General features: G+C 55.1%; 54 protein-coding genes and 1 tRNA gene (1 of these 55 running past the window's edge). 14 read left to right on the forward strand and 41 right to left on the reverse strand.

Translation table 11 applies throughout. The annotated features are described in order from the left end of the window. Together HA50_RS00005 and HA50_RS00010 are read left to right on the forward strand one after the other, a co-directional pair. Positions 1-1245: RHS repeat-associated core domain-containing protein (locus HA50_RS00005; RefSeq protein ID WP_208617270.1), on the forward strand; the 1245-nt coding region annotated here is incomplete at its 5' end. Continuing rightward, the gene (locus HA50_RS00010; protein WP_084871608.1) at positions 1223-1642 is read left to right on the forward strand and encodes an Imm50 family immunity protein; all 420 of its coding nucleotides are present in this window, start codon (positions 1223-1225) and stop codon (positions 1640-1642) included. The genes HA50_RS00005 and HA50_RS00010, both read left to right, overlap by 23 nt. 114 nt (positions 1643-1756) lie before the next feature. On the opposite strand, the gene HA50_RS32090 is transcribed toward HA50_RS00010, so the two are convergent. Further along, positions 1757-1858: a SymE family type I addiction module toxin gene (locus tag HA50_RS32090; protein WP_139810881.1), complete on the reverse strand. Its 102-nt coding sequence runs from the start codon at positions 1856-1858 to the stop codon at positions 1757-1759. Positions 1859-1884: 26 nt separating this feature from the next. Between HA50_RS32090 and HA50_RS00015 the strand changes: the two genes are divergently transcribed. Beyond that, positions 1885-2214, forward strand: a complete 330-nt coding sequence (locus HA50_RS00015; RefSeq protein ID WP_084878245.1) for a hypothetical protein — start codon at positions 1885-1887, stop codon at positions 2212-2214. 237 nt (positions 2215-2451) lie between these two features. Further along, a complete protein-coding gene (locus HA50_RS00020) occupies positions 2452-2847 on the forward strand; it encodes a helix-turn-helix domain-containing protein (protein ID WP_084871609.1) in 396 nt (131 codons plus the stop codon). On the opposite strand, the gene HA50_RS00025 is transcribed toward HA50_RS00020, so the two are convergent. The 9 genes from HA50_RS00025 to HA50_RS00065 all read right to left on the reverse strand — a co-directional run bounded on the left by HA50_RS00025 (position 2807) and on the right by HA50_RS00065 (position 12374). Continuing rightward, positions 2807-3655 (reverse strand): AraC family transcriptional regulator, encoded by an 849-nt coding sequence (locus HA50_RS00025; protein WP_084871610.1) that lies wholly within the window; start codon positions 3653-3655, stop codon positions 2807-2809. The genes HA50_RS00020 and HA50_RS00025 overlap by 41 nt on opposite strands. A gap of 366 nt (positions 3656-4021) precedes the next feature. Beyond that, positions 4022-6775, reverse strand: a complete 2754-nt coding sequence (locus HA50_RS00030; protein WP_084871611.1) for a TrlF family AAA-like ATPase — start codon at positions 6773-6775, stop codon at positions 4022-4024. Between the two features lie 335 nt (positions 6776-7110). After that, the gene (locus HA50_RS00035; RefSeq protein WP_084871612.1) at positions 7111-7359 is read right to left on the reverse strand and encodes an ogr/Delta-like zinc finger family protein; all 249 of its coding nucleotides are present in this window, start codon (positions 7357-7359) and stop codon (positions 7111-7113) included. Beyond that, positions 7356-8069, reverse strand: coding sequence for a hypothetical protein (locus tag HA50_RS00040; RefSeq protein WP_084871613.1), 714 nt, complete (start codon positions 8067-8069; stop codon positions 7356-7358). The genes HA50_RS00035 and HA50_RS00040 overlap by 4 nt, the downstream gene beginning before the upstream one ends. A gap of 401 nt (positions 8070-8470) precedes the next feature. Further along, a complete protein-coding gene (locus tag HA50_RS00045) occupies positions 8471-11143 on the reverse strand; it encodes a TOPRIM and DUF927 domain-containing protein (RefSeq protein ID WP_084871614.1) in 2673 nt (890 codons plus the stop codon). 9 nt (positions 11144-11152) lie between these two features. Next, complete coding sequence (locus tag HA50_RS00050) at positions 11153-11530, reverse strand: DUF5375 family protein (protein ID WP_084871615.1); 378 nt, start codon at positions 11528-11530, stop codon at positions 11153-11155. Beyond that, entirely contained in the window at positions 11527-11811 is a 285-nt protein-coding gene (locus HA50_RS00055; protein ID WP_084871616.1) for a hypothetical protein, read from the reverse strand. Before HA50_RS00055 ends, HA50_RS00050 begins: the two co-directional genes overlap by 4 nt. A 34-nt stretch (positions 11812-11845) precedes the next feature. Next, a complete protein-coding gene (locus HA50_RS00060) occupies positions 11846-12202 on the reverse strand; it encodes a hypothetical protein (protein WP_084871617.1) in 357 nt (118 codons plus the stop codon). Continuing rightward, positions 12195-12374, reverse strand: a complete 180-nt coding sequence (locus HA50_RS00065) for a host cell division inhibitor Icd-like protein (protein ID WP_084871618.1) — start codon at positions 12372-12374, stop codon at positions 12195-12197. Before HA50_RS00065 ends, HA50_RS00060 begins: the two co-directional genes overlap by 8 nt. A gap of 129 nt (positions 12375-12503) precedes the next feature. Between HA50_RS00065 and HA50_RS31490 the strand changes: the two genes are divergently transcribed. Next, a complete protein-coding gene (locus tag HA50_RS31490) occupies positions 12504-12677 on the forward strand; it encodes a hypothetical protein (RefSeq protein ID WP_167379232.1) in 174 nt (57 codons plus the stop codon). Between the two features lie 69 nt (positions 12678-12746). Here the strand turns inward: HA50_RS31490 and HA50_RS00070 are convergent, their stop codons facing one another. The 8 genes from HA50_RS00070 to xylF form a co-directional block, all read right to left on the reverse strand. Next, the gene (locus tag HA50_RS00070) at positions 12747-13022 is read right to left on the reverse strand and encodes a helix-turn-helix transcriptional regulator (RefSeq protein WP_084871619.1); all 276 of its coding nucleotides are present in this window, start codon (positions 13020-13022) and stop codon (positions 12747-12749) included. A 123-nt stretch (positions 13023-13145) separates the two neighbouring features. Beyond that, on the reverse strand, positions 13146-13973 hold the full coding sequence (locus HA50_RS00075) for a hypothetical protein (RefSeq protein ID WP_084871620.1): 828 nt from the start codon (positions 13971-13973) through the stop codon (positions 13146-13148). Position 13974: 1 nt separating this feature from the next. Beyond that, the gene (locus HA50_RS00080; RefSeq protein ID WP_084871621.1) at positions 13975-15153 is read right to left on the reverse strand and encodes a tyrosine-type recombinase/integrase; all 1179 of its coding nucleotides are present in this window, start codon (positions 15151-15153) and stop codon (positions 13975-13977) included. 175 nt (positions 15154-15328) lie between these two features. Then, positions 15329-15423 (reverse strand) — tRNA-Sec (locus tag HA50_RS00085). A 61-nt stretch (positions 15424-15484) separates the two neighbouring features. After that, positions 15485-16663 carry a D-xylose utilization transcriptional activator XylR gene (gene xylR / locus HA50_RS00090; protein WP_084871622.1) on the reverse strand — a complete coding sequence of 393 codons (1179 nt, stop codon included), beginning with the start codon at positions 16661-16663 and terminating at the stop codon, positions 15485-15487. Positions 16664-16756: 93 nt separating this feature from the next. After that, entirely contained in the window at positions 16757-17938 is a 1182-nt protein-coding gene (gene xylH, locus HA50_RS00095) for a xylose ABC transporter permease XylH (protein WP_084871623.1), read from the reverse strand. Then, a complete protein-coding gene (locus HA50_RS00100; protein ID WP_139810882.1) occupies positions 17931-19457 on the reverse strand; it encodes a xylose ABC transporter ATP-binding protein in 1527 nt (508 codons plus the stop codon). The genes xylH and HA50_RS00100 overlap by 8 nt, the downstream gene beginning before the upstream one ends. Before the next feature lie 20 nt (positions 19458-19477). Continuing rightward, positions 19478-20470, reverse strand: a complete 993-nt coding sequence (xylF, locus tag HA50_RS00105; RefSeq protein WP_084871625.1) for a D-xylose ABC transporter substrate-binding protein — start codon at positions 20468-20470, stop codon at positions 19478-19480. 369 nt (positions 20471-20839) lie between these two features. Between xylF and xylA the strand changes: the two genes are divergently transcribed. The 3 genes from xylA (at position 20840) to HA50_RS00120 (ending at position 24722) form a co-directional block, all read left to right on the forward strand. Continuing rightward, the gene (gene xylA / locus HA50_RS00110) at positions 20840-22162 is read left to right on the forward strand and encodes a xylose isomerase (protein WP_084871626.1); all 1323 of its coding nucleotides are present in this window, start codon (positions 20840-20842) and stop codon (positions 22160-22162) included. 17 nt (positions 22163-22179) lie between these two features. Continuing rightward, positions 22180-23622: a xylulokinase gene (xylB, locus tag HA50_RS00115; RefSeq protein WP_084871627.1), complete on the forward strand. Its 1443-nt coding sequence runs from the start codon at positions 22180-22182 to the stop codon at positions 23620-23622. A 167-nt stretch (positions 23623-23789) separates the two neighbouring features. Next, positions 23790-24722, forward strand: coding sequence for a GlxA family transcriptional regulator (locus HA50_RS00120; protein WP_084871628.1), 933 nt, complete (start codon positions 23790-23792; stop codon positions 24720-24722). On the opposite strand, the gene HA50_RS00125 is transcribed toward HA50_RS00120, so the two are convergent. Then, the gene (locus HA50_RS00125) at positions 24707-25702 is read right to left on the reverse strand and encodes an acyltransferase (protein WP_084871629.1); all 996 of its coding nucleotides are present in this window, start codon (positions 25700-25702) and stop codon (positions 24707-24709) included. The two genes, HA50_RS00120 and HA50_RS00125, sit on opposite strands and share 16 nt — an antisense overlap. Before the next feature lie 192 nt (positions 25703-25894). Between HA50_RS00125 and glyQ the strand changes: the two genes are divergently transcribed. Together glyQ and glyS are read left to right on the forward strand one after the other, a co-directional pair. Then, positions 25895-26806, forward strand: a complete 912-nt coding sequence (gene glyQ, locus HA50_RS00130; RefSeq protein ID WP_084871630.1) for a glycine--tRNA ligase subunit alpha — start codon at positions 25895-25897, stop codon at positions 26804-26806. 9 nt (positions 26807-26815) lie between these two features. Further along, the gene (gene glyS, locus HA50_RS00135) at positions 26816-28885 is read left to right on the forward strand and encodes a glycine--tRNA ligase subunit beta (protein ID WP_084871631.1); all 2070 of its coding nucleotides are present in this window, start codon (positions 26816-26818) and stop codon (positions 28883-28885) included. A 46-nt stretch (positions 28886-28931) separates the two neighbouring features. On the opposite strand, the gene HA50_RS00140 is transcribed toward glyS, so the two are convergent. The 9 genes from HA50_RS00140 to fdnG all read right to left on the reverse strand — a co-directional run bounded on the left by HA50_RS00140 (position 28932) and on the right by fdnG (position 39021). After that, positions 28932-29240 carry a type II toxin-antitoxin system RelE/ParE family toxin gene (locus HA50_RS00140; RefSeq protein ID WP_084871632.1) on the reverse strand — a complete coding sequence of 103 codons (309 nt, stop codon included), beginning with the start codon at positions 29238-29240 and terminating at the stop codon, positions 28932-28934. Then, a complete protein-coding gene (locus HA50_RS00145; protein ID WP_084871633.1) occupies positions 29206-29490 on the reverse strand; it encodes a type II toxin-antitoxin system ParD family antitoxin in 285 nt (94 codons plus the stop codon). Before HA50_RS00145 ends, HA50_RS00140 begins: the two co-directional genes overlap by 35 nt. 108 nt (positions 29491-29598) lie before the next feature. Then, positions 29599-31443, reverse strand: a complete 1845-nt coding sequence (gene selB, locus HA50_RS00150) for a selenocysteine-specific translation elongation factor (protein WP_084871634.1) — start codon at positions 31441-31443, stop codon at positions 29599-29601. Beyond that, entirely contained in the window at positions 31440-32819 is a 1380-nt protein-coding gene (selA, locus tag HA50_RS00155; protein WP_084871635.1) for an L-seryl-tRNA(Sec) selenium transferase, read from the reverse strand. Before selA ends, selB begins: the two co-directional genes overlap by 4 nt. Positions 32820-32830: 11 nt before the next feature. Then, complete coding sequence (locus HA50_RS00160; RefSeq protein WP_084871636.1) at positions 32831-33442, reverse strand: glutathione S-transferase; 612 nt, start codon at positions 33440-33442, stop codon at positions 32831-32833. Positions 33443-33492: 50 nt separating this feature from the next. Beyond that, complete coding sequence (gene fdhE, locus HA50_RS00165; protein WP_084871637.1) at positions 33493-34422, reverse strand: formate dehydrogenase accessory protein FdhE; 930 nt, start codon at positions 34420-34422, stop codon at positions 33493-33495. After that, entirely contained in the window at positions 34422-35063 is a 642-nt protein-coding gene (fdoI, locus tag HA50_RS00170; RefSeq protein WP_084878247.1) for a formate dehydrogenase cytochrome b556 subunit, read from the reverse strand. Before fdoI ends, fdhE begins: the two co-directional genes overlap by 1 nt. Then, positions 35063-35962 carry a formate dehydrogenase subunit beta gene (gene fdxH / locus HA50_RS00175; RefSeq protein WP_084871638.1) on the reverse strand — a complete coding sequence of 300 codons (900 nt, stop codon included), beginning with the start codon at positions 35960-35962 and terminating at the stop codon, positions 35063-35065. The genes fdoI and fdxH overlap by 1 nt, the downstream gene beginning before the upstream one ends. Before the next feature lie 11 nt (positions 35963-35973). Next, a complete protein-coding gene (gene fdnG / locus HA50_RS00180) occupies positions 35974-39021 on the reverse strand; it encodes a formate dehydrogenase-N subunit alpha (protein ID WP_084871639.1) in 3048 nt (1015 codons plus the stop codon). A 141-nt stretch (positions 39022-39162) separates the two neighbouring features. Between fdnG and fdhD the strand changes: the two genes are divergently transcribed. After that, positions 39163-39987, forward strand: a complete 825-nt coding sequence (fdhD, locus tag HA50_RS00185; protein ID WP_084871640.1) for a formate dehydrogenase accessory sulfurtransferase FdhD — start codon at positions 39163-39165, stop codon at positions 39985-39987. Here fdhD and HA50_RS00190 read toward each other — a convergent pair. Next, positions 39984-40760, reverse strand: a complete 777-nt coding sequence (locus tag HA50_RS00190) for a DeoR/GlpR family DNA-binding transcription regulator (RefSeq protein ID WP_084871641.1) — start codon at positions 40758-40760, stop codon at positions 39984-39986. The genes fdhD and HA50_RS00190 overlap by 4 nt on opposite strands. A gap of 174 nt (positions 40761-40934) precedes the next feature. Between HA50_RS00190 and HA50_RS00195 the strand changes: the two genes are divergently transcribed. The 3 genes from HA50_RS00195 (at position 40935) to HA50_RS00205 (ending at position 44255) form a co-directional block, all read left to right on the forward strand. Next, entirely contained in the window at positions 40935-42275 is a 1341-nt protein-coding gene (locus tag HA50_RS00195) for an aspartate aminotransferase family protein (protein WP_084871642.1), read from the forward strand. Positions 42276-42484: 209 nt separating this feature from the next. Next, positions 42485-43102: a superoxide dismutase [Mn] gene (gene sodA, locus HA50_RS00200; RefSeq protein ID WP_084871643.1), complete on the forward strand. Its 618-nt coding sequence runs from the start codon at positions 42485-42487 to the stop codon at positions 43100-43102. 184 nt (positions 43103-43286) lie between these two features. Further along, positions 43287-44255 carry a VirK/YbjX family protein gene (locus HA50_RS00205; RefSeq protein ID WP_084871644.1) on the forward strand — a complete coding sequence of 323 codons (969 nt, stop codon included), beginning with the start codon at positions 43287-43289 and terminating at the stop codon, positions 44253-44255. 7 nt (positions 44256-44262) lie between these two features. Here HA50_RS00205 and HA50_RS00210 read toward each other — a convergent pair whose 3' ends face one another. The 12 genes from HA50_RS00210 to HA50_RS00265 all read right to left on the reverse strand — a co-directional run. Further along, on the reverse strand, positions 44263-44625 hold the full coding sequence (locus HA50_RS00210) for a YibL family ribosome-associated protein (protein ID WP_084871645.1): 363 nt from the start codon (positions 44623-44625) through the stop codon (positions 44263-44265). Positions 44626-44707: 82 nt separating this feature from the next. After that, positions 44708-45253 (reverse strand): MltR family transcriptional regulator, encoded by a 546-nt coding sequence (gene mtlR / locus HA50_RS00215; RefSeq protein ID WP_208617271.1) that lies wholly within the window; start codon positions 45251-45253, stop codon positions 44708-44710. Positions 45254-45285: 32 nt separating this feature from the next. After that, positions 45286-46434 carry a mannitol-1-phosphate 5-dehydrogenase gene (gene mtlD / locus HA50_RS00220; RefSeq protein WP_084878250.1) on the reverse strand — a complete coding sequence of 383 codons (1149 nt, stop codon included), beginning with the start codon at positions 46432-46434 and terminating at the stop codon, positions 45286-45288. A gap of 92 nt (positions 46435-46526) precedes the next feature. Next, on the reverse strand, positions 46527-48461 hold the full coding sequence (locus tag HA50_RS00225) for a PTS mannitol transporter subunit IICBA (protein ID WP_084871647.1): 1935 nt from the start codon (positions 48459-48461) through the stop codon (positions 46527-46529). Between the two features lie 443 nt (positions 48462-48904). Next, on the reverse strand, positions 48905-49621 hold the full coding sequence (locus tag HA50_RS00230; RefSeq protein WP_084871648.1) for a DUF3053 domain-containing protein: 717 nt from the start codon (positions 49619-49621) through the stop codon (positions 48905-48907). 809 nt (positions 49622-50430) lie between these two features. Next, complete coding sequence (locus tag HA50_RS00235; RefSeq protein WP_084871649.1) at positions 50431-52029, reverse strand: gamma-glutamyltransferase family protein; 1599 nt, start codon at positions 52027-52029, stop codon at positions 50431-50433. A gap of 9 nt (positions 52030-52038) precedes the next feature. Next, positions 52039-52920: an ABC transporter permease gene (locus tag HA50_RS00240; RefSeq protein ID WP_084871650.1), complete on the reverse strand. Its 882-nt coding sequence runs from the start codon at positions 52918-52920 to the stop codon at positions 52039-52041. A 2-nt stretch (positions 52921-52922) separates the two neighbouring features. Further along, entirely contained in the window at positions 52923-53864 is a 942-nt protein-coding gene (locus tag HA50_RS00245) for an ABC transporter permease (protein ID WP_084871651.1), read from the reverse strand. Positions 53865-53881: 17 nt separating this feature from the next. After that, positions 53882-55354, reverse strand: a complete 1473-nt coding sequence (locus HA50_RS00250) for an ABC transporter substrate-binding protein (protein ID WP_084871652.1) — start codon at positions 55352-55354, stop codon at positions 53882-53884. A gap of 53 nt (positions 55355-55407) precedes the next feature. Then, a complete protein-coding gene (locus HA50_RS00255) occupies positions 55408-56469 on the reverse strand; it encodes an ABC transporter ATP-binding protein (RefSeq protein ID WP_084871653.1) in 1062 nt (353 codons plus the stop codon). Next, on the reverse strand, positions 56466-57461 hold the full coding sequence (locus tag HA50_RS00260) for an ABC transporter ATP-binding protein (RefSeq protein ID WP_084871654.1): 996 nt from the start codon (positions 57459-57461) through the stop codon (positions 56466-56468). Before HA50_RS00260 ends, HA50_RS00255 begins: the two co-directional genes overlap by 4 nt. Further along, on the reverse strand, positions 57458-57671 hold the 3' end of the coding sequence (locus tag HA50_RS00265) for a FadR/GntR family transcriptional regulator (RefSeq protein WP_084871655.1). The gene runs 509 nt beyond the window's last position; the window shows 214 of its 723 coding nt (coding positions 510-723); its start codon lies beyond the right edge, outside the window — the gene reads right to left on this strand; its stop codon occupies positions 57458-57460. The genes HA50_RS00260 and HA50_RS00265 overlap by 4 nt, the downstream gene beginning before the upstream one ends.

Consider the following 57671-nt stretch of genomic DNA (forward strand, 5'->3'; position numbering starts at 1 on the left):
ATCCACGACACGCTGCGCGGCCAGGTGGACTACGGCTATGACGCCGAAGGCCGCCTGCTGAAGCATTACGAAGCCCGGCAGGGCCACGCCAGCCGCTGGTTCCGCTACGATGCTGCCGACAACCTGGTGGATGAGGAGCAGGCTTCCGTCGCGGTGAGGGATAACCGTCTGCGGCAGTGGCAGCAGCTGTTGATGAAATACGACGCGTGGGGCAACCTCATCCGTCGCCGCAGCGGCCAGTATGAGCAGCAGTTTACTTACGACGCGGAAAACCGGCTGATAACCGCCAGCGGCAGCGGCCCGCAGGGTCAGTTTACCGCGCAATATCATTACGATGCGCTGGGCAGACGTACGCGCAAGGTGGTGAACAGCGGACAGGCTGAGCAGGAAACCCGCTTTCTGTGGCAGGGCTATCGCCTGTTACAGGAGCAGCAGGCGAACGGCAACCGCCAGACCTATGTTTATGACCCGGCAGAGACCTGGAGCCCGCTGGCGCGTATCGACCATCAGCAGGATACCGCGCAGGGAGAGATATTCTGGTTTAGCACGGACCTGAACGGTGCGCCGCTGGAGGTGACGGATGCCGGGGGTGCGGTACGCTGGAGCGGGCAGTACGGCAGCTTTGGCGAGGTCAGCAGGCAGACGGAAGGGTTTTACCGCCTGTCCGGGCTGACGTCGCTGCATCATCAGCCGCTGCGCTACGCCGGACAATACGCCGACCGGGAAACCGGACTGCATTATAATCTGTTCCGGTATTATGACCCGCAGGTGGGACGGTTTACGGTCCAGGACCCGATAGGGCTGGCGGGGGGAGAAAACCTTTACGCTTATGCGCCGAATCCGTTCGGTTGGATCGATCCGTTAGGTCTGAATGCATGTGGTCCAAATAAGAAGACTACATTTGAAGGGGTAAGCCGCCGTGATGCATTCAGGCAGGCTAAACGTGATGCAGGAATACCGAATTCTCAGCATCCATTTGAAGTAAGTAGAGCAAGATTAGGTGATGGGTATGGTGATTTTGTACGTAATAAGAATGGAACACCTATTGAGACACGACAATATCATTTTAAAGGCGAGGATGGTGCGACCATCGTTATCCAGGAGCATAGCTTAGGACATGTAAAAGCAACACCGTTACATGGCGCTGAGCCGCACTTCAATGTAAGGCCAATATATCCTGAAACCAATAAAGTACTAGATACAGGTAGCGTTTCAGGAACGCATGGACATTATAATTTCCCCTGAGGTGAAAATGTGGTTCGATAATGCATTACATAAAGAAAAAGTGGTTCACATGTTGGGAGGTGAACTTTGTGTAGATTGCGCTGAATTTCAAGGATTTTATTTTAATGAAATATCTTCTCTGAAAGTTTATTTAATTGTTAGGGGTATTCCTAAAATCCATCCTAAAAAGTGGGATGAAAAAAGAAGTAATGCCATTGCATTAACTTTAGGTTTTGTAGGGATAAAGAAATTTAAATCCGAAGGAAATAGGATTAATTTTATCTGCTCTCCAAAAATTGATAGCACTGTTGGGAATGCAGTCATTAGAATTGAGAATGAAAACTTCAATTTTTTCTGTGAGGCAGAATTCCTGGATATAGAAGGAATAACACCTTACAACGATGAACGGTGGGATTAAAATGATTTCACCATACTTAAAGTAAATGAATGACAATCCATTGTAATCACATGCTAATAATACCCGAAAGAGAGATGGATAATTCTTCCGGGTTTTTATTTTATCCGTCCAGGGTCACTTCAGGTAGTTTGGTTCGATCCTGATCGTGACCACTTCTCCGGTCTCAAGCCCTGCCTCATTCAGCCACTTTCCCGCGATGTTGAATTGAGTAATCATAAAGTATTTAGAAGGGAGTGATGGTTATGTTGAAAGAAAATGAAGAAATAACCCTTACCGGACAAGAAGCTATCAAGATCCTCTCTGAGGTCGAATATATCCTTATATCTCTGAGGAATATTGCGCGCTATTACTACAATAAGCCAAATGAAGAAATAAGTGATGGTGATAAATTAAAATACCATCAGGAAACAAGCGATTTTATTGATGATAATAAAGTTACTCATCGCTTAGCCTCTATTAGAAAAATAATATCTGAGAAGTTTAATAGTGAACTAGGTGATAATGATATGGATGATATTGAAAGAGAAATAGAAAAATTAGAATACTGGACTAAGCCAAAAATATCGTCGTGAAGACTAGCCGGAAGTGATCTGAATGATCCTTCCGGCTTTTTATCTTCAGCCGCCAGCCGCCGCCGTAAGAATCAGGTACTCTGTCTCCAGGATGCAACCGCCACCCCCTCCCTCAAACTGGCGAGTTATCGTTATTTATTGGCCTTACGCATAAACATAGCCATTTGCGGTTTTTTTATAATCCTCCTGACTGACCGGATTCAGGCCCGGTTTTGCCTGACAGCATCGGGAGGAAGTATGGATATTAACGTGACCTTCATGCATCAGTTGCTGATCTGGATTGAAGCGAACATCGACCAAAAACTGATTCTGGAGACCGTTGCCCAGCGGGCGGGGTATTCGCAATGGCACCTGCAACGTCTGTTTCGCCGTTATACCGGCCTGGCGCTGGGTGCCTATATTCGTGAGAGGAAGTTAACCGCCTCGGTGATTGAGTTGCTCAGTGGCAACACACCGTTGATGCACATCGCTTTGCAGTTCGGTTTTGATTCGCAGCAAACCTATTGCCGTACATTCCGCCGCATGTTCAATCTGCCACCTGGCGCGTTTCGTCGTAAATATCAGCACAGTCTGCCGCCGATGGATGGCCCGGCTAGTCTGTTGATGCTGCATTCGCACGGTCAGCAGGTGTAGCAAAGTATTTGCCCGGTGTTGATCCAAAGGCGTTGCGGAACGCACTGATATAGCTGCTGACATTTTCAAATCCGACCTGCCATGCCACCTGCTGCACACTCTTTCCGTCGGCGAGTTCCTGCAATGATTTCAGTAAACGCGCAACCTGACGATACTTTGCCAGGCTCATGCCGGTGGCGCTGGCCCAGTGGCGGCTCAGGCTGCGCGGGCTGAGTCCGGCCCAGCGCGCCAGCTCCGGGCCGGTACGCGCGTCGGATGGGTCATCCATCAGCTGGCGGGCAATCTGCAACAGACGCGGGTCCTCAGGTAACGGTAAGGTAAGCGGCTGGACCGATGCCTGGTAGAGTTCATCGAGAAAGACCTCGCTCAGCCGGTTGTAACGATCGCTGCCCCAAAAGTCCGGCGACAAGGTCGCCAGCCTTTCTGCCAGTGGCTCCAGCAGTGCCGGACAGGCTAATAGAACCGGACGATCCGGCAAGGGTGTCGCCAGCGCCTCATCAATCAGCACCGTCCAGCCTGTCACGCGCCCCGGCCCGACGATGGCGTGTTCAAAGTGCGGCGGAATCCAGCCTACCAGCCGCGGCGGATTGGCGAAGATGCCAGAGGGCGTGTTGACCGTCATTAACCCCTGTTTCAGGCAGTAAAGTTGCCCGGCGGCATGCTGATGGGTGTGGCTTTCGCGATCCAGTTCTTTGGAGAGTGACACGGCAATGACTTTGGGCGCATCCGGCTGCATCAACCGCTGACGCAGATCGTCCTGGCGTGGGTCGTCAGCGAAGGGGATGTTATCGGCAGGGCTAAATAGCATGAGGTGTCCTGGGGTGAAGAAGGCAAAGTGGCGGAAGATCACAGGAGTGTGATTTTGTTGTTAATAATTGATTATTAGTGATTTTAATGTGTTATGGTAATCATATACCCCCATAAGTACCCCCATTTAAATGATGTTTTTGATGATAAGTGGTCTATTTTTTCTTCTAACCCGAACAACTGTAGACATTAATGTGTATTGATGCTTTCCGATGGGATGAAAATATAAAAGCCCATTTAACATGGGCTTATGGATGAAGAGATTTAAATGGAAGTTAATCAATATTGTAAAGTCATCAATCTAACCAATTGAAATGCAATGACTTATCATTTTTTTCTATTTTTGGTACAAAATTTTATACATTAGCTAGGAATTAATGATTCTTCTGTACCTCTGGTGGAAAGCATCCCTACCTCCTTCCATAATCTCACAGATTGCATGACGAACCGCACGTTCCTGTAGACATCCATTTGATGAGGTTTTAGTAAGCCCTGTCTGTTGGCTCAGGGCAACAACCAGCTCAGAATCACCATTAACAACAATATTAGCATTGTGGGTAACAACTAAAATTTGTCTATTTTTCTTGTTCTCTTTTATTTTTCTAACGATTAATTCGTAAATAAGTTGGTTGTCTAAATCATCCTCGGGTTGATCTAGTATAAGAGGATCATTGCCATAAGATAATAGGAAAGCGAGCACTGTGGCCGCTTTTTGCCCAGCGGATCCTTGCGAAATGTCTTTAAACCGTTTGCCATCACGAAATTTTACACTAATAGCATCGTTGGGGAACCATCCTATGAGAAGATCAATCATCTCATCAGGAATGTTACTCCTAAGATCTGAAAAACGCTTTCCAATACTGACACCTAAGATGTTATCTAGTGTTTTATCAAAAAAGGGTTTTTTTAATTCGCCAATCAAACTGATAATTTCATCTTGATTATCACCTTTTTCTTTTATTTTGTTGTGGAGAACGTTAAGGAATCCTTTTTCTTCATCATTATAGATTTCATTTGAATAAGTAGCGTCGTTTCTTCCGATTACATTTCTGAACCCACTGTCTAAATGTTGGTTGTCTCCACAAAATTCAATATTTACTTTTATACTACCATCATTAATATTTAACTTACTTAAGAAGATCTTGCGTTTTTCTGTTATTTCCTTTCTTAGCTTGATAAGCTCTCTGTAACTATTTGAAATTATTTCATTATTTTTCTTTATTTTTTCCTCGTCAAGGGTTATTTTGCCAAGTCGTTCATTAATAACCTTTCTTGAGGCAATGAGTGGGCCATAATCACTAGGGTTTTTTATTCCACTTTCTTGTAGGGAACTAACTAAATCATTATATTGTTTTTTGCTGTTGTTTATCTCATTGGTTAAATTTGATGTGTTAAGCCAATTTTTAAATGCATTTATTTCATTATTGCTTTCTTTGATGAGATTGTTAATGGCTAGAGTGTTTTCATTGAGTTTTTTTTCAAGTTCACTGAATTTTGAAATGAACTCTCTTCCATTTTCTGTAGTTTCAAATATATTTTCGTAATCTGTTTTAATATCCTGTGTGGTTGATAATTGTTGTTCAAGTGTTGAGAGTGTTTCAACTTTTGAATTTACCAATTCTGTTGCTTTGCTGCTTTGAATTATAGCTTTTTGATAGTTGGAAAAAATTAAACTGTGACCTGATTTCTCAATTGAGTTTATCTTCTGGTTAGTATCATTTAGTTGTCCTTGAAGAGTCCCTTTAGTAGAAATGTTTGATTTTAGTTCCCTGACCTCTCTCCTGTGTTGTAGTAAACTCGAGAGTTCTTTATGCCACCTATATTCCCATTCTTGAAAATCAACGTCTGATGATTCGTCTATCAACTTTAAAAGATAATTTGGGGATTTTGATATTTCATAAATTTGTTTTTGGCTAAATATCTTAACAGGGAATCGGCTTGCAACATCGCCTTCTTCTGAAATTCTATTTTCACCATCCATCCTGTATATTATGCTTCTTTTATTCTTGAAGTCCCATGATAATATATAATCTACATTTTCTTTTTTATAGCCAATGATTATTTCTGTTTCATCCAAAAAAACTCCATCATCATCTTTTGTTTTTGCTTTTTGGGCAAGTTTAGAATAAGACTTGAACAAGTCATCGTTGGATGTTAATTGAGATAATTCATTTTCTCTGCAAAGAGCAGTTCTCAGAAATTCCAAAATAGTAGATTTACCACTTCCCCTTCCGCCGATGATACAGTTTAACCAAGGGTGGAAGTCTATTTTAAATTCTTCATTCCTTCCACAATATTTAGTTCCATTTATTCTTATCGATGTTATTCTTTTATCGGAGTATATATTTGGGGAGTCCTTATGTTGGTCAGATCTTTTAATTGAATCCTTACCATCCAATAGTGCTAATTTTAAACCTTCAATAGAAGGCATACCCATCTTGACCCATGTATAAGAACGTCCGACTTTATTCGGATGATGAGCATCTGAACCTAAAACTTCAGGCAAGTTGATACCCAGATTGATATATCCCTTTAATGGACTGCTATCAGGCTGTTTTGCTTCATATTCAGCATGTGTTCTGATGACTTCAACAGCAGAAGCATTATTGAGGATTTGATTCAAAGTTGAGCCTGATTTATGAACTAAGCAAAGCCCACTCGGTTTGTCAATGTGCGCGGGAATTGCAACTCCGTCTCTTTTTATTATTATGTCAATAACTTCTTGAGGGCTGCATTCCGTAACTGCATCACTGTCCCCTGGCTTTCCATTGTATTTAACCTCACCAATTATCTGTGCAATTGAACTGCTAGTCTTGTTAGGGTCAAAAATACCTAGTATATGAATATTACCATGACTAGAAATTTCAACGCCGGGGAAAATGAAAATTGAGTACCCTTCTGACCTCAATGTTTCTGCTTCGATTTTTAGTTTGTCAATCCATTCACCAGAGTTGTGATCAGTTACTGCAATGCATTCTATGCCTTGGCTAATATAATCCATCAGCCATTGTCGGGGTGTCATTGAAGCTTTGATTTCGTGATCTGACTTCCCGTAATCCATTGAGACTGGTGTGTGAGTATGAAAATCAAATTTCCACCATTTTGACCCTATGTACTCCATAAAGTTTATCTCCGTAAGTAATTTTGCTGTGAATGCCTCTAATTTTTTAACAAAAGGTATAATTTAATAATAAGATACTGAAGTGCACTCTACTGCGCGCAATGCTATCCCCGCCACGCCTGCCCGCTTCATGCACCGCTTTTCATGCGGGTGAATGATTATGCTCAGACCGCGCCAGACAGGCTGCTGTGTGTGCCTCTGGCCGGTGAAAACTTCATGCAGATCCATGCACCCTATGCATGCATACTATTTATACTCGCCAGTATTCAGAAAATCTTCAGGTTTTTGACAAAAAAATCCCCGCCGGATGGCAGGGATTGAACCGAATATTGTTATCAGTGCCGGAATGCAGAACCGTAGCGTCCCAGCGTCTGAGGTTGCCGCTGGGGCGGCGGTGGCGGTGGAGCCGGGGGCTGTTCCGGCTCTGGTGGCCGGGTGATGACTTTCACGATATTTTCATGCGTCTTGAAGGTACTGGAGCATTCCAGGTTGGTGCACTGATGGTAAGACTCCTTTACCTGTTCAGAAAGATAGCGACTGCTTTTAACGTGCGAAGAATGGCGGCAGAACGGGCAGCGCATCATTGTTTATTCTCCCTCTGCGCGCGTTTTGCTTTCAGTTGATGCAACAGCTTATGTACAGCAACCGGGCTGTTGTACAGGTGCATATCCACGCCGGTCAGTGCAGGACGGCGCAGTCCTATTTTTGTCAGTACCGGTTCGCCTTCCATATCCAGCGTTGCTTTATCCGCTGCACGGGTCAGCAGTTCCCCCACCTGACGGCCCAGAATGACTTCTGGTTCTTCATGGAAAGCGGCAGTCTGCTGACCGCTGTCACTGAGCTGCATTGCCATCAGTTTCAGTTTGATCCCGCGCAGCAGCTTCGGACTGATGTTGCGCATAGCTGAATCCCACTGGCTTTCGGCATAAGCGGTGAACGCGGAACGATGCGCATGGACATACTGTCGGGCGGTAGAAACGGCATTAGTCATCTGGCCCTGTTTTTCCAGCTCCAGCTCTTCAATCAGCGCCGTGAATTCGTCGGCCAGCTCCTTGCTGGCGATACGCTGGCTGTGCTCGGCGCGCATTTCCGGCGTAATGGCACCACGCAGGCTGCGAAAGCGCGTGCGCCAGTTACTTTCCGCCTCCTTTCCACTTTCTATGGCGTCGTTACGTTCCTTTTCGCAACGGGTTATGGATGAATTAATCTCGTTGAGTTTCAGCATCTGCGCGGTGTGCGCTGCTTTTTCCCGGCTGAATGCTTCAATTTGCTGTGCAACAACGTCGGTGGTCATGGTGATTTTTCTCCCTCTGTAAAGGCTGAGATCATTCTGCTGTGGCTGATAAAACAATTCATGCCGTCCCTGTCTGTTCTCCCACCACAGGACAAAGCCAGTGTGTTTATGTCACTGTTTTAGGCCTGCCAGGAAAAAGGCGCTGTTTCGCTGGCTTACCGGCTTATCTGTCTCTGCTGTGGTGTAACAGGGGTTACATGGGTTACATGACTGAATTGAAGTACTTTTTTTCATTCTGGCCGGTGTAACACGACGGGTTACAACGGGTAACAGGCCTGAAACGGCGTTACACCTGTTACCTTTTCACTCTGAATGAGGTGTAACAGGGTCAGCCCTGCTCTGACGCGGTTGTTACACCTGTTACCTCTGTTACCCGTTATGAATAAGACTCACGCAAAGCCTTAACCCGGCACCTCGCTGTTAAAGACATAGAGCCTGCGCACGTTCATCTCTGGCGGGCGTATACTGGTCTGGAGCTTGCCGTCATTGGCTGCCAGCAGATAGCCCCGGTCGGCGCAGAGACGCGCCACCTTGCGCGGATCGAAGCCCCGGCAGATTTCTTTCCACCCGGACGGCATGACATAGAACGTCGTGACTGCCTCCGTGCCCTGTGCCGTGCTGCCTTTCTCCACCCTGCGCCAGCCCACCATGTTGCCGGGGCGGTTGCGCTCGTCGTGCCAGTCGGCAAAGCGGCTGTACTGGTTAGCGGTGAAGAAGCTGCGCACCTGCTCCAGTGCGGCAATATCTTCCTGGTTGGCGGTATGCCCCCGGTCTTTCAGCCAGGCACTGAGGCACACGCGGGTTGCCCGCAGCGCTTCACCCTCCTGCCAGCCGGTAATGCCGAGCCGGGTTGCCAGCTCTCCGGCCATTGCCACCAGGGCAAAACGGTTTACCGCACGGCCCACCTGATTGCCCGCATCCTGTGGAGTGAGGGCGGCGGTGTACTCCTTCATCAGCGCCTTTGCCTGCGCCGTCAATCCGTTCAGGTCTGCGGTCAGCGCTTTCAGCCACTCGCGGAACGGCGCGCCGTAATAGCTGGCCGTGGCCCATTCCAGATGTTCGGCCAGTGCCTTGCCGCTCTCAAAGCCGTGCAGCTCTTCAAACACGCCGAATTTCCCGGAGTCGCTGGGTATCTGAATCATTCTCACTTCCATTCCGGCAAAGGTGCGCTCACCGGCTTTCGCGGCGTGCTCAGTCAGTGACAGCTCGCCGGTGGAGAAGAACAAGAGCCGCCACTGCTTACGGGTACGTAGCTCGCCGTCCGTACCGGCACGGCCCTTGCCCTGACCATTTGCCAGCATGTAGGCGATGTTGCCTGCTTCGCGCCCGTCCACCTCGCGGATTTCGTCAAGCATCATGGCCGCGTCGTTGCGACGGCTGGCGCAGCCCTCCAGCGCGTTGCCGGTCGCGCGCCATGTCTGCCAGTAGTCCGGCCCGCCGCATACGGATGTCGCCGCCTTCATGGTGGTGGTTTTGCCGTCCGTCGATTCACCCTTGAGGTGGTAGCCGCCGCCGTCCATGCCGACCAGACGCAGCAGCGGGGCGGCAAAGGCGAGGCTTACCGCAAACGCCACGCGGGAGTTGCCGGTGCAGAAGCGCGCCACATTTTCGCGCCACTCCTCCACCGTGCCGGATACGCGGAAGTCGCGTCCCTGCACGGAGGTGGTCTGGAGAATGACGCCGTCGGCACCTTCGCCGCTGACCTCATCCTGGAGGACGTAAACCTGACCGTGCCAGCCGGTGCGGCTCACGCAGGTGACGCGGCGCTCCGGTTTGCACAGTGAGATGTATTCCATCAGGCGGGCGCGGGCCTCGCCGGTGGTGCTGATGTATGACAGGCCGTTGACCAGCAGCACCCGGCGCAGCTCCTCGCCGCTGCCACTCAGCATTTCCATCGGCATGGCCCAGCGGCGACGCTCGCCCCATGTATCCTCCCATTCCAGCAGGCGGCCAAAGTTGCCGCCGTCAGCGTCGCAGGTAATGGCCGTGACGCGTAGCGGGTTACAAATTTTCACGTTCTGGATTTCTGTCTCACCGTTGCGCTGCACCTGCTTTTCGTACCAGAGGTATTCCTGAGTCAGCCGGAATCCGTGCGGCAGTTGCGTGCGGCCCTCACCGCACAGCACCAGACCGTTACGGAAGGCTTCACGGGCGCGGGTCACGCCGTGTTCCCGGTGAAAATCGTTCCAGTCGGCTTTAATTTCACCCGGTGGCAGACTCACCCAGCCACTGACGGCTTTTGCTGCCTTCTCCGCAAACGCTCTGCCGGGGTTCTCACCGCCGTCCTGAAAGTCGTTGTCACCGGCGATGACAATCTTCGTCTCCGGCCAGCGCGCCCGCAGCGCCTGCGCCACGTTCGGCAGGTTGCCCGCAGATATAGCGGCCACGACGCACCCGGTTGTAATCTGGCTCACGGTCAGCGCTGTGGCGTACCCTTCGGTAATCACAGCCTGCACCGGTGGCTCTGGCGGCAGCGGGCTGAGCGCCACAAACGCGCCCTTCATGGTGCTTCCCGGCAGCAGGCTTTTCTCACCTGTGGGTGCAACAAGCTGCGCGCCGGTCACTGCACCGTCTGCTGTGGTCAGTGGCAGCAGCAGGGAACCCGCCGGAAAGGTTGTGCCGCTGATGCGTTGCGCACTGCCGGTGAGGCATCCCGGATAACCGGCAAAGCCTTTGCCGGTCAGATAAACACTTTCGCCCGTGTGGCTGGCTTTCACCAGCGCCTCCACCGTGGCGGGCATGTCCCGTTTCGGGGCTTTCTGCCTGGCTGGCTTAACCGGCATGTCCTGCACATCACGAACATCGAGCACCTGTGCCACCTCCTGCGCGGCCTGTTTCACGCCTTTGCCTGTCACCAGCTTCACCAGGTCAAGGCCGTCACCGTTGCCGCAGTGGCTGCAAATCCACGTACCCCGCCCCTCAAGGTCATCCATGCGGAAACGGTCTTTACCTTCGCACTTCGGGCAGGGGCCGTGCCTGCCGCCGTCCGGCACGCTGAAGCCGAGCAACTGAAAAACGACCGTCCAGTGACCGCGCGCAGCGGCAGCAATGTCTGATACTGACTGTGCTGTCATAACGCCTCCTTAATGCCGGTACAGCGACACGCCGGTGTCACAGAAGTCATCAAACGCCGCCGGAAGTGTGCAGTACAGTGCCGTCATCACCTCACAACCCCGTGCTGTCAGTACGGGGGGGGCGGTCAGCAGCGACGGTTCCAGCATGTCGGTGAGCAGGGCCAGCGCAACCGCTGCGCCCCGTGCCTCGCCGTGCTCATTTACCATCGCGCTTTCAATGTGCAGGGCGATGGCCATTTCTATACGCTCGACCGTCAGGCGGTGCGGGCCATGCGTCTCGCTACCGGTTTCGGCGAGGCGCTTTTCCCGCCAGGCGGTGGCGATGGCTCGACGATAAAGGGCAGTGGTAAGTTCTGCCGGAAAAATAGAAACCTGTGGCTGGTTCATTTACGGGCCTCCGTCAGCGGGCCGCACTGGTCAGTGACGTCCGCGAGATCACTGTAGAGATAGTCCATCAGCGCCGCGACGCCCGGCACGTTGCTGCCAAACGGCAGGCCGTCATTCTGCGGGTGCTGGGCAAACAGTTGTTGCAGCAGGTCACAGGCGTCTTTTGCGCGCGCCAGTTTTTCAAATGATGCTTCCGACAGACCATAAGTGAATGCGTCGAAAGGGTTGTTTTCAGGCAAGGGGATGCCCTGAGCACCATTGTGCCCGTTGAAAATATTCATGGATTACTCCGTCAGTACGTGGCTGGCTGTGGTATCAGAGAAAGTTTGAATAATGATCGGCATCCTTTGCCGGTGGCTGCTTTTCGTGTCGTTCACGCCAGCGCGAGAACGTAACGGACGGATGCAGGTTCAGCGGATTAAAGCCACCACTTTCACCAGACGGCACTGCGGTTCTGCGAGGAGCAGCGCAAATGCGGGTGTAGTTTTCCTCAAACCATGCCAGCGGCGATGAGGTCAGTTGGCCGTCGCTGTCGTAGCGGTACAACACCTCATGACTGAATTCCGGGTTAGCGGCTGCGACGGAGAAAGGCGCAGCGGAAAGACGCAGCACAATAACCGTCCAGCCTTCCCGGTGCTGCCAGCGTTCCCCGTTCTGTGGATATTCACGCATGACGGCCTCCGAGGCAGGGCAGGCGGCCCGCAAATAACAGAATGTAATCAGCAGCCAGACGGCGACGGGCGCTCTGCTCATCACCGGCAGTGATACGCAGCATGACGGGGCGACAGGACAACTGAGAACGGTTGATTGCCGCAAATATCCAGGTAGACTTTGATGTAGCCATATTATTGTTCCAGGTATGTTTGGTTAGATGCCCGTTATGTGTTGCAGCACAGGCGGGCATTGTTTTTTGGGTTTATGATAACTACAATGGTAATTACCATGTAGGTCATCATAAGTTAGGGTAATTACCATGTCAACACCGCAAGAAAAACGTTCGCCCCCATTTCAGATGCGCTTAACAGATGAATTCAGGCAGCAGTTGGAAGCAGAAATGCGTAAAGATGGTGATACTGCTCTGGCTGCATGGATAAAACGTGTACTGCGTAAGGAACTGCAATCACGCGGAATTGATCCTAATGGCTAAGGGTCGCAAACACGCGCAAAACCTTTACTCAAAGAAGATCTTTTTTTAAGCGGCTATGGCTCAAGCCGCTTAAATCCTTGCCTGTTGCAACTGTCTTGCCTGTTTTCTCATCCCCTCAAATTTCTCGACTGAACTCACCTCATGCTGATCGCGCCATCCGTAATAGTCGGCAGCACGCCAGCGCGACATGCGTCCAATTTTTATAGGGTGGGGAAAACGATTCTGTGAAATTAAACGATAAATCCATTTGTCACTTAGCAGGCAGTCAGCAGTGATGAACTTCATATCGATCAAGGCATCCATCGGAGGGCGCTGTGTGGTCAAAAAATCATGGGTAGGGGTCATAGCTCATTCTCCGTTTGTTCACGTCTACTCGCTTCAATACGGAAAATTTAATCATCGAAATTCAGTTGGTTAAATGTGACTAAAGCGCAGGAAACGAAAAGGCATTAGTCACAACATTTGTTATCAGAATGTTAACCCTTCTTTCTTGATACAGCTTCTTAATAGACTGACGATAGTGTCAAAACTAAGCGGTGGTTCTCCTTTTTCAGGCCAAAATTCACCAGCATGCAGGAATAAATGCTCTGTGATAGCCGCGGGACTTTCTCTTCTGAGTTTCATATCACGATGATACAGCGCAACAACAGCCATCAGGACTTCAACTCTGGGAATCGCGTGTTTTTGCTTTTGCGCTTCTGATTGTGCTTTGTAATTTTTAATGTTCTTTTTAGGTTGATTTTGTTCCCTGACAGCATCTAAAAAGCATGAGATTTCCTTCTTCGTAATCCATAGAGTATCTAATAAATAATAATTTTCTCTTTCATCATAGTTAACATATAAAATAATTTTGGAATTTAATGTGCATTCTCCTGATGGAGTAAAATAAGACGGCCATTCGTCTGGTAGTCCCTCATGTTTTATCAAAATATCCTTATACTCATCATCTACTGAAAATAAGCCTTTCATATAGCATTTTATAAATCCATCATCATTGCATTTCATGTCTTCATCATTAATGCGTAAAGAACAGCTTTCAGATAAGATATAGTAGCCTTTTTTATCTCTGGGTAAGGATGCTAACTGTCCAATTAATAGGCTATTTTCAGTTTCAGATTTAAGGGAGCAGGAAACTTCCAAATCGTCATCATGAAATTCCATACAAAGCTCAATTCCTTTATTAAAGGCAAACCACAAAATATCCTTGATATCACAACCAATTATTTTTGCCGCCTCTGATAATTGATAGTGGTCACGTAAAAGAGCATCTGTATTTTGTATTTTTAAAAAATCCATTTTATACACCTCCATTTGGGGTTAAATAATCTGCATACCACTGCATCATTTCTCTACGGCCATCAAAATATTGCGCATGGTTGTAAGCTCCCCTGATGGCATTTTTATCCACATGGGCCAATTGCATTTCTATCCATGCAGAGTCATAGCCTTGCTCATGCAAGATTGTACTCATAGTATGCCTGAAGCCATGCCCGGTCAGTCTTCCCTTATAGCCCAATAGCTCAATGACCTGATTAATGCTTTCTTTGCTAATAGGCTTACGTGGATCATTCCGGCCAATAAATACTAACGGATAATGACCGGTTATCGGTTTAAGTTGTTTGAGTAGAAATACAGCCTGATTCGATAGCGGAACTTTATGAGGGCGACGCATCTTCATATGTTCTGCTGGTACTTCCCATACTGCCTTATCGAGATCGATATCTTGCCAGCGAGCGAAGCGTAACTCCTGAGTTCTTACACCCGTATACATGATTAAATAAGTAGCTGTTTTAGTTATAACACTTCCGGTATATCCAGCCAGATCGTTTAAGAATGCTGGGAGTTCCTGAGCAGTTAAAAACGGCAAGTGCTGTTTTTTATGTATAGCTAATGCGCTTGCCAGGTCGGGTGCTGGATTATATTCAGCTCTGCCCGTAATAATCGCATAGCGAAAGACTTCTCCGCAGCGTTGGCGCACCTTACGCATCTTTTCTAATGCACCGCGCTTTTCCATTCTTTTAAGCGTTTCAAGCAGTTCCAGCGGCTTAATGTCAGCAATAGGCTTCATACCTATAAAGGGAAAAATATCCTTTTCGAACGTGCTTAGAATCTCCTCACGATAGCGAAGTGACCAGCGGTCAGCTTTAGCTTTGTGCCACTCCCTCGCGATCGCTTCGAACGTATTTGCAGTAGCGATTTTTTTTGCTTGTTTTTCGGCTTTTTTCATCGCTCCCGGATCATCTCCAGCCGCGAGACTTCGCCTGGCCTCATCTCGTTTCTGGCGAGCAACTGCAAGTGGTACGTCAGGATAGACGCCGATAGATAGTAATTTCTCACGTCCTAAAACGCGGTACTTCATTCGCCAGTAGCGGGAACCATTGGGATTGACCAGTAAGTACAGGCCGCCGCCGTCTGCGAGCTTGTAGGGCTTATCCAGCGGTTTTGCTGTGCGCACCTTGACGTCAGTTAAGGGCATTCCGTCTCCTTCTGGGGGTATCAATTTTATGGGGTATTTTCTAACCCCCTAAAATACCCCAAAATGGGGGTAGATTTGAGTAGACATAGATTGACATCAGAAGAGGAGGGTTTCAACCTAACTAGCAGATTTTAATGGTTTTGATTGACGGTTGTTGACGTGAAAAGAGTAAGAGTGGCGGAAGATCACAGGAGTCGAACCTGCCCGGGACCGCTGGCGGCCCCAACCGGATTTGAAATCCGGCCGCCTCACCGGAGACGACGATCTTCCTTTACCGCAGCCGCAGAATTATAGCGGCAAACGGTGCAACGTTGTTGATCTTACCCATGCGTCACAGCACGTTTTCACCGTTATGTTGCCGGTACTCCTTCGGCGTCGTGGCATAACTCTTCTTAAATACCGAATAGAAATATTGCAGCGAAGGGTAGCCGCACATCTGTGAGATTTCATTGATGCTGAGGGAGGAACTGGCCAGCAGCTCGCGCGCCTTCTCCAGTTTTTCACGGTGAATCATGGCATGGATGGTATCGCCCGTTTCATCGCGGAAGCGTTTTTCCAGATTGGAACGTGAAATACCGATGGCATCCAATACCTGTTCCACCTTGATCCCTTTGCAGGCGTTAAAGCGGATGTAATGCATCGCCTGGATAACCGCCGGGTCACGCAACGAACGAAAATCGGTAGAACGGCGGGCGATGACTTTTATCGGCGGCACCAGGATACGTTGTAGCGGCAGCGACTGCTTATCCAGCAAGCGATGCAGCAGCTTGGCGGCCTGATAACCCATCTGACGTGTGCCCTGAGCGACTGAAGAGAGTGCCACGCGCGACAGGTAACGGGTGAGTTCTTCATTGTCGATGCCGATAACCGTGAGTTTCTCTGGCACCGGAATCTTCAGATGCTCACATGCCTGCAACAGATGGCGCGCGCGTGCATCGGTGACGGCGATAATGCCGGTCTGCTGCGGCAGCGTTTGCAGCCAGTCCGCCAGGCGGTTCTGCGCGTGTTGCCAGTTTTCTGGGGCCGTTTCCATCCCCTGATATACCACCCCCTGATAACGCTCGCGTGCCACCAACTGGCGGAAGGCGTGTTCCCGCTCCTGTGCCCAGCGTTTACCGCTGGCGGCGGGCAGGCCGTAAAAAGCGAAGCGGTTGATGCCTTTTTCTTTCAGGTGCAAAAAGGCACTCTCCACCAGCGCGGCGTTATCGGTGGCGATGTAATGCACCGGTGGGTAGTCCTGTTGCTGATGATAGGAGCCACCCACGCCGACAATCGGCACAGACACATTCGCCAGCAGCTTTTCAATTGAGCTGTCGTCGTAATCGGCGATCACCCCATCGCCGAGCCACTCACGAATGTTATCGATGCGGCAGCGAAAATCCTCTTCAATGAAGATGTCCCAGTCGGTTTGCGACGCCTGTAAATATTCACCTACGCCTTCAACAACCTGGCGGTCATAGACCTTATTGGCGTTGAACAGCAACGTAATGCGATAGCGTTTTTCATGCATAGTGGCGTGTTCCCTTAAACCCTCAGCGCATTGCATAACACGGCTGGCCGGGGAGCAGAAAGAATTTGCGCCACATTGTGATCGCTCACGCGATTACACCCGACGCCGGGTAGCGGTATCCATCCACACTGCCAGCAGCAGAATTGCGCCTTTGACGATGTACTGCCAGAAGGTCGGTACGTCCATCATGCTCATGCCGTTATCCAGCGATGCCATGATAAATGCCCCCATCACCGCACCCGCGACAGACCCGACACCTCCCGCCAGGCTGGTACCGCCGATGACACAGGCGGCGATGGCATCCAGCTCCGCAATGTTACCTGCGGAGGGGGAACCCGCGCCCAGTCGTGAGCTCAGGATCAAACCGGCAATCGCTACCATCACGCCATTAATAGCAAACACCGCCAGCTTAGTCCGTGCCACGTTGATCCCGGAAAGCCGGGCGGCATCCAGGTTGCCACCAATGGCATAGATACGGCGACCAAAAGCGGTGCGCGTTGCCATAAACATGCCACCCAGCAGCAGTAACGCCAGCAGCAGCACCGGGGTCGGCACGCCACGATAATCATTCAGCAGCCATATTGCCCCCAGTACCAGAATGGCGGTGATTGCCTGGCGTGCAACGGCACCACTCGCGGTGGGTTGTGACAGGCCCAGACTCTGACGACGCAGGCGCAAACGCCACTGCCAGAGGATAAACAGCGCCAGACCGGCAAAGCCGAAACCAAATCCGACCCCGCCAGGCAGATAGCTTTGCCCAATCTGCGACATCGCCGGGCTGGTGGGTGCAACGGTGGTGCCGTCGGTGATCCCCACCAGGATGCCACGGAACGCCAGCATGCCCGCCAGGGTAACGATAAAAGAGGGGACTTTACGATAGGCGACCCACCAGCCGTTCCAGGTGCCGAGCAACAGCCCCATCACCAGGGTGACTACGATGGTGAGCGGCAGCGGCCAGCCGAGCCAGACATCAAAAATCGCCGCGGCACCGCCAAGCAGGCCCATCATCGAACCGACCGAGAGATCGATCTCTGCCGAAATAATCACAAACACCATGCCCACCGCGAGGATGCCGGTGATGGCGGTCTGGCGCAGCAGGTTGGAGACGTTACGCGGACTGAGCCAGGCACCGTCGGTGGTCCAGGTGAAGAACAGCGCAATCAACACAATGGCACCCAGCATCACCAGCACCTGCAAATTCGGCAGCGGGAATTTGCCCGGCGCGCTTTTACCCGGCGTGGTAAGGCCGCGTTCTGTACTTTCGGTCTTAAGCATAGTGTTCACTCCGCAGGGCGGCTTCCATCACCTGCTCCTGAGTCAGGTTGTCGTTAATCAGATCGGCTTTGATTTGTCCTTCGTGCATCACCAAAACCCGATCGCTCAGGCCCAGCACTTCGGGCAGCTCGGACGAAATGACAATCACGGCAATCCCTTGCTGCACCAGCGCATTGATCAGCAGATAGATCTCCTGACGTGCGCCGACATCGATGCCGCGTGTTGGCTCATCGAGAATCAGAATCTGTGGATTCAGCAGCAGGCATTTGGCGAGAATCGCTTTCTGCTGGTTACCGCCGCTCAGGCGGCCAATCGGCAATTCGGGAGAGGAGGTTTTCACGCGCAGACGGGCAATGGCATCGTTGATCGCCTGCTGTTCCAGCGCCTCATCCAGGGTGGAAAGCCGCTGGCTGAACTGGTCCAATGCCGCCAGGGTGATGTTTTTGCCCACCCCCATCAGCGGCACAATGCCGTCTTTTTTACGATCTTCCGGCACCATCGCGATGCCATGCGCAATGGCGTCCCGGCAGTCACGGATGTGTACTTTTTTGCCGTTGAGGGTGATGTCGCCCTGCCAGCGACCGGGCCAGACGCCAAACAGGCACTGGACGGTTTCGGTGCGCCCAGCCCCCACCAGCCCGGCGATACCCAGAATTTCACCGCGTTTCAGGCTGAAAGAGACGTTATTTACCCGGCGGATATGGCGATTGACGGGATGCCAGGCGGTCAGATTTTCCACCTGCAAAATGGTCTCGCCGATATCATGCGGCGTGTGGGGATAGAGCGCGGTCAGCTCGCGTCCCACCATCATGGTGATGATGTCATCCTCACTCAGGCCAGCCGCCGCACGCGTGGCGATATGCTGTCCATCGCGGATCACACAGATGGTGTCCGAAATCGCTTTGACCTCGTTGAGTTTGTGCGAGATATAAATGCAGGCGATGCCATGCTCGCGCAGGTTTTTGATGATGCTGAGCAGCACCTCGGTTTCCTGCTCGGTCAGTGAGGATGTGGGTTCATCGAGGATCAGCAGGCGCACCTGTTTATTCAGGGCGCGGGCAATCTCCACCAGCTGTTGCTGGCCCAAACCCAGTTCACCCACGCGCGTGTCGGGCGAAACATTCAGTTTGACCCGCTCCAGCAGCTGCTGGCAGCGCAGGGTCATGGTTTCGTCATCCACCATGCCGTAGCGCCCCAGTTCAGCACCAAGGAAAATGTTTTCCATCACCGTCAACTGGCGCACCAGCGCCAGCTCCTGATGGATAATCACAATCCCTTTGCGTTCGGTATCGCGGATAGTCTGTGCCTGGATTTCATCGCCAGCAAAATGGATACTGCCGTCAAAGTCCCCGTGCGGGTAAAGCCCGCACAGGATCTTCATCAGTGTCGATTTTCCCGAGCCGTTTTCGCCGCACAGCGACATCACTTCACCCGCTTCCAGCCGCAGGCTAACGTCATCCACCGCTTTCACCGCGCCGAAGCGCTTAGTGATATGGTTCATTTCCAGCAACATCGACATCTCTCCTTCGCGGGCTGCGCTTAGAGTTCGCTTTGCTTATGGAAGCCGTCTTTGACAACGGTGCTTTCGATATTGCTTTTGTTGACCGGGATTGGCGTCAGCAGGCGTGACGGCACATCTTTCAGGCCATTATTGAGTTTGCCGTTGCTGGCCGGGGTCTGACCGTTGCCCAGTTCAACCGCGATTTTGGCGGCTTCGGTGGCAAGCTGGGTGATGGGTTTGTACACCGTCATGGTTTGCGTACCATTCATGATGCGTTTGATGGCGGCCAGGTCGGCATCCTGTCCGGAGATCGCCACTTTACCCGCCAGGCCCTGTGCGCTCAGCGCCTGAATCGCACCACCTGCGGTGGCATCGTTCGACGCCACAACCGCATCAATATGATTGCTGTTGGCGGTAAGGGCGTTTTCCATAATTTTCAGCGCATTTTCTGGCAGCCAGGCATCAACCCACTGATCGCCCACCACTTTGATACTGCCGTTATCAATATAGGGTTTTAACACCTTCATTTGTCCGGCGCGGAACAGACGCGCGTTATTATCAACCGGTGAACCCCCCATCAGGAAATAATTCCCTTTTGGCACCTGCTGCACAATACTTTCGGCCTGAAGTTCGCCCACTTTTTCATTATCAAAAGAGATATAAAAATCAATATCGGCGTTATTTATCATGCGGTCATAGGCCAGAACTTTAATGCCTTCACGCTTCGCTTCCGCTACCACGTTACTTAATACCTGGCCGTTATAAGGGATGATTACCAATACATCGACGCCGCGGTTGATCATATTTTCAATTTGCGACATCTGGGTTTCTTCGTTGCCGTTGGCGGACTGGACAAACACGGTCGCCCCCAGCGTTTCCGCCTGTTTCACGAAGATATCACGGTCTTTCTGCCAGCGTTCCAGACGTAAATCATCAATCGCCATACCGATTTTCACTTCTTTCGCCACGCCAGCGTGGCTTATCAGGGCCAGCGCCGCGCAGACGGCTAACAACGTTTTTTTCATGTTCATGGTGTTCATCCTGTAGGGGTGGAGGCTGTTTTCGTTGTTTAGAGTTTGAGGCTATGAACAGGGCGGTTGAATTGTTGACCTGAGATTCCGGCAACATCAATTACTGATTTTTATCCAGCTATTACGTTTTTTGGTTTATTTGCGATTTTTTGAGCGCGATCGATATTTGGCGGTTTTCAGAGGAATGGATTGCAAGGCAGCTGCGAGAAGGCATGCAATGAAAATAACGACATTATTTTGCGAGCTGACGCACAAATAATAATTATCTTAAGTTAAGTGTGAAATATCGTAATTGAGAAGCGGCATAACGCATTACCACAATAATGGCTCAAAGCTGACCACTCGGGTCCTCATGCTAAGGAGCAAAAAATGCACGCCTATTTCGACCAGCTTGATCGCGTTCGTTATGAGGGAGCCGCTACCCGCAATCCTCTGGCGTTTCGTCATTACAATCCTGATGAAGTGATTCTCGGTAAAACCATGGCGGAGCATCTGCGTTTTGCCGCCTGCTACTGGCATACCTTCTGCTGGAACGGCGCAGATATGTTTGGTGTCGGTGCCTTTGATCGCCCCTGGCAGAAGAATGGTGATGCACTCGAACTGGCGAAACAGAAGGCCGACGTGGCTTTTGAGTTCTTCCATAAACTCAACGTACCTTATTACTGCTTCCACGATGTTGATGTCTCGCCGGAGGGCGATTCGCTGAAAAGCTATCGCGAAAACTTTGCGGTGATGACCGATAAACTGCTGGAAAAACAGCAGGAAACCGGTGTGAAACTGTTGTGGGGCACCGCCAACTGCTTCACCCATCCGCGTTACGGCGCAGGCGCAGCCACCAGTCCGGACCCGGAAATTTTTGCCTGGGCCGCCAGCCAGGTGTGCAGCGCCATGCAGGCAACGCAAACCCTCGGCGGTGAAAACTATGTGTTGTGGGGCGGTCGCGAAGGCTATGAAACCCTGCTGAATACCGACCTGCGCCAGGAACGTGAGCAGATTGGCCGCTTTATGCAGATGGTGGTGGACCATAAACATAAAATCGGTTTCCAGGGCATGTTGCTGATCGAGCCGAAACCACAGGAACCGACCAAACACCAATATGACTACGATGTGGCGACGGTATATGGCTTCCTGAAGCAGTTTGGGCTGGAGAAAGAGATTAAAGTTAACGTGGAAGCTAACCACGCCACGCTGGCGGGCCACTCCTTCCACCATGAAATTGCCACTGCCATTGCGCTGGGGATTTTCGGTTCGGTGGATGCCAACCGTGGCGATATCCAGTGCGGCTGGGACACCGACCAGTTCCCGATCAGCGTGGAAGAGAATGCGCTGGTGATGTACGAAATCATCAAAGCGGGCGGATTTACCACCGGCGGCTTAAACTTTGATGCCAAAGTCCGGCGTCAGAGCACCGATAAATATGACCTGTTCTACGGCCATATTGGCGCGATGGATACCATGGCGCTGGCGCTGAAAGTGGCGGCGCGGATGGTCGCGGATGGCGAGCTGGATAAGCGTGTCGCACAGCGTTACAGCGGCTGGAACGGGGAGTTTGGTCAGCAGATCCTCAAAGGGGAATTTTCCCTCGCCTCGCTGGCGGAACATGCCGGGCAGCAGCAATTTAATCCGCAGCATCGCAGCGGACGCCAGGAGCAGCTGGAAAACCTGGTGAATCACTACCTTTTTGATTTTTAACCCTTCGGGAGATCAGCATGGTTATCGGGATCGATTTGGGCACCTCCGGCGTCAAGGTGGCATTGCTGGATGCGCAGGGGCAGGTGGTTGCCGTCACAAGCGCACCGTTGCAGGTGTCGCGCCCGCATCCGTTATGGAGCGAGCAGGATCCCGAAAGCTGGTGGCTCGCCACGGATCAGGCAATGCAGGCACTGGCGCAACAGCATGATTTAAGCGGCGTGCAGGCGATTGGGCTGAGTGGCCAGATGCACGGTGCCACCTTGCTGGATGCCCGGTTTCGGGTACTGCGTCCGGCGATTCTCTGGAACGACGGACGCAGCGCTGAGCAATGCCGCCAGCTGGAGCAGCAGGTGCCGGAGTCACGCACCATCACCGGCAACCTGATGATGCCGGGCTTTACTGCACCCAAGCTGCTGTGGGTGCAGCAACATGAACCTGAGATCTTTGCGCAGGTCGCTAAGGTCTTACTGCCCAAGGATTATCTGCGCTGGCGCTTAAGCGGCGATTTTGCCACCGATATGTCGGATGCGGCCGGGACCCTGTGGCTCGATGTAGCGAAACGCGACTGGAGCGATAAATTACTCAACGCCTGCGGGCTGGATCGTCACCAGATGCCACAGCTGTTTGAAGGTAACCAGGTGACCGGTACATTGCAGCCAGAGATTGCCCAACGCTGGGGAATGCAGCCGGTGCCGCTGGTGGTGGGTGGCGGTGATAATGCTGCGGGAGCGGTGGGCGTCGGTATGGTCGAGCCGGGGCAGGGTATGCTGTCGCTCGGCACTTCGGGCGTCTATTTCCTGGTGAGCGATGGCTATCTCAGCAATCCACAGCGGGCGGTACACAGTTTTTGTCATGCGCTGCCGCAGCGCTGGCATTTGATGTCCGTGATCCTTAGCGCGGCCTCCTGTCTGGATTGGGCGGCAAAACTCACTGGCTGTGAGGATGTGCCGCAGCTGCTATCCGAAGCCGAACAGGCGCGCAGCGATGTTTCACCCGTATGGTTCCTGCCTTATCTCTCCGGCGAGCGGACACCGCATAACAACCCGCAGGCGCAGGGGGCATTTTTCGGCCTGACGCATCAGCATGGCAGGCCGGAGCTGGCGCGTGCGGTGCTGGAAGGGGTGGGATTTGCCCTGGCGGAAGGAATGGATGCGGTACATGAATGTGGTGTGCAACCACAAACGGTGATGCTGATTGGCGGCGGTGCGCGCAGTGCTTACTGGCGGCAGATGCTGGCAGATATCAGCGGCCTGACGCTGGATTATTGCCACGGCGGCGAAGTGGGACCTGCGCTGGGTGCGGCACGGCTGGCGCAGCTGGCGGTTGCTCCCGACAGCGTGTTGCCAATGCCGGAACTGGCGCAACGTCATCAACCGGATGCGGCCAGACATCGGGCCTATCAACCGCAGCGTGAAGTCTTTGCCCGCCTATATCAGCAACTGCAACCGCTGATGTCCTGATAAGTCAGAGCAATGGCCGGAATTGGCATGGGTCAGGCGATAAAGTCAGGTAAGATAGACTCTGGCGTAGCGGCGCGATTTATCGCGCATGTCTTTGGCAGCAAGTGCCCAGCCCGAAAAGACGCGCCGTTACGGTTTGATGCGAGATCTACCACCGGAGTCTGGCCATGCCGCAACCCGTGTTCTTTCTGACTCTGCCTGGGGTGATGGTGCTCGATCTCACCGGTCCGGCAGAAACTTTCCAGCTGGCTGGCGGCCACTTCGTGCTGCACTATATCGGGCCGCAGACCAGCGTCACCTGTTCCACCCAAATGACCATCAGCGACATCGCACCACTGCCCGAGCGCTTGCCTGCCGACAGTCTGCTGGTGGTGCCGGGTGTGCACGATTCTCGTACCTGCTACGACACCCCCGCCGCCGCCATTGCGCGTGACTGGTTACGCCTGCAACAGGCGGATATCCAGGCTCAGCGTATCACCCTGGTGTGCGTCTGTTCCGGTTCGCTGCTGGCAGCACAAGCCGGATTGCTGGATGGCGTGCAGTGCACCACGCATCATGACGTGTTACCCCGTTTACAGGCGGCGGCCCCGGCTGCGCTGGTAAAAGAAAACCGGGTGTTTATTGAAGATGGCGGCATCTGGAGCAGCGCCGGAATTACCGCCGGTATCGACCTCTCACTCCACTTGATTAACCGGCTATGTGGCGCGCGTCAGGCGCTGGCGGTGGCGCGTGAGATGGTGGTGTGGTTCCGGCGTTCCGGTGATGATCCGCAACTCTCGCCGTGGCTGCGCTATCGTAACCATCTGCACCCGGCGATTCACCGCGCGCAGGATGTGATGATTGCCCACCCTGAGTATGACTGGTCGCTGCCTGCGCTGGCGGAGCGTGCCCATGTCAGCGAGCGGCATCTGACGCGTCTGTTCCGCCAGCATCTGGGTATTAGCGTGCGCGAATACCACGAACAGCTGCGGCTGGTGATTGCCCGTCAGCGTCAGCAGCAGGGCGAAGCCGCAGAAAAAGCCGCGCTGGCGGCGGGCTTCTCCTCTGCCCGTCAGCTGCGTCGGGCGCTGCAACGCTGGGACGATCAGCTCACCAGGTGATGTTTATCTATCCGCTTCAACAATATCGCCAGCAGCAAACTGCCGATGAGCGTCACGCCAAATACCCACGGCAGGTCAAGCCATGGATGTGCCATATCGTCGTAATGATGGGTACGCAGGAAATGGATAAACAACGCATGAAAACCATAAATGGGTAGCGAATAGCGTGCAATGGTTCCCAGTAGCGGCAACGTGCGGCGATTGAGTGCGTTTTTGCACAGCACCAGCAGGCTTATCGCAGCGATAAATACCAGCGGTCCGCAGTAGAGATACCAGGTATCGTTGAACGCGCCGTTTATCAGCAACATCTGTTTGGTGCCGAGGGTGATGCCAATGACGCAGGCGATAAAACCCAGCGCCGCCAGTGGGGTGACTCCCGGTTTTTCCGTCTCCATACAGCCAATGGCCCGCCCCAGCAGCGCATACAGCAGGTAATAAATGCTGTCGCCGCTGACATACAAATTCACCGGCAGCCAGTGAAACGGCCCCACCGACTGGCTGACGGTGTTGGGATTCGCCAGCACCGCCAGTATCACAACTAACAACGCCACGTAGCGCGGCTGCACGGTTTTCACCTGTATCAGCGGAGAAAGCAGGTAGATGCCGATAATCGCAAAGAAAAACCACAGGTGATAGAACACCGGTTTTTGCAGCAGCTTCAGCAGTGAGCGACCTTCGCTGATCGGCGTCAGCCAGGTGATATAGGCCAGCGCCACCGCGCTGTAGAACAGCAGGCACAGTACGATACGTAGCATATGCCGACCCTGAGCGCTGCGTTCCCCAAAGAACAGATAACCTGAAATCATAAAGAACAGTGGCACGCAGACGCGTGATGCTGAATTGAGCACGTTAGCCACATCCCAGCTGATGCCGGTCACCGCCATCGGCCCGGTGATGTACCAGGTGGTGGTATGAATGACGATCACCATCAGGCAGGCGATGGCACGTAAGTTGTCGATCCAATTGATTTTTTGCGACATGACTTCCCCAGGTACACAACGTCCATGCCCGGAAGGGTAGTCAGTGGCTGGCGCGCCAACAACCTTTGGGCCTGGAATTCAGAGCCATCTGGTCGCCGGCGTGTTGTCAGGATTTCCGGCTGCACATTGCGCGGTCAAAGGGTATACTGTCGCACTCTTTTTTAATCCACCCGTATCGCGTGCGAATTCAACATGCAAAAGTTTGATACCAAGACCTTTCAGGGCCTGATCCTGACCTTGCAGGATTACTGGGCGCGTCAGGGCTGCACCATTGTCCAACCGCTGGACATGGAAGTGGGCGCTGGCACCTCTCACCCGATGACTTGCCTGCGCGCATTAGGCCCGGAGCCGATTGCCGCTGCTTATGTGCAGCCATCCCGCCGTCCTACCGATGGACGCTACGGTGAAAACCCGAACCGTTTACAGCACTACTATCAGTTCCAGGTGATCATCAAGCCCTCGCCGGACAACATTCAGGAGCTGTACCTTGGGTCGCTGAAAGAACTGGGTATTGATCCGACGGTGCACGACATTCGCTTCGTAGAAGATAACTGGGAAAACCCGACGCTGGGTGCCTGGGGTCTCGGCTGGGAAGTGTGGCTCAACGGCATGGAAGTGACGCAGTTTACTTACTTCCAGCAGGTGGGTGGCCTTGAGTGTAAGCCGGTGACCGGTGAGATCACTTACGGTCTGGAGCGTCTGGCGATGTATATCCAGAGCGTGGACAGCGTCTACGATCTGACCTGGAGCGACGGCCCGCTGGGCAAAACCACTTACGGTGATGTGTTCCATCAGAACGAAGTGGAACAGTCGACTTACAACTTCGAATACGCCGATGTGGATTTCCTCTTTACCTGCTTCGAGCAGTACGAGAAAGAAGCGCAGCATCTGCTGGCGCTGGAAAAACCGCTGCCGCTGCCTGCGTATGAGCGCATCCTGAAAGCCGCTCACAGCTTTAACCTGCTGGACGCGCGTAAGGCGATCTCGGTGACCGAACGTCAGCGTTACATTCTGCGCATCCGTACCCTGACCAAAGCCGTGGCTGAAGCCTACTACGCCTCGCGCGAGGCGATGGGCTTCCCGATGTGCAATAACAACAAGTAAGAGGCAGCCATGACCGATAAAACTTTCCTGGTGGAAATTGGCACCGAAGAGTTGCCTCCGAAAGCGCTGCGCAGCCTGGCGGAATCCTTTGCTGCGCATGTGACTGCGGAACTGGACGCTGCTGGCCTGGCGCACGGTGAAGTCAGCTGGTTTGCGGCTCCGCGTCGCCTGGCACTGAAAGTGGCCCAGCTGGCGGCGGCACAACCGGATCGCGAAGTTGAAAAACGTGGCCCGGCGATTGCGGCGGCTTTTGATGCTGACGGCAATGCCACCAAAGCGGCAGAAGGCTGGGCGCGTGGCAACGGTATCACCGTCGATCAGGCGGAGCGTCTGAACACCGATAAAGGCGAATGGCTGGTGTATCGCGCCCAGGTGAAAGGCGAAAGCGCTCAGGCGCTGCTGCCCGCCATGGTAGCGACCGCTCTGAGCAAGCTGCCGATCCCGAAACTGATGCGCTGGGGTGCCAGCGACGTGCAATTTGTGCGTCCGGTCCACACCGTGACACTGCTGCTGGGTGCGGAGCTGATTCCGGCTACTATCCTGGGCATTCAGTCTGACCGCGTGATTCGTGGTCATCGCTTTATGGGCGAGCCGGAAATCACCCTCGACAATGCCAATCAATACCCGCAGCTGCTGCTGGAACGCGGCAAGGTGATGGCGGATTACGAAGCGCGTAAAGCCCAGATCAAAGCGGATGCCGAAAAAGCGGCGCTGCAGCTGGGTGGCAATGCTGACCTGAGCGATAGCCTGCTGGAAGAAGTCACCTCGCTGGTGGAATGGCCGGTGGTGCTGACCGCCACCTTCGAAGAGAAATTCCTCGCGGTTCCGGCTGAAGCGCTGGTGTACACCATGAAAGGTGACCAGAAATACTTCCCGGTTTACGCTGACGACGGCAAACTGCTGCCGAACTTCATCTTTGTTGCCAACATCGAATCCAGCGATCCGCAGCAGATCATCTCCGGTAACGAGAAGGTGGTCCGTCCGCGTCTGGCTGATGCTGAATTCTTCTTTAACACCGACCGTAAAAAGCGTCTGGAAGATCATCTGCCGCGTCTGGAAACCGTGCTGTTCCAGAAAGAGCTGGGTACGCTGCGTGATAAAACCGACCGCATTCAGGCGCTGGCTGGCTGGATCGCCGCGCAGATCGGTGCCGATGTGAACCATGCAACCCGTGCTGGCCTGCTGTCCAAATGCGACCTGATGACCAACATGGTGTTTGAATTTACCGACACCCAGGGTGTGATGGGCATGCACTACGCGCGCCATGATGGCGAAGCGGAAGATGTGGCCGTGGCGCTGAACGAGCAGTATCAGCCGCGTTTTGCTGGTGATGATCTGCCGTCCAACCCGGTTGCCTGCGCCGTGGCGATTGCCGACAAAATGGATACCCTCGCGGGAATCTTCGGGATTGGTCAGCATCCGAAAGGCGATAAAGACCCGTTCGCACTGCGCCGTGCTGCGCTGGGCGTGCTGCGTATTATCGTCGAGAAGAACCTGCCGCTCGATCTGCAAACCCTGACGGAAGAAGCGGTGCGCCTCTACGGCAGCAAACTGAGCAACGCTAAGGTTGTGGATGATGTGATCGACTTTATGCTGGGCCGTTTCCGTACCTGGTATCAGGAAGAAGGCCACAGCGTTGACACCATTCAGGCGGTACTGGCTCGTCGCCCGACGCGTCCGGCAGATTTCGATGCACGTATGAAAGCGGTTTCGCACTTCCGTACTCTGGAAGCGGCGGCAACGCTGGCGGCTGCCAACAAGCGTGTTTCTAACATCCTGGCGAAATCAACCGAAACCCTGAACGACAGCGTGCAGGCTTCGCTGTTGAAAGAGAACGAAGAGATCAAGCTGGCGACCTTCGTCACGGTGCTCAGCAGCAAGCTGCAACCGTACTTCGCAGAAGGCCGTTATCAGGATGCGTTGATCGAACTGGCGCAGCTGCGCGAAGCGGTCGATAACTTCTTCGATAAAGTGATGGTGAATGCGGATGACCAGGCAGTGCGGATTAACCGTCTGACGCTGCTGGCTCAGCTGCGCGAGCTGTTCCTGCAAGTTGCGGATATTTCGCTGTTGCAGTAAGGCGCATATCTGGAAAAACCAAGGGGCGAGCAATCGCTCCTTTTTTTTAAATAAAAAGATTACTGAAGGTTATCGCAGTGGCATCTTGTGTATGGTGCAGTATGCGGCCGATAATAATTCTGGCTGGTTCAGTGCGATAGATAATAATGTGCTGACCGTAGGGCATTGAATAAACCTGCTTGCCCAATTCTGTTCGCTTACGACCTAATTCATGAACAGCGAGTTTAAAGAGGAGTTTGTGCATATTCTGGCTGTACTGATCTGCCTGATACTCCCCAAAATTCCAATAGCTATAGAGCCAGATTTCCATCATATCCTGATTAGCTTCCGGCATTATCTCTATCGTTCTCTTCATAAATGCCCACCCTGGCTTTTACTTTCCTAAAGAAAGCGGCTTCATCAAATACCTGAGGTTCACCACTCTCAAAACCTTGTTTCACCAGTGCCCTCAGCGTTTCCAGCTTCGATTCCGCCTGTTTCTCCCGCAGCAAACGTAGTGATTCCCGCACTACCTCGCTTTGTGTACGGTAGTCACCGGATGCAACCAGTGATTCAACAAACTCGCGCAGTTCGTCACCCAAATCGATCGTCATAGTCCGTGCCATAGCGGTTACCTGATGTAAGAAATATTCTTACATCCTGGCACATTTTTGTTCAACGATGAACTGGAGTTGCAGCGGGATTACAGCGGCAATTGCGAGGAGACGCGAAAATCAGGTGTTAAACAGCCGCGCATCACGCAGCAGATGTTCATTACCCCGGCGGCGGGTAAAACCGCTGCGGTCAAAAAATTCCAGAATTTGCACCGCCACTTTACGCCCGGTGCCAAGCTGGTTGCGGAAATCAGCCGCCGACGTGCTGCCGCCGTGTGCGGCACGCTGGCGAATGAGATCGGCGAAGATCTGCACCTGCGAAGTGAGGTAGTAGCGATCGCGCACGATCGCGGTGATGTGGCCGAGGCGTGCGGCTGTCAGCAGCAGGGCGCGAATCTCCTGTTCATCCTGCTGGAGGCTGGTGGCGATATCGCGTACCCAGAGCGGCTGGTCAGTAAACAGCGGGCCAACCTGCTGCCACAAGACTTCTTCCTGCGGGTTAAATCGGGGTTCGAAATGGGGTTGGTGCAGCCAGCCGTTGCGTTGCTGAATCAGCCCTTGTGCCAGCGTCTGATCAATCAGCGCCAGCACCAGTTCTGCCGGGGCATGCGGGAGGGCGATACGGCGCAGGCGATCGTGGCCGATACCCGGTTGCTCGGGATGCTGCTGATGAAAATGGGCCAGCGCGTCGAGTAGCGTTTGCTGCCAGCGGCTGGCCTGAGCCGGGTCCATTAATGCCTGATTTAAGCGCACCGGCGCGATGGCGGTCAGCATAGCCTCCATTGCCGCTGGTGTGAGCTGACGCGCCCAGGAAAATTCACTGTAGTCAGCAGGCTGATGTGCAAGGTGGGCGCGCAGGCTGGCTTCATCATCCCTTGCCAGTGCCAGCTGTTGCAGCCAGGCCAGGTAGTCAGGATGCCGCTTGCCGCGCTTTTTGCTGTTCAGCAGAATCACCCGGCCACCCCCCAGCGTTTGCTGTGCATTGCTGTCGCGGATGATCAGGCGGTCATTGTCTGTCAACCACAGTGGGCTAGTCAGTACCAGCTCGGCGAGCTGGTCGCTAAGTGGGGTTATGCGTCCGGTAATATGGCTGGCGGCATGATGAAGATGCACCGGCTGTGAAGCGCTATGCAGTGGCTGCAACAGTGATAACGCCACGGTCAGTCGCGTGCTGCCGTGATCCTGTTGCTGGCTCAGCAGCCAGTCACCCCGGCTGATCTGCGCTTTTTCCACTTCACCAGCAATATTCAGCGCAATGCGTTGCCCGGCCTGCGCATGGGGAACGGACTGATTTTGCGCATGCAGGGCGCGCACGCGTACCGGCTGATTGACTCCGGTCAGCCACAGGGTGTCACCGACGCTGACTTCTCCCGCCAGTGCGGTGCCGGTGACCACCAGGCCAGCCCCTTTCAGGGTAAAGGCGCGGTCAATGGCAAGGCGAAAACGCTGCCGGGGTATAAAGGGCGGTTCATGCAGCGCGATCAGATGCTGGCGTAATGCGTCGATACCCTGCCAGGTCGTGCTGCTGGTGACAAACTGCATCGCATCTGACCAACCCAATTGCTGCGTCAGCTGCGCCACCTGTTGTTGCACTTCTTCAATACGGGCCGCGTCTGCCCGATCCGCTTTGGTCAGCGCGACGCTCAGCGCGGACTGCCCGGCCAGGCTGAGCAGCTGCAAATGTTCACGGGTTTGCGGCATCACGCCATCGTCGCAGGCCACCACCAGCAGCGCGTGATGAATACCGCCAATCCCCGCCAGCATATTGGCGAGAAACTTTTCATGGCCCGGAACATCAATAAAACCGATCACCCGGCCATCAGGCTGCGGCCAGTAGGCGTAACCCAGGTCGATGGTCATGCCACGGCGTTGTTCTTCTGGCAGGCGGTCGGCATTGATGCCGGTCAGTGCCTGGAGCAGTGCGGTTTTGCCGTGATCGACATGTCCGGCAGTGGCGATAATCATGGTACTAAGGCTCTGATAAAGGCGGATTCGTCAGTCAGACTGCGCAGGTCAAGCCACAGTTTGCCATCCTGTAAGCGACCAATCACCGGTTGTGGCAGGGCGCGCCAGCGCTGGGCCAGCGCATTCAGGGTGCCACCCTGACCATCGCGCGGGCTGAAGGTGATGGCAAAGCTGGGCAGACGCTCAACCGGAAGCGATCCGCTGCCGATTTGTGACGAACAAGGGGCGATCGCCAGCGAAAAATCATCACAAAAGGTGTTTTCCAGCGCGGGTATTAGCCGTTCGGCCTGTTGCAGGATGTCATCTGCGGGACGGGTCAGCAGGCGTAATGTCGGCAGCGTTTCACGCAGCTTTTCCGGGTGACGGTAAAGTTGCAGCGTGGCTTCCAGCGCCGCCAACGTCATTTTATCCACGCGCAGGGCGCGTTTGAGTGGGTGCTGTTGCAGCTGCGCAATCAACGCTTTTTTCCCGACAATAATCCCGGCCTGCGGCCCCCCCAGCAGTTTATCACCGGAAAAACTCACCAGGCTGACGCCAGCGGCAATCAGCTGCTGCGGCATCGGTTCGGCCGGCAGGCCGTAAGCGGTCATATCGATCAGTGATCCGCTGCCGAGATCGGTGATCACCGGCAGCTGGTGTTCTGCGCCCAGCGTGACCAGTTCCGCTTCGGTCACCGCATGGGTGAATCCCTGGATCTGATAGTTGCTGGTATGAACTTTCATTAACAGGCCGCTATCGTCGGTGATTGCGGCGCGATAATCTTTCAAATGGGTGCGGTTAGTGGTGCCGACTTCCACCAGACGGCATCCTGCCTGGCGCATCACGTCAGGAATGCGGAACGCGCCACCAATTTCCACCAGTTCACCGCGTGAGACCACCACCTCGCGCCCGGCAGCCAGAGCGGAGAGCATCAGCAGTACCGCCGCCGCGTTGTTGTTGACGATGCAGGCATCTTCCGCGCCGGTCAGTTCGCACAGCAGGGCGGCCACGGCGCGATCGCGATGGCCGCGAGCGGCATCATCCAGCGCATATTCCAGCGTCACCGGCTGACGCAGGCAGGCAGTGACGGCATTGATGGCGGTTTCGCTCAATTGGGCGCGGCCCAGATTGGTGTGTAATACGGTGCCGGTCAGATTGAATACCGGACGGAGCGCGCTCTGGCGCTGCTGTCGGGTTCGGCGCAACGCTTCATCCGGCCAGTTAGCATGCCAGTCGGGCAAAGCCTGATGCTGCTGGATGTGTGCGCGGGCTTCCTGTTGCATGGCGCGTAGCTGACGTGTGGCAAAAGCCGTACCTGCATCATCAATCAGCGCCTGCAACGCAGGATCGCGCAGCAGGCTATCAATAGCAGGCAGCTGGCTAAACAATGTTTTCATCGGGCAAACTTTTAGCTGGTGGGCGGGACGGTGCGGGCAAAACTTTCCCGCTGGAACAGGTTCTCCGCCAGTTTGATTAATGCCGGGCGATTTACACACCAGTTTGGCACCACGCGACGAAAATTCAGGTAGCCAATCATGCAACCGGTGGCGATATCCGCCAGATTGAGGGTGTCGCTATGCAGCAGGTCACGTTGTGCGGCAGCGGTTTCCAGTGCATCAAGACCGCGCAGGATTTTTTCCCGATTGCGCAGCAACACCTCGGCGGATTGCTGATCGCCAGGACGCATTTTTTCACGCACGATCACCAGCGCCGCATCGTTTACGCCATCGGCCAGTTTTTCCAGCTGACGGATTTGCAACGCGCGCAGCGGATCTTTGGGCAGCAGCGCCGGGGCATCTCCGCGCAGTTCGATGGCTTCGGCGATCAGTGAAGAATCAAACCAGGTCAGATGGTTGTCATCCACCAATGCCGGGACTTTGCCCAGCGGATTGTAATGCGGTACATGGCTGTCGGCATTCCACGGTGATTCATTGACGAATTCAAAGACGATGCCTTTTTCCAGCAGGATCACCGAAATTTTCCGTACAAAAGGACTGGTGTAGCTGCCTATCAGTTTCATCGAACGCCTCCGTGGTTGTCGCGGTACGCAGAAAGAGTAATGGCGAAGGCTTACCCTTCGCCTGGAAACAGAAACGGATTCAGGCTACTGCGCGCAAAACCTTCCTGCTCCATACGCGCATCCAGCACCAGAGAAGCGAGGTCATCGGCCACCGGTTCTACGGCGGGGTCCTTCTCCTGATACAACATCTTCAGGTAAGTCCCACAATCGCCACAACTTTCGGCTTTGACCGCTGCCATCTCGCTATCCAGCGACCAGTAATGCAAATCCCTTGTCTGTTCGCAATTAGAACATTTACTGCGTACCACATACCATTCGCTTTCGCACAGATTGCAATGCAGATAACGTAATCCCTGCTGTCCGACATCCATATGCACCACACTTGCCACCGGCACGCTGGCGCAAACCGGGCAGAACTGACGATGCTCGCCATATTCGGCACGGGCTTTGCCCGGGATCAGCGCCGCCATCTGTGCCCAGTAAATGGACAATGCCGCCCAGATAAACGGCGACTTGTCGTTACTGACCTGCGCAAAGTTGCCTTCCAGCAACGCGGTAGCGAGGGTTTCCAGCTCGGTCGCGGAGGCTTTCTCCAGATTTTCCAGCACTGCCAGCGCCTGGCCACTCATCTCCGGTTTCAGCTCAGCGATTAATGAATGCAGCAGCCGCTGCCAGTGGGCATCGCGTGGGTAGGTGTGAATATCCAGCGGCGGGATGCCCTGCTCGGCGCATTGCTCCAGCCGCGCGCGTAAATCGATCTGCAACGGATGGTCGTACAGCACGATTTCCTGCGCCTGGGCGATTACGGCGGCAAAGCGCAGATAATCGCCGAGCGGATTTTTCGCCGCCAGATCGCGCAAACGGGCTGCCCGACGGCTATATAAATTTTTCAGCCGGGGGAAAAGTAACGGCGGAATTTTATCCGCCGTGTTCTTATCGCTTTTCTCCAGCTGGTCCTGCGGGATAATGCGAATACTCATCAGGGGCGTTTTTCCTGTTGTGTTTGGCGTTGGCGCTGCTCGCGATACCAGCGTGGGTGATGTTTCTTCGCCCACGCGGCAGGGACCCAGCCTTCAACCATCGCGGTGATGGTGCCTTTGACCCACAGGGCGGCGTAAATATGCACCATAATCACGATAATCAGCGCCACGGCTGAGACCGAATGCACCACCAGCGCGGCGCGAATCAACGGAATGGAGAAGGCTCCGGCGAAGTACGGTCGCCAAATCACAATTCCACTCGCCAGCAGCATGACTAAGCTGATGATAGCAGCCCAGAACACACACTTCTGCCCGAAGTTGTATTTGCCGGTATCGCCGACCTCCTCATTACGCGCGATTTTATGGATATTTTTCGCCCATATCAGGTCGTCACGGGTGATCAGGTTATGTCGCCAGTAACGTAAAAACATGATGAGAAAGGCGGCAAACATCACTACGCCAACAAAAGGATGCAGAATCCGCGCCAGTTGTGGTGTGCCCAGCACGTGCATCAGCCAGTTGAACGACGGGAAGAAGAAACCCAGTCCGCTCAGGGCGGCAAAGACAAAGCAAAACGCCACAATCCAGTGATTGATGCGTTCGGGTGCGCTGTAGCGCACCAGGCGATCGCGCTTTTTCATCATTTGCGCTCCTCTTTATCGTCATGCAGGTTGTCGTCTTCGTCGTCCACCCGGTTCGGCCCGATGCCGACGTAGTGGAACACCGCCGCCGCGAAGGTGGCGGCAAAACCGACCGCCGCCAGCGGTTTCCAGATGCCTTTCCAGAAGGTGACAGCGGGGCTGATGCTCGGGTTTTCCGGCAGGCCGTGATACAGCTGCGGCTTGTTGGCGTGGTGCAGCACATACATCACATGCGTACCGCCCACCCCGGCGGGATCGTACAAACCGGCATGGTCGTAGCCGCGCGTTTTCAGTTCCTCCACACGTTCCCCGGCGAGGGTTTGCATATCGGCTTTGCTGCCGAAATGAATCGCCCCGGTCGGACAGGTTTTCACGCAGGCCGGTTCCTGGCCGACGGTGACACGATCGACGCATAGCGTGCATTTATACACGCGGTTGTCGTCTTTATTGAGACGCGGCACGTCGAACGGACAACCGGCGATGCAGTAACCACAGCCGATGCACTGCTCGGACTGAAAATCGACAATGCCGTTGGCGTACTGAATGATCGCCCCTTCCGAAGGACAGGCTTTCAGGCAGCCAGGATCGGCGCAGTGCATGCAGCCATCTTTGCGGATCAGCCACTCCAGTTTGCCGTTTTCCTCGACTTCGGAAAAACGCATCACCGTCCAGGATTTGGCGGTCAAATCCGCCGGGTTGTCGTACACCCCGACGTTATGACCGACTTCATCACGGATGTCGTTCCACTCCGAACAGGCCACCTGGCAGGCTTTGCAGCCGATGCAGGTGGTGACGTCAATCAGCTTCGCCACCTCCTGCTGATGGTTGCGCGCCTGCGGCGGTGGCGTAACGCCGTTGGTGGCGGAGCGGCGGATAATGTCTTGCGATTGATAAGCCATATTCGTTCTCCTTACACCTTCTCGACGTTAACGAGGAATGCCTTAAATTCCGGCGTTTGCGTATTGGCGTCGCCGACAAACGGCGTCAGGGTATTGGCGATAAAACCTTTCTTCGCTACGCCCTGATAACCCCAGTGAATCGGGATGCCGATGGTATTCACGGTTTTGCCATCCACCTGTAACGGACGCAGACGTTTGGTGACCACCGCTTTGGCTTTGATATAGCCGCGATTTGAGCTGACCTTCACCGTGTCGCCCTGAGCAATGCCCAGCTTGTTCGCCAGCACTTCGCCAATCTCCACGAACTGTTCCGGCTGTGCGATGGCGTTGAGCCGTGCGTGTTTGGTCCAGAAGTGGAAATGCTCGGTGAGACGATAGGTGGTGCCGACATACGGGAACTGTTCGGCTTTGCCCATCGCCGCCAGATCGTCCTTAAACACGCGCGCCGCCGGGTTCGATACCACGTTGGGGTGCAGCGGGTTGGTGCCGATCGGCGTTTCAAACGGCTCGTAATGTTCCGGGAACGGACCTTCCGCCATTTTGTCGAGCGCGAACAGATGGCCCATACCATCGGGCTGCATGATGAATGGCCCGACATTGCTGCCAGGTGCGGCGGCGCTGTAGTCCGGGATATCCATACCGGCCCATTTGCTGCCATCCCACTTCAGCAACTGACGTTTGGCATCCCACGGATTGCCCTGCGGATCGGCGGAAGCGCGGTTATACAGGATGCGGCGATTGAGCGGCCATGCCCAGCTCCAGTTCAGCGTGTTGCCGAGGCCGGATGGATCGGCGTTGTCGCGCCGCGCCATCTGGTTACCCTCTGGCGTCCAGCTACCGGCGAAAATCCAGCAGCCGCTGCTGGTGCTGCCGTCATCTTTCAGATGGGCAAAGGTACTGAGCTGCTGGCCTTTTTTCACCAGCAGGGTGCCTTTGTCATCAACGATATCCGCCAGCGCCTTGCCGTTGCTCTCCATCGCCACCTCTTCCGACGCCGGGTTATCTGGCGTCAGGTAGTTCCAGGTCATGTTCAGCACCGGCTCCGGCGCAGCACCGCCTTCGTGCGCATACATTTCACGCAGCCGCAGGTAGATGCCCGCCAGGATTTCGCCATCGTTGCGCGATTCACCCGGACCGTCCTGGCCTTTCCAGTGCCACTGCAACCAGCGGCCGGAGTTCACGATCGAGCCGTTCTCCTCGGCAAAGCAGGTGGAGGGCAGGCGGAACACCTCGGTCTGAATCTGCGCCGGATCGACGTCGTTAAATTCGCCGTGATTCTGCCAGAAGGTCGAAGTTTCGGTGTTGAGCGGGTCGATGGTGACGAGGAACTTCAGCTTCGACAGCGAAGCAATCACTTTGCGCTTGTTCGGGAACGAGGCCACCGGGTTGAAGCCCTGGCACAGATACCCGTTCACTTTCCCCTGTGACATCATTTCGAAGTATTGCAGTACGTCGTAGCCTTTGTCCCACTTCGGCAACCAGTCAAAGCCCCAGCTGTTCTCCGCCTGCGCTTTGTCGCCAAAGAAGGCTTTCATCATGCTCACGAAGAATTTCGGGTAGTTGCTCCAGTAGTTCACCTGGCCCGGCAGCGCGGCTTTCGGCGTGTTGGCGGTGAGATAGGTTTGCAGATCGGTCTGCTTCTCAGAAGGCAGCGTCATATAACCTGGCAGGCTTTGCGACAGCAGGCCGAGGTCGGTCAGTCCCTGGATATTGGAGTGACCACGCAGCGCATTCACGCCACCGCCCGCCATCCCCATATTGCCGAGCAACAGCTGAATCATCGCCATGGTGCGGATGTTCTGCGCGCCAATCGAGTGCTGGGTCCAGCCGAGGGCATACAGGAAGGAAGTGGTGCGATCTTTTGCACTGGTCTCGCCAATCAGCTCGCAGACGTGCAGAAAATCGGCCTTTGGCGTGCCGCAGATGCGCTCAACAATTTCTGGTGTGTAGCGGCTGACATGCTGCTTCAGCAGGTTCCAGACACAGCGCGGGTGGCTCAGGCTGTCGTCGCGTTTGGCGAAGCCATCCTCACCCAGCTCGTAGTTCCAGCTGGTTTTGTCGTATTTGCGGTTTTCAGCGTCGTAGCCGCTGAACAGACCCTCTTCGAAGGTAAAATCTTCGCGCACGATCAGGCTGGCGTTGGTGTACGCCTGCACATATTCATGCTGGATTTTGTCGTTTTCCATCAGCCAGCGCAGCACGCCCGACAGGAAAGCAATGTCGGAGCCGGAACGAATTGGCGTATAGAAATCCGCCACCGATGCGGTGCGCGTAAAGCGCGGATCGATGACAATCAGTTTGGCTTTGTTGAAGATTTTGGCTTCCATCGCCCAGCGGAAACCGACGGGATGCGCTTCAGCCGCATTACCGCCCATCACCACGATCAGGTTGGCATTACGGATGTCGACCCAGTGGTTGGTCATCGCACCGCGACCAAATGTTGGAGCAAGACTTGCTACCGTTGGTCCGTGTCAGACGCGTGCCTGGTTGTCGACCGCCAGCATACCGAGCGATCGGGTCATTTTCTGGGTGAGATAGCCGGTTTCATTGCTGGACGCCGAGGCGCACAACATACCGGTGGTGAGCCAGCGGTTCACGGTCGCGCCAGCGGCGTTTTGCGCCTCAAAATGGGCGTCACGGTCCGCTTTCATCAGCTTCGCAATGCGATCAAAGGCATCGTCCCAGCTGATGCGCTGCCATTTATCCGAACCTGGCGCGCGATATTCCGGGTAGTGCAGGCGGCTGTCGCTATGGACGAAATCCAGCAGGCCAGCGCCTTTCGGGCACAAGGCTCCGCGGCTGACCGGATGATCCGGGTCCCCTTCAATGTGGAAGATGGTTTCATTGGCGTTTCTTGCGCCATCGCCGAGGCTGTACATTAACAGGCCACAGCCGACTGAGCAGTAAGTGCAGGTGTTACGGGTTTCGCGGGCGCGCAACAACTTGTATTGCCGCGTTTCCGCCAGCGCTATCTCTGGCGTAAAGCCGAGGAGTGCTGCCGTTGTCCCTGCCATACCGCCCGCGCAGATTTTGAAGAATTTTCTTCTGCTGACGTTCATGGATAATCCTTGATTCGACATTACTACATTTTATTTTTGCGGAGCGCTGGTTAGCGGTTCAAAATGACCCAACTAAGACTGCGAGTATAGCGGCTAAATATTACTACTGCTTTAGTAAGGTTGTTGTGCGAGGCGAAGAAAGTGACACAGAAAGATCAGAAAAGTCCCAGCAATGTGAGTGAGATCGCAGGCGCGAGCCAGGCACAGGTGTGGCAGCGGCGTGACATCACCCATGCCGAACCGGACTGGCTGGCGCAGGAAGTTCCGGTGGCGCTGGTCTACAACGGCATTTCCCATGTGGTGATGATGGCGACGCCTAACGATCTGGAAGCCTTTGCGATCGGGTTTTCGCTCTCGGAAGGGATTATCGACACGCCGCAGGAGATTTTTGGTCTTGATGTGGTGCCGGGCTGCAATGGCATCGAAGTGCAAATCGAGCTATCCAGCCGTCGCTTTATGGCGCTGAAAGAACAGCGTCGCGCGATGGCAGGGCGCACCGGTTGTGGCGTTTGTGGTGTCGAGCAGTTGGATCAGATCGGCAAGCCGATCACCCCGTTGCCCTTTACCCAGACCTTTTCCCTCGACCATCTGGATGCCGGATTAGCGCGACTGCGTGATTTCCAGCCGGTGGGCGAACTGACCGGCTGCACCCACGCGGCGGCATGGATGTCACCCACGGGGGAACTGCGCGGTGGCTGTGAAGATGTGGGTCGCCATGTGGCGCTGGATAAACTGCTGGGCTATCGCAGCAAAGCAGACTGGCAGCAGGGCGCGGTGCTGGTTTCCAGCCGCGCCAGTTATGAGATGGTGCAGAAGTCAGCGATGTGTGGCGTCGAGATTCTGTTTGCGGTGTCGGCAGCGACTCAACTGGCCGTTGAAGTGGCGCAACGGAGCAACCTGACGCTGGTCGGCTTCAGCAAGCCGGGCCGCGCCACTATCTATACCCATCCGCAGCGGCTACGTTAAACCACCTGGACCTGCGGCAGCACCTGTTGCAGGGCACTGAGCGCGCCAGGTTTGCCCTGGCCCGCATCACAAATCAGCAAATCCACCTCGGCAATCGCTGCGTATTGAGTGCGGCTGACGACGCCGAGTTTGCTGTGGTCCGCCAGCAGGATGGTATGACTGGCCTGCTGCACCATAGCGCGCGCAATCGCCGCTTCGTGCGGATGGAAGCTGGTGGCCCCCTGTCTGGACTCAATGCCGACCGGAGACAGCAGCGCCACGTCGGCACGATAACGATAAATCTCGCCCACCGTCATTTCGCCACGCGTCTGCTGGGCACCGGCAGACATCATGCCGCCCAGCAAAATCACCTGATTATTCAGCGTTTCATGTTCTTCGGCTGAGCTCAATGCCAGCGCCGCTTGCAGGCTGTTGGTGATGATGGTCAGCCCGGACATGGTGCGTAACTCTTCGGCCAGCAGGGTGGTGGTGGTGCCGGAATCGAGGAACAACGTCTGGCCGGGTTGCAGATGCTGCACCGCCGCGATGGCAATGGCACGTTTCTCTTTGGCCTGGGCGCTGCGTCGTTCGCGCAACGGTGCTTCTGGCAGGCTATCCACCGCCACCAGGCCACCATGGACGCGCCGCGCTACCCCCTGCGCTTCCAGCTCGATAATGTCGCGCCGCGCGGTTTCCCGCGAAATACCCAGCTCTTTGATCACGCGCTCGGTACTGACCTGATGATGCGTGGTCAGCAGCGCGCGGATGCGATGTAAACGGGTTTCCTGCAACATGACATTTCCCTGTGGCGAGTTCAGCGTGGGCCTAAGATTACCTGAGCTTCATCGTTCCGTCATGTGTATTTGGTTGTATTTGTGTATTTGGTTGCATTTCTCGCCAAAACCGGCATGATATCTGTAAACGGTTATTACGCATGCACCCCTTTCACCTTCGCAACGGGAGTTACCATGGCTACACGTTCCACCATCATGGATACCAACAGTTTTCGTGCTGAACATGCCGACGGCCTGGATGCCGATACGCGCAAACTGACCGATAAACGCAGCAAAGTGCTGGGCGAGTCGTATCGCCTGTTCTACCGTAAGCCGGTACATCTGGTGCGCGGTGAAGGGCAGTATCTGTGGGATGCCGCAGGTAACAAATATCTCGATGTGTACAACAACGTGGCGAGCATCGGCCATTGCCATCCGGCAGTGATCGAGGCGGTGAATCAGCAAATGAAGATGCTGAACACCCATACCCGTTATCTGCACGAACGTATCCTGGATTACAGCGAAGAACTGCTGGCGACCACCCCGGATGCCATCGACCGTGCGATGTATATGTGTACCGGTTCGGAAGCCAATGACCTGGCGATTCGCATTGCGCGTTCGTTTAGCGGCGGCACCGGCATTATCGTTTCGCAGGAGGCTTACCACGGCACCAGCGACCTCACTTCTGGCGCGTCACCGGCGCTGGGCACCGGCCAGCCGCTGGCGCCAACCACCCGTCTGGTGCCACCGCCGGACCACTATCGTGTCAATGCGCCGGATCTCGGCGAGTGGTTTGCCAATGAAATCCAGAAGCAAATCGACGACATGAAAGCGCACGGCATCAAGTTTGCCGGTTTCCTTGCTGACTCCATTTTCTCCTCTGACGGCGTGCTGCCAAACCCGCCGGGATTCCTGCAAAAAGCGGTGGATGTGGTGCATGCCAACGGTGGTATTTTTATCGCCGATGAAGTGCAGCCTGGCTTTGCCCGTACCGGTGATGCGTTCTGGGGCTTCGCCCGTCACGGCGTGGTGCCGGATGTAGTCACCACCGGTAAACCGATGGGCAACGGCATTCCGGTGTCTGGCCTGCTGGCAAAAAGTGATGTGCTGGCGGCGTTTAGCGATGAAATTCCTTACTTCAACACCTTTGGTGGTAACCCGGTGGCGATGGCAGCGGCACAGGCGGTGCTGAAAGTGATCAAGGAAGAAGGTTTGCAGGAGCATAGCCGTGTTGTGGGGGCGAAGTTGCAGGCCGAGCTGGCGAAGCTGATGGACCGTCATGAATCGATTGGCGACGTGCGCGGTGCGGGCCTGTTTATCGGTTTCGAACTGGTCAGCGATCGCAGCAGCAAAACGCCAGACAAGGCACTGGCATTGGATTTGATTGAGAAGCTGCGTGATCACCATGTGCTGACTTCCGTCGCAGGTCCGTACGGTAACGTACTGAAACTGCGTCCGCCGTTGGCGTTCCAGGAAGGCGATATCGACTGGCTGGTGGGTGCGCTGGATAAGTCGCTGACTGAGCTGGGCCGCTAACAACTTCTGTAGCGGCGCAATTCATTGCGCGTGTTTTACGGCGTCCGGCAAAAACATGCGCGATAAATCGCGCCGCTACGGCAAATCCTTATCATTACTAAGGCATTGATAACCCTTTTCCGGATCATGAATTTAACTATAATGATCCAACTGCTTACGCGGCACGCCAGCGAGGTTGTGCTGCTCAAACACTAATGGAGAGGAAGAACATGAGTTATTCACTGCCATCCCTGCCTTACGCATACGACGCACTGGAACCGCATTTCGACAAGCAGACGATGGAAATCCATCACACCAAACACCACCAGGCTTACGTCAACAACGCTAACGCAGCGCTGGAAGGGACTGAATTCGCCGCTCTGCCGGTTGATGAGCTGATCACCAAACTGGATCAGCTGCCAGCAGACAAAAAAGGCCCACTGCGTAACAACGCGGGCGGCCACGCTAACCACAGCCTGTTCTGGAAAGGCCTGAAAATCGGTACCACCCTGCAGGGTGAACTGAAAGCCGCTATCGAAAAAGATTTCGGCAGCGTAGAAAAATTCCAGGAAGAGTTCGAGAAAGCGGCTGCGACCCGTTTCGGCTCTGGCTGGGCGTGGCTGGTGAAAAAAGGCGACAAACTGGCTGTGGTTTCTACCGCTAACCAGGACAACCCGCTGATGGGCGAAGCGATCTCTGGCGTTTCTGGCTTCCCGATCATTGGTCTGGATGTGTGGGAACACGCTTACTACCTGAAGTATCAGAACAAACGTCCTGACTACATCAAAGCGTTCTGGAACGTGGTTAACTGGGACGAAGCAGCAGCACGCTTCGCTTCTGCTAAGTAATCAGCTTCTGAACTGCACAACCGGTGGCCTTATGCCGCCGGTTTTTTTTAAACAAAAGCTAAACCAACATTCAACGAAACCGATATTCCCGTCCGTGATTGCAACGCATCGAAACGTATTAACCCGCCGTTGATAATTTGGGGCATATAGTTGCGCCAATGAGTCCTGCGAAGCAAAAATAATCATGTCTACGATAATTAATACTGAGACGAATAATGATTCGTCAGCATCACTTTTTCTGCAATTAATAAGCGGAAAATTTGTGCCAAATAAATTATGGCGCAGTAAAAATTTCCGTTTTAAATTTGCCTTAAGATCCCTTGTTTATCCTGTTACTACCCACCGTTATCTGCATGAACTGGCAGCACTGCCACAGTTGCCGCAAATGTTAACGGTGCAGGGGTTGCTACCGGCCAAACTCCATCGTCCTTATCTGCGCGCCGGTTTTAGCGTGGCGCAGCGTGCGCAGGCGATTCTCGACCATTACCACCTGATGGCTGGCCTGGAAAACGTCACTCTGCGTCAGATGCTGCAAAGCCCCGGTGATAACTTACTGGCAGGCTTTAAGGGTAAGAATGGCGAATCTTTCACGATTCACTGCTGCCCAGGGCGCTTCGACCGTGAAGGCGAAATTACGCTGGAATTGCATTTTGAAGAAAAATTAATTGCTTCGTTGTCTTTCTCTATTTTGAATGAGAATCAACAACGCAGTTTATTAATTGGTGGTTTACAGGGACCACGCAAGCATATTTCTAATGATGTGATTCGTGATGCGACCAAGGCGGCACACGGTTTATTCCCTAAACGTCTGCTGATGGAAGCGGTATTTATTCTCGCCGAACAATGCGGTGTGCAGGCCATCAGCGCAGTGGGGGATACCACCCATGTCTTCCGCAGCCTGCGTTATCGTCACAGCAAGGGCGATCACTTCTTTGCCAGCTACAGTGAATTCTGGCAGTCGTTAGGTGGTGAAGCGCGGGCGGATGGGATATTTACGCTGCCGTTGCATATGCCGCGTAAGGCGCTGGAAGAGATTGCCAGCAAGAAACGTGCGGAGTACCGCCGTCGCTATGAACTGCTGGATAACCTGACGCAACAGGCATTGCTGGCAGCAGGTGTGGAAGGGTTACGCGACGTGACTCACGCCGCGTAACCGCGTATCAGAACGGCTGCTTCGCGTAGCCGGTCATCACTTTCAGTCCCATCTCGCGTCCGAGCGCGGTCATTGGGTGCACCACCACCAGGCCGCGCACGCTTTTCTTCAGCGCACCCAAATTAGCCTGTTCTTTTTTGGTGATCTCACGGCTGAACGCCAGTTTTTGTAGCTGCTGCGCTTCTTTGCTCAGCTTCTCGTCACGGACACCGCGCAGGCGTTCAATCTCTACCACCAGTGCTTCTTTCTCTTTCAGCAGCGCGCCGAGTTTCTCGGCATCACCCGCTTCCAGCAGCTGTGGTTCTTTGCGGTTCAGGGCATCCAGCTGATCGCTAAGGCGTTTGATCTCAGCTTTTTCTTGTTCTTTCATCGGGAAAACTCGTTAAGGAAAACAGGGAAAGGATACACCATAACGACACGGCTGTTGCGCGATTTATCGCGCGGTGAATACCTCAAACCGCTGGCTTCTTAAACGCCTGCTTATGGGAAATGCGGGAAATCAGCTCGGTGAGGGACAACACCATGGTGGAGCGTACCATCTGTAAATAACGCTGCTGCTGCATGGCGCGCAGTTCTTCGTCATCACGGGTGAAATCGGGTTGGGGCGGCCAGGCGACGACGCAGTGCAGTTCGCGAAAAGGGCCGAGAATCTCGTCATCGGTAAAACGATACTCGTTGGTGTCGTGGTTTAACTCTTCGCGCAGTGCCAGCAACAATTCACAATCTTCATATTCATGACGATTGATCACGCCGAGGCCGTAAATCAGTTTCAGGCGGACAGACATCTCGCCAAGCGGACCATTGCCGAGCAGCAACGGTTCGACGGCGTATTTCACGGCGTAATCATCCTTGCGGAAAACCTGCAAAACCAGCAGGTTAACCGCTTCGGTCAACAGCTCAACGGCGGCGATCAGAAAGCTTCTCACCGAACGTCCGGCGTTCAGGCGCTCAAGCACCCGGTTTTCAAAAGCTTGCTTCTCTTCCATTATTGCCTGCATCGTTCAGATACCGCCGTGTTGCGTGGCGCGCATTATGCCATAGCGTTGTAAGCACTCACCACTGAGGTGACGACTTCACTGTTGGCATCCAGCCCGGAAATTTGTGCCAGGGTTGCCTGCGGGCCTTTTTCCGCCAGCAGCGCTTCCAGCTCCTGGGCCTGCGGGTCCTGCGCACTGCGGTAATGCATCGCGGCGGCAATCCCCTGCACCAGGTTGGCATGCGGCAGCTGATATTCCAGCGTGCCCAGCGTTGGTTTGATCAGACGATCGCCCGCGCTGAGTTTACGCAGCGGCTGACGGCCCACGCGCTCAACGTCATCTTTCAGGTACGGGTTTTCAAAACGGCTGAGGATTTTCTGGATGTAGGCGGCGTGTTTATCCGCATCAAAGCCATAACGCTTGATCAGCACCGCACCGCTTTCTTCCATCGCGCCCTGCACCACGGCACGGATTTTCTGGTCAAGGATGGCATCGCGGATGGTGGCGTGACCAGCCAGCTGGCCGAGATAGGCGGTAATCGCGTGACCGGTGTTCAGGGTGAACAGCTTACGCTCGACAAACGCCATCAGGTTATCGGTCAGTTCCATGCCCGGAATATTCGGCAGTTCGCCTTTGAACTGGGTTTTATCGACGATCCACTCGCTGAAGGTTTCAACTGTGACTTCCAGCGGGTCATTGCTGCCGGCTTCTGACGGCGGCACGATGCGGTCTACTGCGGAATCCACAAAGCCAACATGCTGTTCAACCCAGGCGTGATACTGCTCCGGCAGCGCTTTCAGCACATGCTGTTTCAGCTGGCTGGTGCCGCGCACCATGTTTTCACAGGCAATAATATTCAGCGGACGGACATTACCGTTGTCGCTGCGTTTGGCCAGCCCTTTGGCGACGCCACCGGCGATGCGCTCCAGAATTTGCGGACCAACCGCCGTGGTAACGATATCAACCTCAGCAATCAGCGTAACGATATCCTCGCTGGCGCTGCTCACCGCACTCACACCTTTCACCATCTCGACTTTCGCCTGCTCGCCAACCACATGAACCGGATACTCATGACGGGCGTTAAGGGCATCGAGCACTACCTGATTGACATCCGCGAATACCAGCTCGATACCGGCATCAGCCAGCAGCTTACCGATAAAACCACGGCCAATGTTACCTGCTCCGAAATGTAACGCTTTCATAATTTGACCCATATCAAATGACGATGGGGCGGGCATGTCCGCCCCGGAACGTGGGGACGGGCATGCCCGCCCCAGGGAAAAGTAGTTATCTATCAGGCGGTGGTTTTGCTGCCAGACAGCAGATCCAGCACATCCTGTACGCTGGTGGTATTCGCCAGCTTCTCAATCACGCTTTCGTCGTCCAGCGCGTTGGTCAGGCTGGTGATCACCTGGATGTGTTCGTTATTGCGTGCTGCAATACCAATCACCAGGCGCGCCACTTCGTCCGCTTCTTCGCCAAACTGCACACCCGCCGGATACTGGCAGAATACCACGCCCGTTTTCAACACGCGGTCTTTGGCTTCCACCGTGCCGTGCGGTACTGCAATCGACTCACCAAGGTAGGTCGGAGTCAGTTTTTCACGCTCCAGCATGGCATCGACGTATTCCGGCTGCACGTAGCCGCCTTTCACCAGTTGCTCACCGGCAAAGCGAATCGCCTGCTCTTTGTTGCTGGCGCTCAGGCCGAGGAACACGTTGTTGGCACCCAGTTTGAACAGATGCGCGCTGCCGTCGTCATAGCTGTCGGCGAGGGTGGTCTGCACAGTTTCGCGATGCGCTTCGCTGCGATTTGCCGCCACCAGACGCTCGGTCAGGTTGGTGTACAACGCGCTGTCGAGGAAGTTGTTCAGCGAAATGTGCTGAGCCTGCGGTGCCTGGCGCATAGCACGCTCAGTCAGATCGCGGTGGGTAATCACCAGGTCCACATCACCCGGCAGGGCGTTGATGGCACTGTTGGTCACCGAAATATTGCTCAGACCGGCATCCTGCACTTTCTTACGCAGCACGCCTGCACCCATGGCGCTGGAACCCATACCGGCATCACAAGCCACAATGATTTTGCGTACGTGGTTCAGGTCAACGCTCATCGCGTCACCGGCAACCGGTGCACCCGCCACGCTCTGGCCTTTGGACTGCGCTTTCATGTCCTGCATACGTTTGGTGGCGGCTTCGATATCATCTTCTTCTTTCACTTTGCTGGTTTTCAGCAGGATAGAAGAGACAACGAAGGAGACAGCAAACGCCGCAATGATGGCGGTGATGTTAGCGAAGTAAGTGCCTTTCGGCGTCATGGCCAGCACGGCGAGGATTGAACCCGGAGAAGCCGGAGACACCAGGCCGCCGTGCAGCACGGTCAGGGTGAACACGCCAGTCATACCACCGAGGATCACCGCCAGCAGCAGGCGCGGTGCCATCAGCACATACGGGAAGTAAATTTCGTGGATACCGCCGAGGAAGTGGATGATCGCTGCACCACCGGCTGATTGTTTGGCGCTACCGCGACCAAAAATCATATACGCCACCAGCACACCCATACCTGGGCCTGGGTTGGCTTCGATCAGGAAGAAAATGGATTTGCCCACTTCGCTCGCCTGCTGGATGCCCAGCGGAGAGAAGATACCGTGGTTAATGGCGTTGTTGAGGAACAGGATTTTCGCCGGTTCAACAAAGATGGAGGTCAGCGGCAGCAGGTTGTTCTGCACCATCAGATTCACACCTGCGGCGAGAATATGGGACAGGCCTTCAACCAAAGGACCGATACCGATAAACGCCAGCAGTGCCAGCAGCATACCGATGATACCGGCAGAGAAGTTGTTAACCAGCATCTCGAAGCCGCTTTTGATTTTGCCATCAACGGCACGGTCAAAATGTTTGATCGCCCAGCCGCCCAGCGGACCAGCAATCATCGAGCCGAGGAACATCGGCATATCGGCACCGACAATCACACCCATGGTGGTGATTGCGCCGACCACACCGCCACGGTCGCCACCCACCAGACGACCACCGGTGAAACCAATCAGCAATGGCAGCAGATAGGTGATCATCGGGCCGACGAGTTTCGCCAGCGTCGCGTTGGGGATCCAACCGGTTGGAATGAACAGTGCAGTGATGATACCCCAGGCGATAAACGCACCGATGTTAGGCATCACCATATTACTCAGAAAGCGACCAAAGCTTTGAACTTTGACCTTCACTGATGAGGACATAAACCCACCCCTTATTGAGACGCGCCGCAATAAGAGAGCGCGTTTGTTTTTGTTAAGACGTTACGGCGGGGGCCGTGGCATTACTGTATGCAGGCGGACTCTAGCACTAGTTTATGACGCTGCGTAGCGCACGGGATAAGTGTGATTTAGATCACGCTTATTTGGGGTGTGCAGGGTGGTATTTAGTGACATTGATCACAAAAAGGCAGTGTAAGAAAAGTACGATGCCGAATATTTAACCAAATCAGGGTGATAAATGTGACGATAATCACTTTTTGATGGGTGTGGTTTGTTTCATAAATGTGATGATGATCACAAACAATTTATGGTCGAAAATGCGCCAGATCACACAATGCCGGGAGTGGGGTAGAGCAGAAAAGGGGAATGTAAGGAAGTGACAAAAGTCTGAAAAGCGGGTAATCCATGATTACCCGCCTGACGTTTTACTGAAAACCGCTCTGCACGGCATTCTGTGCCTGGGTCAGCGCCTGGGCATTGCTGGAGAGGGTAGTCATCAGCGCGTTGTACTGTGTTGCCTGATCCTGGGTGGGGAACTGCACGCCGCCATTATTAAAGGTGACACGCGTACCTTGCGATTGCAGGTAGTCACCGGTCTGGACTGCGGCCTGGCTCAGCGCCTGCAATTGCGGCAGCAGTGGCATCAGGGTGCTGGCGGGTTGCGTCACCACTTTGGTGAAGACGCTGTCATACACTTTTTTCAGGTCGTCCGGCTGTTTCAGAGTGGCGTGGCTGCTGTCAGCCTGCATTTTGGCGGCCTGAATCTGCTGGGTCAGCACACCCAGATTGCCGCTGGCCTGGCGCAGGGTGTCACGGCGCGTCAGGTAATCCTGCGGTACGCGAATCGCGGCCAGTTCATCAACGACCGGGCGCATGCCCTGTTCAACCGCCTGATTGACCTGCTGAGAGAAGCCATAAAGGATGGCGTAATCGCTGGCATAGTTACCGAAGGTTTGTTTCTGGTTTTCGCTCAGGCTGGGCAGATGCTCGCCGCTGCGCATCACGGTGTTCTGGAGAAAATCAGTAAAGGCTTTGCGTTGATCGCCTTCTTTGTCGCCGCAGGCGGTAAGTTGCAGCACGGCAAGCAATGTAATCATCAACATGCCGCTACGCATCCAGATGCGGGAAATTCCTGACGCCATATTCAACTCCTGTAAGTCACTCAATGGCTGATTTCAATTCGGTGAGAAAGGTCCTAAAGGATAGAACAATGGGTTGGGGTGTACAACGGGCGCGTTGTAGTGCGTTTAAAACGCCTTTATCTTTATGTTCGCCATAGCGTGGTTTTGTTTGTTTCGGAGTGATTTCGTTCGCTACCGGCACTGGCAGTTGCAGTTCGCCTGTGCGGCGACCGAGCAAAGGGGACCTGGCCGTCCCCTTTGCATTCCCCGGCCCTGCGCCGCCTGCCTCGCCGCTTCGCGGTCCCTTCGCTTACTCACGCTTCCGACGGACCGGCGTCGATTCGCTCCTGCTCAACGCCGCCTTTCGCCGCATCCTTGCGGCTCATCCTGGAATCGTTCCCGCGCTCAGCGAGTTCGGATGGCGCTAACACCCCCGCTGCAACCGCGATGACGGTCTTTGGTTTTTCTTTTGCTGTTTGTTCTTTTGTTCTTCGGTCTTGCAGACGGAGGTGTGGGCGGCATTCGCAGCGCCGAGTGCAGAGGGAAGGCCAGGACGAGTCGCATGGATGCGACGAGAGCGCGGCATGAGCCAGGACGGCGAATCCGCGCGGTCCGTCAGGCCTGAGTGATAAGCGAGGGGACAGCGCGAAGCGCTGCGCGAGGACGCCGCATGGCGCGGATTGCAAAGGTGCGCGCCATCGCACCTTTGCCCGTCCGCCTGCACGGCGGCCCTGAAACTGCCTAAAGCCTGGCGGGCGGAACCTTCTCAGAATCAAACCACTGCCTGGAGGGCTAAACCTCTGCGGACCCAACCCGCTGCCAGCAGCGCATTAATAAACTAGCGCCTGCCCATCCTTGCGACTTTCAGTCGCTGCGATATAAAACCCCTGCGGGTCGCGCGCAATCACCTGCGCACCACCGAAGTTATAACCCTGTAAGGGATCTTCTACCGCAATCTTGTGGCCCATCGCGCGCAGTGCGGCGAGGACATTGCGATCCATGCCTGCTTCAACAATCACCTCGCGGCCCTGCACCACACGCCAGCGTGGGGCATCAATCGCGGCCTGCGGGTTCTGTTTGTGCAGCATAATGCGTAGCGCCATCTGCAAATGTCCCTGCGCCTGCATCGGGCCGCCCATCACGCCGAATGACATCAGTGGCTGGCCGTCACCATCCAGCGCAAACGCCGGGATGATGGTGTGGAACGGACGTTTGCCCCCGGCAACCACATTTGGATGCGCAGGATCGAGTGAAAAACCTGCACCACGGTTTTGCAGGCTGATGCCGGTATCAGGCACCACCACGCCGGAACCGAAGCCCATAAAGTTGGACTGAATAAATGACACCATCATGCCGCTGGCATCGGCAGTCGAGAGATACACGGTGCCGCTCTGCTGTGGTGAGCCGAAGGTAAAATCTCCCGCTTTATCCGGGTCGATCAGCGCGGCGCGCTGTTTCAGGTAGCTGTCGCTCAGCAGCAAATCCGCCGGGAATTCCAGGTGATCTTCATCGGTGATGTAACGGTCCAGATCCACCAGCGCCAGCTTCATCGCTTCAATCGATAAGTGCAGCCACGGCACGCTGTCCGGCGTGTAGCTGCCAATATCCCAATGTTCCAGAATGCCGAGGGCGATCAGGGTAGCGATGCCCTGGCCGTTTGGCGGCAGCTCCTGTACCGAACCACCGGCAAACGGATGCGACAGCAGTTGCACCCAATCGGCGCGATGATGGTTGAGATCTTCCAGCGTCAGCGCCGCGCCGTGCTCGGCGGCGAAGGCGGCCATTTGCTGCGCCAGTTCGCCACGATAGAAGGCTTCACCGTTGGTTTCAGCGATTTTCTGCAAGGTGGCGGCCTGCGCCGGATTGCGGAACAACTCACCGGCACGCGGTGGGCGACCTTCCGGTGCAAAGCAGGCGCTGAAGCCGGGCTGATCTTTCAGTTTGTTGTAGCCGCGCTGCCACAGCTGACCAATCAGCGGCGATACCGGGAAGCCGTCGCGTGCGTACTCAATCGCCGGTTGCGCCAGCGTGGTAAGCGGCAGGGTGCCAAAGCGTTCCGCCAGCGCCACCCAGGCCGACACTGCGCCCGGTACGGTGACCGCCTCCCAGCCGATTTCTGGCATGGTTTGCTGCCCGGCAAAGCGTTCCGGGTTCCACGCCGCCGGGGCGCGACCGGAAGCATTCAGGCCGTGCAATTCTTTGCCATCCCAGATAATGGCGAACGCATCGCTGCCGAGGCCGTTGCCGGTCGGCTCCAGCACCGTCAGCGCCATGGCGCTGGCAATCGCTGCATCGACGGCGTTGCCGCCCAGCTGCAACATGCGGATACCGGCCTGCGCTGCCAGCGGCTGCGAGGTGGCGACGGCGTTGCGTCCCATCATTGGGACACGGTGGGAGGCGTAACTGACGTTGTAATCCAAATCACTCATAACCTTTCCTTAATGTGAGTCATTGCGCGGATCGAGCGCGTCGCGCAGTCCGTCGCCCAGCAGGTTAAAGCCCTGCACGGTGAGAAAAATGGCCAGGCCGGGGAAAATCGACATCCACGGTGCCTGTTCCAGGTAACCTTTTGCGGTATTCAGCATCGCGCCCCACGAGGGCGAAGGGGGTTGCTGGCCGAGGCCGAGAAACGACAGGCTGGCTTCGGTGATAATCGCCGACGCAATCGCCAGCGTGGCCTGCACCAGAATTGGCGACAGCACATTCGGCAGCACGTAACGCAGGATGATCCAGCGGTCCGGCAGGCCAATTGCGCGAGCGCCATCGATATACTCTTCGTGACGAATGGCGATCACCTGGCCGCGCGTCAGACGGGCGAAAATCGGCATCGCTGACAGGCCAATCGCAATCATCGCATTCGACAGGCTCGGGCCGAGAAACGCCCCGAGCGCAATCGCCAGAATCAGAAACGGGCAGGCGAGCAGTGCCTCGATAAAGCGTGAAATAATGCCGTCGCACCAGCCCTGCCAGTAACCGGCAATCAGCCCAAGCGGCACGCCAATCAGGATGGCGATCATCACCGAAATGCAGCCTGCCAGCAGCGAAGTACGCGCGCCCCAAATCAGACGCGACAGAATATCGCGTCCCAGTTCGTCAGTGCCGAACCAGAACAGCGCCGATGGCGCTTTGCGTACCGCCAGAAAGTTGGCTTTGATGGGATCTAAGGGGGCCAGCCACGGGGCCAGCAGCGCCACCGCGACAAACAGCACCACAATCACCGCGCCAATCAGCGCGCTTTTATTGCGCAAAAACTTCTTCAGCACCCGGCGATTCGGCTTTGCTACGGCAGGCACTGCGCCTGCGGTTAAGACCTCGCTCATGGTTAGCCTCGCATTTTCGGGTTGATTAACAGATAGAGCACGTCGGCCAGCAGGTTGAGCAGCAGAAACCCGATGGCAACCACCAGCACCACGCCCTGCACCACGGCGTAATCACGGTTAAACACCGCATCGACAATCATCTTGCCGAAGCCGGGCAGGGTAAAAACCTGCTCGGTCAGCACCGCGCCGCCCAGCAGTTCGCCAAACAGCAGCGTTGTCAGGGTGACGATCGGCATCAGCGCATTGCGGAAGGCGTGTTTCAGCACCACTTTCGGCGCCAGCAGGCCTTTGGCGCGTGCGGTGCGGATGTAATCCGCTTTCAGCACCGCAATCATCGAGGCGCGGGTATGGCGCATCAGGGTGGCGGCGAGGCCGGTGCCCAGCACCAGCGCCGGTAGCAGCAGGGTTTTCAGGTTCTGCGCCATATCTTCGCTGACCGGCACAAAACCTGACGCCGGTAGCCATTGCAGATGCACCGAAAACAGCAGGATCAGCAGAATCCCCAGCCAGAAATGCGGCACCGAGATGCCCGATAGCGCGACAAAGTTGGTGGTGTGATCGACCCAGCTATCTTTGCGTACCGCCGCGATAATCCCCATGCTGATGCCGATCACCAGCGCAATCAGCATCGCCAGCAGTGACAGCTCCAGCGTGACCGGCAGTTTGCTGGCAATTAACGCCGTCACCGGCTCTTTGGTACGCAACGACATGCCGAGGTCGCCCTTCAGCGCGCTGCCAATCCACGCGAAATATTGCGTTGGGATCGGGTCGTCGAGATGGTACTCGGCACGCAACTGAGCGATGACCGCCGGATCGCGCTCCTCACCGGCCATCGCCAGCACCGGGTCGCCTGGCAGCAGCTTTTGCAGCGCAAACACCATAATGCTCACCAGCAACAGGGTGGGAATGGCCAGCAGCAGCCGTTTAACAATCAATTCCAGCATCATCGCTCCTTAGCGGTTTACTGCGCCATGCTCACGCCAGCCAGGCGTACCAGCCCGTCCGGCCAGGCTTTAAAGCCCTGCAATTTTTTCGTCATGCCAAAGATGCGTGGCTCAAAGTAGAGGTAAGCAATCGGCATATCGGTTTGCAGCTGGTTCACCACCTTGTTGTACAGCGCCTGACGCTGCGCCTGATCGTTGGTCAGACGTGCGGCGTTCAGCCACTCATCCACCTGCGGATTGCTGTAGCGGCCATCGTTCAGCGTGCCTTTGCTGTTGATAAACGAGTAAATGCTGCCATCCGGATCGGGACGACCGGACCAGCCTGACAGGCTGAGCTGGTAATCACCGCGTTGCTGGCGATCCAGCAGGGTGGCGAATTCGCTCATTTGCAGATTGAGGTTGAAACCGGCCTCGCTCACCATCGCCTGAATCACCTGGCCAACCTGCTGCGCGGTGGGGTTGTTGGTGACCAGCAGCGTCACGTTGAGGGGTGTGGTGACGCCAGCGGCCTTCAGCAACGCTTTGGCTTTCTCCACATCGCGCGCCGGGGTTGGGATATTGACGTGATACGCGCTGACCGGAGAAAAAGCCTGATTAGCCGGGGTATACAGGCCTTCAAACGCCACCTGATTCAGCGCATCGCGGTCGATGGCCAGCGAGAAGGCTTCACGCACACGCGGATCTTTCAGCGGGCTATTGGCATCGACTTTGCCGTTGTTGATGTTGAAGGTGATGCCCTGATAACCGAGGCCGGTGACTTTCGCCAGCGCCAGTTTGCTGTCGCCTTCAACGGTTTTCACATCGCTGGCGGCGACGCCTTCGGTGAGATCGAGGTCACCGGCGCGCAGGTTGGCGAGGCGTACCGAGGCATCCGGGATCGGCAGGAAAATCACTTTGTCGAAATGGTAGGCACCTTTGTTCCAGTAATTATCAAAGCGTTTCAGGACGATGCGGTCCTGCTGCACACGGCTTTCGAACTGATACGGGCCGGAGCACACCGGATGGGTGGCGAAATCAGGCTTCTTCGCTGCTTCAGGAGCCAGCATCGCGCCCGCGCGGTCGGTCAGCTGGCTGAGCAGCGCTGCATCCGGGGTTTTCAGGTGGAATTTCACCTGCATCGGCCCACTGACTTCCACGCTCTGAATCGAGGAGATTTCGCTTTTGCGCAGTGAACCCGGCAGCGTCAGCGCGCGTTCGATATTGAATTTCACCGCGTTAGCATCGAATTTTTCACCGTCGTGGAAGGTGACGCCACTGCGCAGATTCATGGTCAGCGTTTTGCCGTCATCACTCCATGCCCAGTCGGTGGCGAGGCCCGGCACCACTTTCAGGTTCTCATCGACATCGACCAGCCGATCACACATGGCAGCAAACACAAAGCGGCCATAGTAGGTGCGCGCCAGATGGGGATCGAGCATGTCCGGGTCGGCACCCAGTCCGATGCGAATCACGCTTTCGGCGTGGCTATGCGCGCTGGCACCCAGCAACATCAAACCACTAAGGGCAGTTAATAACGCTTTCTTCACGGCTAATCTCCAGAGGGTTAAGCTTGCTGATTGACCGCCTGCTCAAACAGCGCGCGGCGACGTAAAAAGGCGGCAGACGGCGGCGCAATCACAATCGCGCTACGGTCACGGTTAATCTCCTGCCAGCGGTGACAGGCAATTTGTCGTCCACCGCTCAGCACCTGGTTGATGGGTTCAAACTGGCGGCATTCGGCGGTCGCCCACGGGCAGCGGGTGTGAAAACGGCAGCCAGTGGGAGGATTGGCTGGATTGGGCAGATCGCCCTGCAACATCGGAATGGTGCGGCTGGCCCCCGGCTGCATCTGCGGTGCGGAGGCGATCAGTGCCTGGGTATAGGGATGCAGCGGCGCATCGAAAATTTCGTCCACCGTCGCCAGCTCGACAATCTGCCCGAGGTACATCACCGCCACGCGGTCGCTCATATGGCGAATCACCGCCAGGCCGTGCGCCACAATGATCATCGTCAGGCCAAATTGCTGCTTCAGGCTTTCCAGCAGGTTCACCACCTGCGCCTGTACCGAAACATCCAGCGCGGATACCGGCTCATCCCCCAGCAGCAGCTTCGGTTGCGAGGCGAGGGCACGGGCAATGCCGATACGCTGACGCTGACCACCGGAAAACTCGTGCGGATAACGTTCTGCCCAGGCGGCGGGCAGGCCGACGGTGCGCAGCAGCTCCGCCACCCGTGCGTGGCGTGCTTCACGGTTCATGTTGTCGTGCAGCCACAGCGGTTCACCGACAATCTGCTGCACTGTCATCCGGGGGTTGAGGGAGGCGAAGGGGTCCTGAAAGATAATCTGCAATTCGCGGCGCAGCTGATTGAGGCGCGTGCCGCTGGCGTGGGTGATGCTTTCCCCTTCGTACATCACTTCTCCGGCACTGGCCGCCAGCAAACGCAGCAACAGACGCCCGAGCGTCGATTTACCGGAGCCGGACTCGCCGACAATCGCCAGGGTTTCCCCCGGCATCACTTGCAGTGACACGCGATCCACCGCCGTGACGCCACGGTTGCGTTTAAACAGGCGATTTGGGCCATTGAAGGTTTTGCTTAAATCGCAGCATTCTAAAATCGGTTTCATGCGATCTCTCCCAGCGTAACGTGCTGTTCCAGCGGGGCGCGAAAACAGGCCACCTGATGTTCCGGCGTCAGCGCGCGCAGCGCCGGACGGTTCTGATGACAGCGCGTTTCTGCAAACGGGCAGCGGGTGGCAAAACGGCAACCGGCGGGCATGCTCTCCGGCAGCGGCACCGAGCCGGGAATGGTCGCCAGTGCGCCGCTGCGCGCGCTCAGGCTGGGAATCGATCCCATCAGCCCGATGGTGTAGGGGTGCTGCGGATCGTTGAAAATCTCGGCCACCGTTCCGCTCTCCACCACCTGACCGGCGTACATCACCGCTACGCGCTGCGCCACTTCCGCTACCACGCCAAGATCGTGGGTGATCATCAGTACCGCGGTGCCGGTTTCCTGCTTCAGCGTATTCAGCAGATCGAGGATCTGCGCCTGAATGGTGACGTCGAGCGCGGTGGTGGGTTCATCGGCGATCAGCAGTTTGGGCTGGTTAATCAGCGCCATGGCGATCATCACGCGCTGGCGCATTCCGCCCGACAGCTGATGTGGGTACGCCTTCAGGCGCATTTCCGCGGCCGGAATCTGCACTTTTTGCAGAATGGCCAGTGCAGCGTCCATGGCAGTACGGCGGTTGACCTTACGATGGCGCATCACCGCCTCGCTCAGCTGATCGCCGAGGGTGAAGGCCGGGTTGAGCGAGGTCATCGGCTCCTGAAAAATCATCGCCAGCTGATTGCCGCGCAGGCTGGCGTAGTCACCGGCGCTCAGAGCGCGCAAATCGCGGCCATCAAACTGCATCTCGCCCTGTAAAATCCGCGCGCTATCGGGTTGCAGGCCCATCAGCGTCAGCGAGGTGATGCTTTTGCCGCAGCCGGATTCGCCGACCAGCGCCAGAGTCTCTCCGGCGTGCAATGTCAGGGAGATATCGTCGATCACCGTGACCGGCGAACCGCGAAACTGCACGCGCAAATTGCTGACCGATAAAACAGGTTGGGCCGTCATGGCGTCTCCTCGTGGCTGGCATACAGGGTTTCCATCAGCGCCTGTTGCAGCGCCAGCAGATGCTCACGCATCGCTGCCGCCGCCTCATGGGGCTGGCGATTGGCGATATGCTCCAGCAGACGCTGGTGATGGTTATCGTAGTTATTGAGGCGTGCCGGGGTGCGAGCCTGTTCGCGCAGATGCTGCCAGCCGGGGTCGCGGCGCACCGCA

Source organism: Pantoea cypripedii (assembly GCF_002095535.1).
Classification (GTDB): domain Bacteria; phylum Pseudomonadota; class Gammaproteobacteria; order Enterobacterales; family Enterobacteriaceae; genus Pantoea; species Pantoea cypripedii.

What these genes read in the sequence shown, in the direction of transcription:
- HA50_RS00195 (WP_084871642.1), top strand. Translation starts at nt 40,935, where the DNA reads ATGGCTACACGTTCCACCATCATGGATACCAACAGTTTTCGTGCTGAA.
- fdxH (WP_084871638.1), bottom strand. Translation starts at nt 35,962, where the DNA reads ATGGCTTATCAATCGCAAGACATTATCCGCCGCTCCGCCACCAACGGC.
- HA50_RS00255 (WP_084871653.1), bottom strand. Translation starts at nt 56,469, where the DNA reads ATGAAACCGATTTTAGAATGCTGCGATTTAAGCAAAACCTTCAATGGC.
- HA50_RS00240 (WP_084871650.1), bottom strand. Translation starts at nt 52,920, where the DNA reads ATGAGCGAGGTCTTAACCGCAGGCGCAGTGCCTGCCGTAGCAAAGCCG.
- HA50_RS00065 (WP_084871618.1), bottom strand. Translation starts at nt 12,374, where the DNA reads ATGGCTACATCAAAGTCTACCTGGATATTTGCGGCAATCAACCGTTCT.
- xylF (WP_084871625.1), bottom strand. Translation starts at nt 20,470, where the DNA reads ATGAACATGAAAAAAACGTTGTTAGCCGTCTGCGCGGCGCTGGCCCTG.
- selA (WP_084871635.1), bottom strand. Translation starts at nt 32,819, where the DNA reads ATGAAAACATTGTTTAGCCAGCTGCCTGCTATTGATAGCCTGCTGCGC.
- HA50_RS00160 (WP_084871636.1), bottom strand. Translation starts at nt 33,442, where the DNA reads ATGAAACTGATAGGCAGCTACACCAGTCCTTTTGTACGGAAAATTTCG.
- HA50_RS00245 (WP_084871651.1), bottom strand. Translation starts at nt 53,864, where the DNA reads ATGCTGGAATTGATTGTTAAACGGCTGCTGCTGGCCATTCCCACCCTG.
- HA50_RS00050 (WP_084871615.1), bottom strand. Translation starts at nt 11,530, where the DNA reads ATGAACCAGCCACAGGTTTCTATTTTTCCGGCAGAACTTACCACTGCC.
- HA50_RS00230 (WP_084871648.1), bottom strand. Translation starts at nt 49,621, where the DNA reads ATGGCGTCAGGAATTTCCCGCATCTGGATGCGTAGCGGCATGTTGATG.
- HA50_RS00010 (WP_084871608.1), top strand. Translation starts at nt 1,223, where the DNA reads ATGGACATTATAATTTCCCCTGAGGTGAAAATGTGGTTCGATAATGCA.
- HA50_RS00030 (WP_084871611.1), bottom strand. Translation starts at nt 6,775, where the DNA reads ATGGAGTACATAGGGTCAAAATGGTGGAAATTTGATTTTCATACTCAC.
- HA50_RS00235 (WP_084871649.1), bottom strand. Translation starts at nt 52,029, where the DNA reads ATGAGTGATTTGGATTACAACGTCAGTTACGCCTCCCACCGTGTCCCA.
- HA50_RS00210 (WP_084871645.1), bottom strand. Translation starts at nt 44,625, where the DNA reads ATGAAAGAACAAGAAAAAGCTGAGATCAAACGCCTTAGCGATCAGCTG.
- HA50_RS00125 (WP_084871629.1), bottom strand. Translation starts at nt 25,702, where the DNA reads ATGTCGCAAAAAATCAATTGGATCGACAACTTACGTGCCATCGCCTGC.
- HA50_RS00025 (WP_084871610.1), bottom strand. Translation starts at nt 3,655, where the DNA reads ATGCTATTTAGCCCTGCCGATAACATCCCCTTCGCTGACGACCCACGC.
- glyQ (WP_084871630.1), top strand. Translation starts at nt 25,895, where the DNA reads ATGCAAAAGTTTGATACCAAGACCTTTCAGGGCCTGATCCTGACCTTG.
- selB (WP_084871634.1), bottom strand. Translation starts at nt 31,443, where the DNA reads ATGATTATCGCCACTGCCGGACATGTCGATCACGGCAAAACCGCACTG.
- HA50_RS00120 (WP_084871628.1), top strand. Translation starts at nt 23,790, where the DNA reads ATGCCGCAACCCGTGTTCTTTCTGACTCTGCCTGGGGTGATGGTGCTC.
- HA50_RS00250 (WP_084871652.1), bottom strand. Translation starts at nt 55,354, where the DNA reads ATGTTGCTGGGTGCCAGCGCGCATAGCCACGCCGAAAGCGTGATTCGC.
- HA50_RS00260 (WP_084871654.1), bottom strand. Translation starts at nt 57,461, where the DNA reads ATGACGGCCCAACCTGTTTTATCGGTCAGCAATTTGCGCGTGCAGTTT.
- xylB (WP_084871627.1), top strand. Translation starts at nt 22,180, where the DNA reads ATGGTTATCGGGATCGATTTGGGCACCTCCGGCGTCAAGGTGGCATTG.
- HA50_RS00140 (WP_084871632.1), bottom strand. Translation starts at nt 29,240, where the DNA reads ATGAAGAGAACGATAGAGATAATGCCGGAAGCTAATCAGGATATGATG.
- mtlR (WP_208617271.1), bottom strand. Translation starts at nt 45,253, where the DNA reads ATGCAGGCAATAATGGAAGAGAAGCAAGCTTTTGAAAACCGGGTGCTT.
- fdhE (WP_084871637.1), bottom strand. Translation starts at nt 34,422, where the DNA reads ATGAGTATTCGCATTATCCCGCAGGACCAGCTGGAGAAAAGCGATAAG.
- mtlD (WP_084878250.1), bottom strand. Translation starts at nt 46,434, where the DNA reads ATGAAAGCGTTACATTTCGGAGCAGGTAACATTGGCCGTGGTTTTATC.
- HA50_RS00075 (WP_084871620.1), bottom strand. Translation starts at nt 13,973, where the DNA reads ATGGATTTTTTAAAAATACAAAATACAGATGCTCTTTTACGTGACCAC.
- HA50_RS00070 (WP_084871619.1), bottom strand. Translation starts at nt 13,022, where the DNA reads ATGACCCCTACCCATGATTTTTTGACCACACAGCGCCCTCCGATGGAT.
- HA50_RS00045 (WP_084871614.1), bottom strand. Translation starts at nt 11,143, where the DNA reads ATGACAGCACAGTCAGTATCAGACATTGCTGCCGCTGCGCGCGGTCAC.
- HA50_RS31490 (WP_167379232.1), top strand. Translation starts at nt 12,504, where the DNA reads ATGTCAACACCGCAAGAAAAACGTTCGCCCCCATTTCAGATGCGCTTA.
- xylH (WP_084871623.1), bottom strand. Translation starts at nt 17,938, where the DNA reads ATGCTTAAGACCGAAAGTACAGAACGCGGCCTTACCACGCCGGGTAAA.
- xylR (WP_084871622.1), bottom strand. Translation starts at nt 16,663, where the DNA reads ATGCATGAAAAACGCTATCGCATTACGTTGCTGTTCAACGCCAATAAG.
- HA50_RS00100 (WP_139810882.1), bottom strand. Translation starts at nt 19,457, where the DNA reads ATGTCGATGTTGCTGGAAATGAACCATATCACTAAGCGCTTCGGCGCG.
- HA50_RS00205 (WP_084871644.1), top strand. Translation starts at nt 43,287, where the DNA reads ATGTCTACGATAATTAATACTGAGACGAATAATGATTCGTCAGCATCA.
- HA50_RS00080 (WP_084871621.1), bottom strand. Translation starts at nt 15,153, where the DNA reads ATGCCCTTAACTGACGTCAAGGTGCGCACAGCAAAACCGCTGGATAAG.
- HA50_RS00055 (WP_084871616.1), bottom strand. Translation starts at nt 11,811, where the DNA reads ATGAATATTTTCAACGGGCACAATGGTGCTCAGGGCATCCCCTTGCCT.
- xylA (WP_084871626.1), top strand. Translation starts at nt 20,840, where the DNA reads ATGCACGCCTATTTCGACCAGCTTGATCGCGTTCGTTATGAGGGAGCC.
- HA50_RS00060 (WP_084871617.1), bottom strand. Translation starts at nt 12,202, where the DNA reads ATGCGTGAATATCCACAGAACGGGGAACGCTGGCAGCACCGGGAAGGC.
- fdoI (WP_084878247.1), bottom strand. Translation starts at nt 35,063, where the DNA reads ATGAAAAAGCGCGATCGCCTGGTGCGCTACAGCGCACCCGAACGCATC.
- HA50_RS00040 (WP_084871613.1), bottom strand. Translation starts at nt 8,069, where the DNA reads ATGACCACCGACGTTGTTGCACAGCAAATTGAAGCATTCAGCCGGGAA.
- HA50_RS00190 (WP_084871641.1), bottom strand. Translation starts at nt 40,760, where the DNA reads ATGTTGCAGGAAACCCGTTTACATCGCATCCGCGCGCTGCTGACCACG.
- HA50_RS00225 (WP_084871647.1), bottom strand. Translation starts at nt 48,461, where the DNA reads ATGTCCTCATCAGTGAAGGTCAAAGTTCAAAGCTTTGGTCGCTTTCTG.
- HA50_RS00145 (WP_084871633.1), bottom strand. Translation starts at nt 29,490, where the DNA reads ATGGCACGGACTATGACGATCGATTTGGGTGACGAACTGCGCGAGTTT.
- glyS (WP_084871631.1), top strand. Translation starts at nt 26,816, where the DNA reads ATGACCGATAAAACTTTCCTGGTGGAAATTGGCACCGAAGAGTTGCCT.
- HA50_RS32090 (WP_139810881.1), bottom strand. Translation starts at nt 1,858, where the DNA reads ATGATTACTCAATTCAACATCGCGGGAAAGTGGCTGAATGAGGCAGGG.
- HA50_RS00035 (WP_084871612.1), bottom strand. Translation starts at nt 7,359, where the DNA reads ATGATGCGCTGCCCGTTCTGCCGCCATTCTTCGCACGTTAAAAGCAGT.
- sodA (WP_084871643.1), top strand. Translation starts at nt 42,485, where the DNA reads ATGAGTTATTCACTGCCATCCCTGCCTTACGCATACGACGCACTGGAA.
- HA50_RS00015 (WP_084878245.1), top strand. Translation starts at nt 1,885, where the DNA reads ATGTTGAAAGAAAATGAAGAAATAACCCTTACCGGACAAGAAGCTATC.
- HA50_RS00020 (WP_084871609.1), top strand. Translation starts at nt 2,452, where the DNA reads ATGGATATTAACGTGACCTTCATGCATCAGTTGCTGATCTGGATTGAA.